The sequence below is a fragment of the Photorhabdus bodei genome (genome assembly GCF_003287735.1).
Lineage (GTDB): Bacteria > Pseudomonadota > Gammaproteobacteria > Enterobacterales > Enterobacteriaceae > Photorhabdus > Photorhabdus kayaii.
Map to the genome: position 1 here is coordinate 1 of NZ_NSCM01000006.1, position 57,671 is coordinate 57,671.

Consider the following 57,671-nt stretch of genomic DNA (forward strand, 5'->3'; position numbering starts at 1 on the left):
TGAAATAAACTCATGAATAGAAATGCCTTTTTGGAATTGAATCTGATTTTTAGCCATTTTCATTTACCTCCACACAGACTTATTTTAAGTATACGCCTATGGGAGCTGAATTTAAGTGATAATCAGGTAAATTATTGTAGAGATAATTTCTCAACGCTCATAGTCTAGAGATAAAAAGGAATAATTAAATATCTTTATAGCTTATAGGGTTAATTATTTTGGGGCTGTCTTGTATAATTCAATACATTTTAATTGAAAATATATTGAATAATTAATTTTCTCTTATGGAAATCACCTTGAATAATTTCTATGTTGAAAGATTTATTCTGGAAAGTAAATTTCGATGACGTACAAGATCACTAATATCGTATGAACTAAAAAATCTTGGTGGAGAATAGCTTGTATGATGACAGAATATTTACCATTGTAGTATTAGCAATAATAAAATAATTAAGGCCGAGATTCTGTCTGAATCCCGGCCATTTTATTAATTACGATAATGGTGCAATTGGCCAGTCAATTTTTGGGGCTTTTGACGTATCAACCCGGTTAAGCATCACCCGGTATTTTTTCCATTCTTTGAGTAATCGCATTTCTTCGTCTGTTGCTATATCAAGTTCTATTGCGTCGGAAATAGGTGTTATTTTTTCATTTGCAAGAGATATAAATTGCGTTCTTTGGCTTTCCGCTATGGCTATTAATTCCTCTTTTGTTGGTGGTGGAGTGTCTTCCCAACAAGGAAGACCATCTTCTCCATAGGAAAGTATTTTTCCGGCGGGAGGTATTCCCGAGAACTTATTGAATATGCCATCAGTTACAGATATAGGATCATTTGGCCATGATCCTGCTGCAATATAATCCTGCTGTAATGATAGCGGATAAAATGCTTTATTTAATGCGCTAAATACATAGTTTTTATCGTTCATATTAATACCCTATTGCTCTATAAAATGCTGCTACAGGAATTTGTAAATTTGGAATACTGCTAAAACATTGGAATTGGGCATTATTGACCGTCATTAGTGAAAATGTTCCAGCATGTTGAGGAGCGTTACCAACGTGAGTTAACGTGACGTTGAGACATTTATTCGGGAATGGGATTGGAAAGTTATTTAAAGCACCAGCTTCGGCATAAGCATTGCCTTTAACTGATGCTATTCCCCACATTTCAATTAAACCCGAAGGTAATTTTTGCCATCCGACCTGATTCAGGTTAGCGGTGAAAAACGACATATTAGGTACCTGATTTTCACCATTCCCTATCGTTATATTTGTTGAATCTGATAAACCAAGGTTCTTTATAAATGCAGCTTTATCAGGAATGTCTGCACCGTTTTGGTCTTTTGCCAGTCGATTATTAGCATTATCATTTACATCAGAAACAAGCTTCTGAGTTGAAGCAAGTGTATTACTGTTGCCTATTTGGTCTGTGAGCTGAACAATTCCTTTTTCTGTTAATGAGGCATCGGGAGTTTCTGTTGTGTTTTTTTGTTCTAAGGCTTTCTTGAATTGGGCGGTGAGTTTATCTATATCCCCATTATCCAGAACATCTTCGCTAGATTGTGTTGCGATAAAATTAGCGACGACAGTGGATATGGTTGACGACTGACGTAATGCCTTATTTAATAGTTCAGGGGTAATATCTGCTGTTGGAAACCCAGTTTGTAATTTTTGTTCTTTTTCATATGTTTCTTGGGTCATTATATTTGCATTTTCACTAATAGAAAAAGCCTTAAAATCATTCTTTTGACTCATATATTTTTCTCCAATTAAGCAGTGTATTTTATAAGCAATATAGTGAATTTTTATAAAAATAATTTTTCCCTATTCACGCCAGCTATAGTCTAGTTAGAAAAAAGAATAATGGAATACTCTTATAACTTATAGGGTTAACTATTTTTATATAATTGTTGGTAATGAATATGTTAATTTTTTGTAATCTAAAATGTATCTAAACTCTTTGCATTTAATGTTTGAAAATGATTTTTATTAATTATATTAATAGTCTGAGAAGGTTGGGTGATTGCCATAATATTTTTATTAATAAAGTCCCATTTATTACTTGAAAGATAACGGGTATATACCCAATGGATTTCAAGATGCATCGCGGCGGCAAGAGAGCGAATCCCCGGGAGCATAGATAACTATGTGACCGGGGTGAGAGAGTGCAGCCAACAAAGAAGCAACTTGAAAGATGACGGGTATAAAGACAAAATGGGAAAAGGGCTGCCATGCAGCCCATAGTTTTAATCAGCAATATAAATTTCTGTAATATCAGGGCAATCCTCTTTGTTTACTATAGATAACCTCACTCCTCCGTCTGATGAATGCACAACGAGCCATCCTTTTGATCCATATCCAGTGCCAACCAAAATATTATCGATCGGAGGCATTTGTAAAGGTAAAAATATACCCGGGCTACCAGTACGTAAATATATACATCTTCCTCGTATGTCCTGACTCAGTAATATGCTACTTCCGCTATCTCCACTCCTTCCTATTTTTCGCCATCCCTGATTAGGGCCTTTCTTTTGATATCGTTCGTCGGATTCTGAACGTGAATATGCCCCCACATCTCTGGCTTCCAGATTGATGTCTTCAATCAGCGCTTTGCCGTTAATTTTCCTGTTATTAGGAACCGCATTTTTTGCCAATGTCACGGTTTCTGATAAGCCAAGTTCATTTACAGTAGGTTTGTTTTTGGTTGTATAAATGCTAGTCCAATCTTCTTCAAATCCATAATTATCACGAGCCGAGCGATAAGCAATACCCCCGTTTTTATAATGCACTTTCAACTGAAAAGCCGGACAATTCCCAGCGCCATTATAGAAGTGCACAACATGATCACTAAATTTCGCATGCAGTAAGTCATATGACCCTGAATCTACATTCCACGGGACTTGGTTATCAACAGAATATTTTCCTGTTAATCCGAGCCTAAATGCTCCCACATCTCCAGCCGCTAAATTGATATCTCCAGTCAGCGATTTACCATTAATTTTCCTACTATTCGGCACAGCATTTTTCGCCAAATTGACGGTTTCCAATAAGTCGAGATTTTTCACAAACTCATTTTTATTGGGAATATCTGCCCCATTTTGGTTTTTGGCTAATCTATTGTTAGCATTATCATTGACATCAGAAACAAGCTTCTGAGTTGCAGCGAGTGAATGACTATTACCAACCACATCTGTAAGCTGAACAATACCTTTCTGTGTTAATGAGGCATCGGGAACTTTTGGTATCATTTTCTGTTCCAGCGCCTGATTTAATTGAGCGGTGAGTTTATCTATATTTCCATCATCCAGAACATCATTGCCAGAGTGTGTCGCGATAAAATTAGCGACTACTGAGGATATTGTAGATGATTGACGTAATGCCTTATTTAATATATTAGTGGTAATACCATCGGGTGCAAATCCGGTCTTCAAATTTTGACTTTCTTCATATTTTTCTTGGCTCGCTGCATTAGCATTAATACTAATAGAAAAAGCCTTAAAATCATTTTTAGGACTCATGCTATACTCCTTAGATTAAGTAATGAATTTTATAAATAACATATTGAATTATTGTAAAATTGATTCCTTATTTAATGTGCTGAATACATGATTTTTATCGATCATAATTTTTTGCCATTCTAATTAAATGATTATGCTAATTTTATTAAATTAATATCCTATCGCCCTAAAATATGACAGAACAAAAGGTTGTGTATCGTTTGTACCTCTATAACATTTAAATTGACGTTGATTTTCTATGATTACTGAGAATACTCCTGCTGCTTGGGGACCAAAACCATAGTGAGTTAATGTGACATTTAAACATTTATTTGGAAACGGTATTGGAAAATTATTTAAATATCCTCCATAAGACACATTAACCATGCCCCACATTTCAATTAAACCTGAAGGTAATTTTTGCCAGCCATTCTGGATCAAGCTTGCGGTAAAAAGAGACATATCTGGAAGCTGATTAATTCTATGATTCAAATTATTATTGATATCGGAGACAAGTTTCTGTGTTGCAGCCAGTGTATTGCTATTGCCAGCCACATCTGTAAGTTGAACAACACCTTTCTGTATTAATGAGGCATTAGGAACTTGTGTTGCAAATTTTTGTTGTAACGCCTTATTTAATTGAATATTAAGTTTAGCGGTATCACCATCATCAAGAACATCTTCACCAGATTGTGTCGCAATGAAATTAGCGACTACAGAGGCTATTGTTGATGATTGGCGTAATGTTTTATTTAATAAGTGAATAGGAACATTATCTGGTGGGAATCCAGAATATAAACTCAGACTTTCTTCATATCTTTCTTGACTCACTACGTTGGCATTGGCGCTAGTAGAAAACGCTTTAAAATCATTTTTAGGACTCATATGCTTTCCTTAAATTAAATAACATTGTTTTGTAATTAATATCTTGGGTTATAGTACACATGATTTCTCGCGATTGATTTCAACTATAGAGTTTAGCCTAAAAAAAGGTTGGTAAGATGCTATTATAGATTAAACGATTAATGATTTGTGTATGATTGGTAGCGATAAATAGTTTAATATCTTGTAATCGAAAATATACCAAGGCATTTGGTGCTAGGTCTTTATTTTTGTAACTTAATTATTAATTTGGAAATGGAATACTATATTACCACAACTATTAATCTCGACGGTTTAATTAGAGGTTATATCATGATTATGAAGATTTCTTTATGAAAGGATGGGCGTTAGCTCTGGACAGCAACTGAAATATTCTTATATCCAGAAAGCAGAAATTTTATTTATGATATATTTTTGTTTTTCTTTTGTTAATATTATGCTTTAAGGATTTATCTGTGTTTTTATAAAAAAATCAGACTATTATTGTTAGATGATATTTTTGTAGATGAACTATTATTTTATTTTGCTTATTCATTTGACCATATTTATAGAGATATAAGCTCATTATATCTTTGGGATTAATGCTTCTATTTTTCGATATGTTGGGTTGTCTTTGTGAATAAATTTGTTTTTAAGGGAGAAATATGTTTAAAAAATTAGAACAAGTCATCTTTGATGCCAGTGATAATAAAAGCATTTTCTCTCTTATTTCTTTGGTTGCAAAAAGAACAATGGGATAAATAAGATAGTGTCTGAAAACAGCAATCAGCCTGAATTAAAACAAATTATATAAAACATGCTTAATTGATTGCTGTCATTGTGCTTTTTGCCGTGGGAAGGTCAGGGGATTTGTATCATCCGCGGGAAATTAGATTTTCAAAACAACTGTTGTATCTGTCAGATGCAGTGGTTTTCTATTTAACCTCAGCTTAATTAAGGGATTGTTTATGGGGAAATCATCAAACCGTAGTGCGGAATTTTTCTTTACTGGGAAATATGATGATGATGATGGTGGGAATAATATTGTTGCTATTGGATTGGGAGGGGAGATTTATGCCAAAAGAGGGAATGATAATATTACCGTTGGTGCGCTTGAGACAACAATCCATGCCACTTCTGGCGATAAGGCTGTAGAGGGTGCTGCCGGATATCTAAAAATAGTGGATATTGACAGTAATCTGAAGGTACATGGTGCCGCGGGTTACGCAAGTATTGATAAAAGCGGTAATGGCAATATTTCATTTGCTGGCGCGGCGGGTGGTGTTTCCATGGATCACCGAGGGAGCAGCGGTAATCTAAATTTTTCTGGGGCTGCCGCTTATAACAACCTCAGTCGTAAAGGTCAATCCGGTAATGTGGCATTTAAGGGTATCGGTGGTTATAACGGATTATGGCACGAAACTAATCAGGGGGATTTAAACTTTAATGCCGCAGGGGCGGGTAATAAAATTGACCGTACCTGGCATGACCGTTATGCAAGGAAGCAAGGGAAATGTGATATTTGTTGGTGGAGGGGCAGCAAATAGCATCAGTTCGCGGGTGGAAAGCGGTAATATTAAGTTGACTGGTGCTGGGGTTGATAACCACATTATTCGTAAAGGGAGAGAAGGCAATATTATCTTTCAGGGTGCTGGAGCATCAAATCGCATTGAACGTTTGCGAAATAGTAAAGATAAATATGAACAGACTCGCGGTAATATCGAATTTTAAGGTGCCGGCGGTTATAACAAAATTTATTCTGATATAGCTCATGGTAATATCCGTTTCTCCGGTGCCGGTGGTTACAATGAAATATCAAGAATGGGTGAGGATAGCGATTCGTATAATAAAGCTTTGGGATACGCTAGCGCGGAGAAAATTGTATTAATAACGGCGAAGATGGGAGTCCAGAAGCCTCAGCAAGTAACTGCTATTAAATCAACGATTGAACCCAATACTTATCTCTTTGCGTTTGCTGACGGAAAATATACTAAGATCAGCAAAGTTCAGCTAAAAAATGATCCTAAAACCGATAAATTGAGTTATTACGCCACTTCATGGCGTAAAAATGGTAATCAACTCAAAAATCTTGCTACGGAAAATATCTCTTTAGAGAATGGATATGATGATATAAGCAATGATGGTGATTATCGTCTTTTTAATTTAATCTTTGAACATCATCAGCCCGTTACTATTCAGCATATTGTCGAAGAAGATTTGCGAGAAAATCAGTGGGTGACTTATGCCAGCGGAACCACCGCTAAAGCAGAAGATATCAAGCTGATTGATGCAAAAATGCATGGGCGTTCAATCCATTCTAATGGTTCGGTCTTGGATGTTTCGGCGGTGAAATCGAATCGTCTATCAAATGCTTATGTCTATGCCAAATATGTCGAGTCATATACCAAAGTGGTTGTGGTGGAATTGAAGAATGATGATAAAACCGGAGAGCTGAAATATTATGCCAGTGCCTGGTATAAAGCGGGCGACCATACCCGTGATTTATCCAATGAAGATTTTTCACGCGCAAATGGTTATAGCTCGATGGAGGTGGGGGGATATTCACTCACTAACCTTAAATATCAAGTCGATACTGTACGTCGTGTCTCTGAGCATTTAGAACATATTGAAGAATATAGTCGTCAGGAATTGGTGAAATCATCTTCGGGTATCGGTGATAGCTCCGGTGACGTTAATTTTAGCGGTATGGGTGGCGGAAACCTCATTAAATCCAGTGTAATAAATGGCAATGTTAATTTTGAAGGTGATGGGATTGCTAACGTCATTCTTCATAGTTCGAGATCGGGTAATACGCATTTTGAAGGCGCAGGTGCTGCCAATATCATCGAAAAAAGTGGCATGGATGGCAATCTGACATTCCGTGGTGCAGGCTTGGCGAATGTCCTTGTTCACCAAGGCCGGAGTGGGGAAATGGATGTTTACGCCGGTGGTGCGGCAAACGTTCTGGTGCGTGTCGGTAATGGACGGTATCTGGCTCATCTTTTGGCGATTGGCAATATCTCAATCCACCAAGGTAATGGCGACAGCCGGGTCATCATGTTGGGTGGGTATAACACCCATACCCAAATAGGTGAGGGCAGCGCTAATTGGTTAGGTGCCGGCGGTTTTAATGTCATGACCCGAAAAGGTAGAGGGAGTATTTCCTCGTTACTTTTGGGGGGTGTTAATGTGTTGACCAAGCTTGGCGGAGGTAATCTGGTTTCTGGCATGCTCGGGGGAGCCAACATCATCACGCATATTACGGGTGATAATGAAATATCAGACACCACGGCAATTGCGCTGGGCGGTGCCAATATCCTCACCAAAAAAGGAGGAGGTGATGTTGTTGCGCTGATGGGCGGTGGCGCAAATGTTCTGACTCACATTGGTCATGGAAGCACGACGGGGGTGATGCTGGGTGGAGCCAATATCCTGACCAAAGTAGGCAATGGTGATACTACCGGCATTATGCTTGGGATTGGTAATGTGCTGACTCATGTTGGTGACTATCAGACATTAGGGGTCATGGGAGCAGCAGGTAACATCTTTACTAAAGTGGGAGATGGAACCGCAATTGCGGCCATGATTGGGGCTGGCAATATCTTTACCCATGTTGGCAAGGGTGATGCATGGGCGTTGATGGGTGGTCTGGGTAATATCTTTACCAAAGTAGGGGATGGTAAGGCGTTGGCACTGATGGTAGCCGCTGGCAATGTGTTTACCCACGTTGGGGATGGGATGAGCGTTGCCTTGATGTTGGCTAAAGGCAATATCGCTACCAAAGTGGGTAATGGTACGACCTTGGCAGCAATGATCGGTGAGGCCAATGTGATGACCCATGTCGGTAATGGCTCAACCTTTGCCGCGATGATCGGGCAGGGCAATATCCTGACGAAAGCGGGCAATGATTTGGCGTTAGGTTTGATGGTGGGTGAAGCTAATATCTATTCGCATGTAGGTGATGGCACCAGCATTGGCTTGCTTGCCGGTAAGTTGAACGTGATGACCAAAGTGGGTGACGGGACCACGCTGGCGGCCATGTTTGGTGAAGCGAATATCATGACGCATTATGGTCAAGGCTTAACTGGGGTATTGGCACTGGGTAAAGCCAATATTGTCACCAAAATGGGTAAGGGTTTTATGGGGGTTGTGGCAGCGGCCGAGGCTAACGTTGTGACTCATATGGGAGCATCAACGACGGCTGCCGTGCTATTAGGTAAAGGCAATATTCTGACGAAAGAGGGTAATGGGACGACGGTCGGCCTGCTTATTTCCGATGTGGGTAACATCATGACCCACATTGGTGATGGCACAACCGTGGGTTTCGCTAAAGGTAAAGCCAATATCATCACTAAAGTGGGGGAAGGTACAGGGATTAACGCCGTCTGGGGTGAGGCTAATATCTTGACTCATGTTGGTGATGGCGACCGTTACAATTTCGCGAAAGGTAAAGCGAATATCATTACCAAAGTGGGCGGAATGCGAGAAGTCACGGTAGTTCAGGGCGATGCTAACATTATCACCCACGTTGGTAACGGTGATGATTACACGGGAGCCTGGGGCAAAGCTAATGTGATTACTAAGGTAGGCGATGGGAATAATGTGGTACTTGCTAAAGCTGATGACAACATTGTGACTCAAGTCGGTAACGGTGACAGCTTTAATGCCTTGTGGAGTAAAGGCAATATCGTCACCAAAGTCGGTGATGGTATGCAGGTTACCGCAGCCAAGGGTAAAGCCAATATCACCACTACGGTGGGGAATGGTTTAAGCGTGACGGCGGCGCATGGCGACTTGAATGTGAATACCAAAGTAGGTGACGGAGTTTCGGTCAACGCGGTGTGGGGTGAATATAACGTCAATACCAAAGTTGGAAATGGTCTCAATGTTGCGATCATGAAAGGCAAAGGTAATGCCAATATTCATATTGGCGATGGCCTGGGGATCAATGCCTCTTATGCCCGCAATAATGTGGCGATTAAGGTGGGTAATGGTGATTTCTACAGTCTTTCTATTGCAGAGAGCAACACACAAAGTAGTCATCTCTCTTCTCTGTTTGAGAATATTAAACAAACTGTGTTCAATGTAGAGGGAAGCCAGGCGATTAATTATCTGATTCGTGGTGATGAGGCAAATACTTCTGGCGTCAATAAAGGTAGAGGGGCGATTAATTTAACCGAAGTTTCCGCCATTGATGGCTTCCAGATGGATAAAATTGATGAAGTGAGTTCGGATCTGGCGAACAACTTGAGTGGTGCAATAACCCCGGTAGAAACGCCTGATATTAACGTTATTCAGAATGACTTGCAGATTGGAGATAATGTTGGTTCAGCTCAGGATCAGGCATCACCACACGCTGATGCGGTTGTCAGACATGCGAAGCAGAATAAAGCCGCGCAAAATGCGTTAAGCGATAAAGAAAAAGCGGAGATGAATCGTCAGCGTCTGGAACAAGAGAAAGATAAACAGCTTAAAACGATTTCAAAATCACAAGGCCAACTAGAATCAACCAATCAGGCTGCGCTGAATACCAATGGTCAAGTGCAACGTGATGCAATAAGTGAAGAGTCTAGGGGAGTCACGGAAGAACTATTCTCCCTGACTCAAGGTATGGGGGCGCTTAATAACTATGGAAATTATGATGGTAAATCAGGTGATGAGTGGCGTAATCGGTTTGCTGGTGGATATCTGGATAATATCCAGAATAAATTAAATGATGCCAAACTTACTGCACAGAAAAAATTAGCTGATGCACAGCAGCACTTTATTGATAAACGAGAAACAGTAATAACAGCCATTAAGAAATCAGAAGTAGGTTTCACGAAAAGCGCTGAGAATCTAGATAATGCAGACGACGATATTGCAGACGCTGAGAAAAAAGCGGAGCAGAGAAAAGAAGAGGCATTATTACAGAAACAACGAGCCGATAAAGCGGTGAGTGACGCCAATGCTGCGTATGAAAAAGCGAAACAGCGTGGTGAAAGTGATAGTACAGCGGCGCAAAATAAAGCGGCTCAGGCGCAGAAGAATGCAAAAAGCGTGAAACAGGCTGATAATGCTAAACCGGATCGCACTGGGGCAGCGGGCAGCGGTTTGTCTGGAAACGCTTATACACCGATTGAGGTGGAGAAATCGAAGAGTCATATCGATCCTGCATCAAAAGCTGAACCTGACGGTTGGCTCAGTGAAGATCTGGCACTAACAGTAGAAGATTTGGCTGCTTTGAATAATGCGCAACAAGCAGTCAATCGGTTACAGCTTAATAAAGGGATGCGCTCAGAAAATACCGGTGCCTCGATCATGTCAATGTTTACCGAAACATCATCCGATGGCGCGGTGAAATCAACTTTAAATAAATCCAGAGAATTAATCAGAAAAGCGCCGACGATTTCAGGTATTGATCTGCAAGGATTAGGGGGAAATAACCCTAGATCTCATTCTTCTGTACTTAAAAAATTAGAACTTATCTTACTGAAGAAGAATGATAAGCGGTTTATTGATTCGACTAAAAGACGTCTTGGTTCGATAAATACCGATTTGCCTAGTAAGGCGCTGGTGGCCGTGCGTGAGGCTTTTAACCGTACCGTCGAGCAGCCCGATGAACAGCATGTATTGCAGCTTGAACAAACATTGGCGCATTGGCAGCAGCATGATCCCAAGGAATTCACTCAACGTAGCAAGCTGGTGAAAAGCTTACGTTTTGAGATGGGTGAGCTGGTTGCTCACATTCAGGCCCAGAGAGCTGAGTCAGCCGGGATTTTGGGTATCACGGTGCCCCCTGAGCAGGTTGCGCAGTTTGGACAGCAGGTATCGTTCGATGGGATTGGCCGTGTGGTGGGCCTGAAAGGCGATATTGCACAAAGCGAAATTAATCGTCTCACTGATTTGCAAATTAAGCCATTAACCCAGACTAACTCTGTAGCAGAGCGGGAAGCACCTAAGACAGAAAACGAAAGCCTTATCGTTTTCGTCAGCCGATTACAACAGGAAGCTATCCCAGCAGGCAAGCCGCTGATTGAACGTGCCAGAAAACTTTGGCTTACCGGGCAAGTGACAAATGAAAAAACCAAAGAATTATTTAAGGATGCTGTTGCCCAGTTGCAAACATATCCTGAATTGCACACGCTGGCTCAACAGCTATTGACTGATGCCAACAGAGAGAAGGCTACTGGACAATATATTGATAACCTGTTTGGTCGCCATTTTGATTCTGAACTGGCTTATGAACTGGTGAAAACGGCTTCACCAGAGGCGAAAAATACCGCTGAACGAACAGGTAACTTCTTGGTAGAAGATTTTGAGCGGTGGATAGGTGATCTTTATCCTGAAGGCGAGAAACGTAACGGGGCAATTGATAAAAAGATGAAATCTTTTGCCGAGGCTATTGATAAGGATTTTCGCCCTTGGTTCAGCCGGGTGCCTGAGGTGACGACATTCCTGGGCAAACCGGATTTTGACAATTTCAAAATCATGATGACTCAGGTTGATGATGGTTTCTCTGTGATTAAGGTGCCATTTCTGGCAGTAAAAATGGCGACCACACCGGGAATGGGGATGGATGTTGCTGACTGGAAGAAAAAAGGGGATTCTTTCTATCTGAACGTGATCACCAAAGCTCGTTCAACCAGTACTGAACTGACTGCCGGGCCGAATGCGGAGGATGTTAAGTACAAAGTAAAAATTACGGAAAAGCAGACCAATGATTATGGCACGGCGTTGCCCTACCAACCTGCGAATAATAAACATGACGACTTTTTGTATGGTAGAAAGGTCGCGGCAGGTCGAATCTTGACCCCCGGACGGGAAACTGCATTTGAGAGTAATGCATTGGCGCAAGGCCAGTCTGTGGTGACAGGAGCGTCTGGCTCGACCAATATCATGGTTCACCTCAATGACTATATTGCCAGCAAGCAACCCGACTTCTCAACCGGGCAGAGCTATCTCAATACGCTGGCGTTTTTGGTATTTGATGGTGGTCACTCTGTCAACGAAAGTCTGGTGGTTTATCAGGCATTACAAACAACTGATGAGGGAAAACGTAAACAGATACTGAACAGCTACACGGCTAATTATCAGGATCTGGCAGATATTGCTGGGGAATCGGGTAAGGTGTGGGTCAATCAGGCGCTGGATAACGCGTTTAAAGAAACTCAAGAGTTTTATCAGAAGTATGCGGTGGTAAAACCACAAAGCCGCCCTGCGGTGGAAGACTTAGAGGGGTTATCTGGCAAAAATAAAGGGGTAGAACCGACTATTATCGGCGATAGTCATCTGAAAAAGTCCGTTGATGGTTGGCAAACGGTGGACGTAACGCCACAGACTGATGGTCGTGAAACCCGCTTTGCTGGTCAGATTATTCTTCAGATGGAAGATGACCCGATAGCCGCCAGAGCAGCCGCTAATCTGGCGGGTAAACACCCGGATTCCAGCGTGGTTATTCAACTCGACGCCAACGGTAAATATCGTGTTGTTTATGGCGATCTGTCTAAATTATCAAATAAATTACGTTGGCAGGTTGTCGGTCATGGTCGTGATACGTCAGAGCAGAATAACATTCGTCTGAGTGGTTACAGCGCTGATGAATTGGCGACGAAACTAAATCAGTTTTATCAGGCGGCTAAGCTGGGCAAACAGGCCATCAGCAAACCCGATCACATCAGTCTGGTGGGGTGTTCACTGATGAGTGATGATAAACGGGATGGCTTTGCGCGTCGCTTTATTACTGAGTTGGATAAACAAGGTATTCGCAGTGATGTGTCAGCCCGTAGTAGCGAAGTCGCGGTTGACGCAACAGGTCGTAAATTTACCCGTGACGAAAATAACCAATGGGTTAACAACTCGCCTGATAACAAAATCGTCTTGAGCTTGAATGCGGAGAATAAACTGATAACGCATACCGAACAGGTTCGTCGTGGTATTGCTGAAAGCGATATCGACTTCTCTAAAGTCGGGTATACGGAGGCTGATTTGGTTACCAAAGGGGAAATTGCAGATAACACAGAAACTTTCATTGAGCCGCAAAAGCGTGAAAAGGTTAATTCCAACGATAACTCGCATCGTCAGCTCAGTTACTCCGGTAATATCCAAGTAGATGTAGGTGAAGGAGAGTTTACGGCGCTGAATTGGGGAACCTCGAACGTCGGCATTAAAGTGGGAACCGGTGGTTTCAAATCTCTGGCTTTCGGTGACAACAATGTGATGGTTCATATTGGTCATGGTGATAGCAAACATAGCTTTGATATAGGCGGTTATCAGGCGCTTGAAGGTGCGCAGATGTTTATCGGTAATCGTAATGTCAGCTTCAATCAAGGACGCAGTAATGACTTGATTGTGATGATGGATAAATCTATCCCAACGCCACCGCTGGTCAATCCATTTGATGGTGCTGCCCGTATTGCTGATGTATTGAAAGGTATTGCCCGTTCCGGTGACACGCAGGATTGGTTAGCGGCACAAGATCAGCAATGGACCATGGCCGGCGCGAGGAAATTTGTGCGTGATATGTCTGGTTTAGACCAAACCAGTAGCGTGGATTACAAAACGCTGCTTAATTTGGACTCGCAACATGAACGTAGCAGCCGTGGTTTGCAATATGACGCCGAATCAGCCCTGAATAAGAAATTTAATCAGTGGTTAGGTGAAAATGGCAATAGCATTGAAATGGGCAAAATGAGCCGGGCAGATAAACTCCGTCAGGCTAATCAGAAGCTGGCCTTCAACTTTGCTGTTGGCGGACGTGGCGCTGATATTCAGGTTACGACCGGCAACTGGAACTTTACGTTCGGTGACAATATTCAGTCAATTTTGGATACCAATCTGGGTTCACTGTTTGGTCTGATGACCCAGCAATACTCGGCAACGGGTATGGCGAAAACAACCTTCACCTATACCTTGCAGGATTTACCGCGTCAGCTTCAGAATAAGCTGCTTGGCCGATTATCGGAGGTGGGTGCGGATACCACCTTGGCGGATATTTTTGGTGTGGACTACACCGCGGATGGCCGTATTGTTTCCCGCACGGGCAAGCCTGTTGATGGCGAGGCTATGCTAAAAGAGATGCTGGAAGTGATAAGGGAATTTAGCGGTGATCAACTGGCAGCCTTCACCAACCCGGAGAAATTGCTGGAGAGTTTGAAGGCCGGCATCAATGCGGGAGAAGATGGGGTCAGGGCATTTGCGGAAAATCATGGTTTGAAAGAGAAAGCGCCCGATAAAAATCAGGAACAAGGCGCTGTGGTGAGCATTAACGGAAATAGCGCTCAAGCTAATAGCAACGCGGAACGTGCATTTGGCTTTAATTTGCCTAACCTGTTTGCAACGATGTTTAGCGTAAATAAGCAAGAAGAGATGAAGTCGTTAGTGGCTAACCTGAAAGAAAACTTGACAGCGGATCTGCTCAATATGAAGCAGAAAGCCTTTGATTTCCTGCGTAATAGTGGTCATTTGCAAGGGGATGGCGATATCCATGTCTCGTTGGGGAACTATAACTTCAACTGGGGCGGTGACGGTAAAGATCTTGGCGCTTATCTGGGTGATAACAACAACTTCTGGGGCGGGCGCGGTGATGATGTTTATTACTCACTAGGCACATCCAATATCTTTACTGGCGGTGAAGGCAATGATCTGGGCGTTCTCATGGGGCGTGAAAACTGGATGTTTGGCGGAAATGGCGATGATACCGCCGTGGTGGCCGGACGGATTAACCATGTCTTTATGGGCGAAGGCAATGACCAGACGTTTGTTTTTGGTGAAGGCGGCCTGATTGATGCGGGTAATGGACGGGATTACGTCGTGACTTCCGGTAACTATAACCGGGTGGATGCTGGGGCAGGTCAGGACTACACGGTGACCATCGGCAATAACAACCGGGTTGATTTAGGTGAAGGCAATGACTTTGCCAGAGTGTTTGGTAATGACAACCGGATTGATGGTTATTCCGGCAATGATACGATTAAGCTGATGGGCTACCATGCGATGATTAATGGCGGAGAAGGCGATGATCACTTGATAGCCGCTGCGATCTCGAAGTTCAGCCAGTTTAACGGCGGTGAGGGTCAGGATTTGTTAGTGCTGGGCGGTTATCAGAACAGCTTCCAGGGGGGAGCAGGTGTCGATAGCTTTGTGGTCGGCGCAGAAGTGATTGATAACCGGGTTAACGATATCAACGCAGAAGATATGATCTTGTTTAACGGTGTTGACTGGAAAGACTTATGGTTCCAGCGCAGTGGATATGATTTGGTGCTGTCAGTGAACCGTCATACTCAGGACAACACGGCTCAGGGGATCTTTGAATCGGTGGGTTCAGTTACCTTTAATGATTACTTTAATGGTCATCGTGCCAAATTAGTGACGCAGATGGGGGATAAAGACAAATCAGGCGAGCATGAATTTACGGCACTTTCTGACAATGCGGTTGATTCATTGATTCAGGCAATGAGTAGTTTTTCCCCGACAGTGGGCGATAATGGTTTTATTGAAAGTCTGGACAGTAAGGCGAGAGTTGCTGTTGCCGCGGCATGGACCGATGTCACTATTGGTAAGGGGAAATTTGCCTAATTAGCTCGCTGTAAATCAGTAGAATAATTGTCGTAGAAATAAAAATAGCTCACAGAAATGTGGGCTATTTTTTTGTGAAGTTTTAGTTGGTAATTATTTCTGAGTTTTATTTGTTAATGTGGAATTTATTATAAGAATGTAAGAAGCAATAATATTTCTGATTGTTTTAATGAATTGTTTATTTCGATGGTGTATTGGGATTTTTTTGGTGGATATATGTAATGCTATTATTTTTGAGGTGGTGTCGGTTTATTTTGCTATACCCGTCATCTTTCAAGTTGCTTCTTTGTTGGCTGCACTCACTCACCCCGGTCACATAGTTCTCTATGCTCCCGGGGATTCGCTCCCTTGCCGCCGCGATGCATCTTGAAATCCATAGGGTATATACTTTCTTTAATAATATAATGATTAAAATATATTCATTGCTTGTTTTTATATTAATGTTATCTTTGTGTTTGAATGTTTCTATGTAAATAAGTTTTTAGTAAATGAAATCTATTATTTTTTTGTAAGGGGAATAAATGAGTAATAAGAATGATTTTAAAGCATTTTCTATTGGTAATAACGCTAATGTAGTCAGTCAAGAAAGATACGAAGAAAGTCAGAATTTACAAACTGGGTTTCCTCCAGAAGGTATTACTACTCATATGTTAAATAAGGCATTACGACAATCATCAACAATAGCCTCTGTCGTGGCTAATTTTATGTCCACGCAGTGTGGAAAGGATGTTTTGGATAATGGTGATTTGACAACACTTAATAAGACTTTTGCTGATTCATTAGAGTGTCACGCGAACAAAAAATTCCCCGGTAGTTTATCTCATAATGGTTATCAACAACTGCCGGGCGGATTAATACTTCAATGGGGAAGACATAATTTTACTCCATTAGCGATAAACAAAGTTATTTTACCAACACCGTTTAAGCATGGTTGTCTGAAGGTTTTTATGTCACCTGTTGGTGATTGGATATTTCCGATGTCAGCAGCACCTAACGGGACATTGAATACTTTTAACTCTTGGGTTGCCGCGCGAACGATTAATGCTTATGGAAGTGAAATCAGGTTATCTGTTAATGATACTTATGTATATGGAGATTATTTCGCAATCGGTTATTAATTAATAATTGAAAAATAAAAATAAGCCGAATTTATTTCGGCTTTATTTGTTTTATTTTAAAATATATTATGTGAATTGATTTTGGCTATATTACAGTGACAGAAAGTAGATAAAATGGTCTCCGATATGTTTTCAGTGGAATGATAAGTAAATATACCCGTCATCTTTCAAGTTGCCTCTTTGTTGGCTGCAATCACTCACCCCGGTCACATCGTTATCTATGCTCCCGGGGATTCGCTCCCTTGCCGTCGCGATCCATCTTGAAATCCATAGGGTATATATCTGGAAAATAGGTAAAACAAATCGTTATAATTGTCCCTGATGTAATCAAATGAGATACCGCAGTGACTGAAAAATATAGTGATGAATATTGGATGCAGCAGGCCATCGAACGAGCAATAAAGGCGTGGGAGCAGGGGGAAATACCTGTTGGTGCTCTATTGGTTGCTGATAATAAAATCATCTCGGAAGGTTGGAATCAGTCTATTATCGCGCATGATCCTACCGCTCATGCTGAAATTATTGCGTTACGCAAAGGGGGAGAGCAGTTACAAAATTATCGTTTGATAAATACCACCTTATACGTCACGCTTGAGCCTTGCACTATGTGCGCTGGCGCTATAATACATAGCCGAATACAGCGGCTGGTTTATGGCGCCAGTGATATGAAAACTGGCGCCGTAGGTTCTTTGGTTGATATATTGCGCCATCCTGGCATGAATCATCAAATTGATATTACCAGTGGCGTGCTTGCTGAGGAATGTTCGACGATGTTGAGTGCTTTTTTCAAACAACGTCGGCTGCAACATAAAGTATTAAAAGCCGCCAGAAAACAGCAGGAAGAAAATCAATAGATATACCCTATGGATTCACTCTTTTAGTACCCATATATGGTACTCGCCGTTTATCATCTCTGCGCCTTCTAGGATTTTTTCAAAGCCTGGGAACTTGTTATTCCATTCACCGAGTTGGCGAATATATTGTAACCGGGGCGCATGTTCATCACCAAAACGTTCTCCCGGTAGGATTATTGGTATACCTGGTGGATAAGGAATGACACTCACAGCAGATATGCGCCCTGCCAGTTTATTAAGTGGTATATGTTCAGTGCGGCCTCCCATATGATCAAGGTGTGCTTGTCGGGGGAGTTTCACTATCTCAGGTAATTGGCTAAATGATTTCTTTTGCTCAATATCTATTTCATATTCTTTTATATACCCGAATATTTTATCCGAAATATCTTTGAGCCCCATATTTTCATAATATTCAGGGTATTGCTTCGCGAGTTTTGGCAAACATTGTTTAAGTGAAGTATTAGCGTCATAGTGTTTCTTGAAATTCAACAATACATTGATCAATGTTCCCCATTTACCTTTGGTGACGCCAATAGAAAACAGGCAAAGAACGATAAAATCGGTGGTACGTGCCGGCACAATATCATGCTGACTGAGATAAGCGGAAAGAATTTCGGCTGGAATGCCATTTTCCAGCAATTCATCATTATCATTCATTCCTGGGCATAAAATACCGACTTTTGTTGGATCTAGCAGGCACCATTCTTCTGATAGATTGGTAAATCCATGCCATTTGTCTCCCTCTTTTAATACCCAACAGGCAGGATCCGTTGCCAATTGTTCTCTGTTTGCTTCATGGAAAGGAATTAATTTACCGCTATCCGCGCTGATAATCTCTCTGGCATTCCAGGGTAAGAAGAACCAATCATCTTTTTGTTTAAATTGATGATGGGTTTTTGCTAATGTCAGACGAAAGTCTACGGCTTCATTAATCGCGTTTTGTATTAGTCTTTGCCCCTGTGGGCCATCCATCATGGCCGCTGCAATTTCATTAGTGGCGATAAGCGAATATAGCGGTGAAGTTGTGGAGTGCATCATATAAGACTCGTTGAAACGGGAATGTTCAACGGGTTTTTTACCATTGCGGATATGGATATAGGATGATTGTGATAGCGCTGCCAACATCTTATGCGTGGATTGAGTGGCAAATATTGTTGGGCCATTATTGTCAAAATCATTTGGGTCATCACGCATTGAGTAACGATGTTTATACATAGGATTAAAACGCGCATAAGCAAACCAGGCCTCATCAAAATGAATTTGATCAACACTTTTTGCTAGTAAATCTTGTGCTTGTTCTGCGTGATAACATATTCCATCATAAGTACAGTTGGTGATGACCGCATAAACAGGCTTATTGTCTATCGCGATCGCTTTTAATGGGTGTTGATCAATGAGTTGTTGGATATATTCTGGTTGAAATTGATCTCTGGGAATGGGGCCAATAATACCATAGCGATTGCGTTGAGGAATAAGATATACGGGCAAAGCTCCAGTCATGATTAAACCTTGTCCAATAGATTTATGGCAATTGCGATCGCATATAACAATCTCTTTCTCACCAATAATGGCACCCATGATAATACGGTTAGAACCCGAAGTGCCGTTAAGAACGCAATAGCTTTGATGGGCACCAAAAATCGTTGCGGCATATTCTTCTGATTCTTTAATAGCACCTGTATGATCTAGCAGTGAGCCAAGTATTTTTCTTTCTATGCCAATATCACTTCGGAATAAATTTTCCCCAAAGAAATTAATTAATTCTCTTCCTGCCGCTGTCTTAGTCAGTGCAACACCACCTTGATGCCCAGGAGCAGTCCAGGAATATTCTGGTGATTCTTGGGTGTATTGCAGTAATGCACGAGTGAAAGGCGGTAATAATTGAGCATAGTATTTCTTAATTAGCGAACTGGCGCGAGAGGCGATAAATCCAGCCGTGTCTTCAAGCATCCAGACGAATTCATCTGCCAATCCCATGACTTCAAGTGTCAGTGTGTCGATGCTGGAATATTCCGCGGTCAACAATACCGGAATGGTTGTATTGTGTCTGCGTATTTCTTTCAGTAATTCTAAGACTTGTTTATGAGATTCATAGTTATTATCTCCTGAAGTCCAATCAACAAAAATACAGCATAGTGAGGAGTCAGAAGAAACGGTAGCTATACCATCTTGGAATGTAGCAGCCAGGATAACAGCGAAATTGTTCTTTTTTAATGCTTCTATTAACTCTGTAAAGGCACGACCATTCGCCGTCGTCGGACTAAATACATGGCTGCTGACGACCATAATTTTGTTTTGTTCGTTAATGTCTAAATTAATCATGATTTATCCTTTGAGAGAGATAGTGTCCTGACGAATTTAGTATGGTTAGCTGAATTAGTTGTCAAACATAATATAACTGAGGATATATAATGGCTGTAATTGACTCCTTAGGGCCTTATATTTGTTTACTTTTATTTTGGTTGGTTTTCTTGGGGAATTAATTTTTTCCGGTTTTCTTTGGCCTGTAAATATCCGACTAAACTAAGCTGATAACGGCGAATATTTTCAATATAGCGATAAGCTTCATGTCCACGGGCATAGCCATAGGTGGTATTTGTATAATATTTTTTCTGGCTTAATAGTGGAATCCGTTTTTTGACATCAAGCCAGCTATCGGGATTTCCTTTCTGTGATGCCGTCAGTTTGCGGGCATCTAACATATGTCCATAACCCATATTGTAAGCTGCCAGTGCAAACCAGATGCGTTCATCTTTAGGAATATTTTCAGGTAGTCGTTTCATTAAATTTTGCAGATAGATCGCCCCTCCCTTAATACTCTCCTCCGGATCAAGGCGATCAACGACGCCTAACCCTTTAGCCGTCTGACTGGTTAACATCATCAGGCCACGTACACCCGTGGGTGAGGTTGCCTGTGGGTCCCAATGAGACTCTTGCCAGGCAATGGCAGCGAGTAGTTGCCAACTGATATCACCGGAATATTTTTCAAATAGTGGCCGATAGGTAGGCAGAATATTATCGATGGCACTTAGAAAAGAGAGTGTATCGAAATAATCAAATGAGTGGACGTGACCAAAGTATTTCTCCTCCAATCGCGGCATGACATTTTTTTCCGTTAGCTGGCTGAAAAAATCCAGCATGGCAGCGTAAAGGCTGTAGTCGTCAATGCGTTTTAAATACCATGTCAGCGGGTTATCTTCACTCACATCAAAAGCGACGGCCAAATTAGGGTGAGTACGTTGTTGCAACGCGACGTTAATCGAGTCACCTAACGTATAATCCAGTTTACCTTCCGATACCTGTTCCAGTAGTTCGCGAGTGTTATATTGCTGTGTCTCCTTCCATTCGAGCTCAGGGAAGGAACTCGCTTTCATTTCTTTCAATGTGCTGACATGAGCAGAACCAGAAGCGACCAGTAGTTTACCTTTTAAGTCTTTAAAAGAGCGGGGGCGTGGAGTTCCTTTGCGATAAATCAGTTGTTGGGATACAGAATAGTAGGCCGGACCTGTGCGGGTTTGATCCAGCCTTTCTTGATGATAAGTCAGGCCGGCGGCCAGAAAATCAGCTTCACCCTTTTCCAGGTCATCAAATAACTGATTGATATTTGTTCTAAATTTGATTTCTAATTTGACGCCAAGGTAATTAGCAAAGCGTTGTACCAGCTCGTAATCAAATCCATTTGGTTCTTTCTTACCGGTAAGATGGATCAGAGGTGAGCTAATGGTGCTGATCCGTAGCTCTCCTCTGGTAATGATCCTGTTAATCTGCTCCTGCTGTTTATTCGGCCAACTGATGTTCAGACTAATGATGGCGGCAGAAAAAAGAGCGATAACAATGATAACGAAATAATTTATTTTTATATTATTCAAATGGTTATCTCTGTATAACGCAGTGTGGTGCTATGTGGAAACGCGCTATATTGTTATGGTTAAATTTCCAGTGATTGAGCATTTTGCGGAACAAAAACGGGCTGTGCAACCTAATTGATACTATTTGCATGATTTGGCGATAGGATAATTGGCTGTAATAATCGTCACGCAAACGGTTTCGTCATGGGTTACAATCCTCTATAATGGCCTCATTTCCCCTTAGGCATCTATTAAGCTTTGCTTCTAAGATGAGAGAATTGATTACTATGAAAATTCTACGTGGTTCACCTGCTTTATCTGCATTTCGTATCACTAAACTCCTTTCTGTGTGCCAAGAACAGCAACTTCCGGTCAATGATATTTATGCGGAATATGTTCATTTTGCAGAGATTAATGCATCTTTGAGTGATGTTGATTCAGCAAAGTTACAACAATTACTAAAATATGGACCTTCGCTGGCTGAACATGAACCCCAAGGTACATTGCTGTTAGTCACACCCCGCCCGGGAACGATTTCCCCTTGGTCTTCCAAAGCAACCGATATTGCTCACAATTGTGGCCTGTCCCAGGTTGTGCGTCTGGAGCGTGGCCTGGCTTATTATATCCAGAGCGATGAAATGAGTGGTGCGCAGTGGCAAATATTGTCATCACTGCTGCATGATCGGATGATGGAAACGGTCTTTACTCAATTGGAACAGGCGGAGAAATTATTTTCTCGTCAGCAACCCGTTCCGTTAAAACGCATTGATATTCTGCAAGCAGGACGCAGTGCGTTAGAAACTGCCAATATTGAACTTGGATTGGCGTTGGCCCCGGATGAAATTGATTATCTGATGGATGCTTTCCAGAAATTAGGGCGCAATCCAACAGATGTTGAACTTTATATGTTTGCTCAGGCTAACTCAGAACATTGCCGTCATAAAATCTTTAATGCTGATTGGGTTATTGATGGTCAGACGCAGCCAAAATCGCTGTTCAAAATGATTAAAAACACCTATGAGCAGACTCCTGATTATGTCCTGTCAGCCTATAAAGATAATGCCGCTGTGATGGAGGGATCTTCTGTTGGCCGTTTCTTTGCCCGTGCGGAAAATGGTTCATATGATTACCATCAGGAGCAGGCTCATATTCTGATGAAAGTGGAAACGCATAATCACCCGACAGCAATTTCTCCTTGGCCGGGCGCATCGACAGGTTCGGGTGGTGAAATCCGCGACGAAGGGGCGACCGGTCGTGGGGCTAAGCCAAAAGCGGGTCTGGTGGGATTTTCGGTATCCAATTTGCGGATACCGGGTTTTGAACAGCCGTGGGAAGAGGATTTCGGTAAACCGGAGCGTATCGTTAGTGCTCTGGATATCATGATGGAAGGCCCTTTAGGGGGGGCGGCATTTAATAATGAATTTGGTCGTCCGGCGTTGTTGGGTTATTTCCGTACCTATGAAGAAAAAGTCAACAGTCATAACGGCAGCGAATTACGTGGTTATCACAAGCCGATCATGCTGGCAGGCGGGATCGGTAATATCCGAGATGAACATGTCAAAAAGGGTGAAATTTCTGTTGGCGCAAAACTGATTGTGCTTGGTGGTCCGTCCATGAACATTGGTTTAGGTGGAGGGGCCGCATCTTCTATGGCATCGGGGCAATCCGATGCTGATCTGGATTTTGCTTCGGTACAACGCGATAACCCGGAAATGGAGCGCCGTTGTCAGGAGGTGATCGATCGCTGTTGGCAGTTAGGCGAAGACAACCCGATTCTGTTTATTCATGATGTGGGTGCTGGTGGGCTTTCCAATGCGATGCCTGAGTTAGTCAGTGATGGTGGTCGCGGTGGACGATTTGAGTTACGCAGAATTCTTAATGATGAGCCGGGAATGAGCCCGCTGGAAGTCTGGTGTAACGAATCACAAGAGCGTTACGTACTGGCTGTTGCGCCGGAACGACTTCCGCTGTTTGAGGAGATTTGTCGACGAGAGCGTGCACCTTACGCCATTATCGGTGAGGCAACAGAGGAACGTCATTTACTGCTTAATGATGAACACTTTGATAATCAGCCAATCGATATGCCTTTGGATGTACTGCTAGGTAAAACGCCAAAAATGTTGCGTAATGTCAGTACATTAAAAGCGAGGGGTGAAAGCCTTGAGCGTCGGGATATCGATCTGACAGAAGCCGTTAAACGCATTATGCATTTGCCGGCTGTGGCAGAAAAAACCTTCCTGATCACGATAGGCGATCGCTCTGTCACTGGCATGGTTGCTCGTGATCAAATGGTGGGTCCGTGGCAGATCCCAGTTGCGGACTGCGCTGTTACCACCGCCAGCCTTGATAGCTACTATGGCGAAGCGATGTCTATGGGGGAACGTGCGCCGGTCGCTTTGTTGGATTTTGCTGCTTCTGCCCGTATGGCTGTCGGTGAAGCTTTGACCAATATCGCTTCTGCTTATGTTCAGGATTTAAAGCGCATTAAACTTTCAGCGAACTGGATGTCCGCTGCGGGTCATCCTGGCGAGGATGCCGGTTTGTATGCGGCGGTTAAAGCGGTGGGTGAGGAGTTGTGCCCTGTGCTAGGGCTGACAATTCCGGTGGGTAAAGATTCCATGTCGATGAAAACCCGCTGGCATGAACAAGGTGAAGAGCGTGAGATGACGGCGCCTTTGTCACTGGTGATTACCGCTTTTGCCAGAGTGGAAGATGTTCGCTGTACAGTCACTCCTGAGCTTTCCACCGATGAAGATAATGCATTGTTATTAATCGATCTGGGGCAAGGAAAGAACACGCTGGGCGGTACCGCATTGGCACAAGTTTACCGTCAACTGGGTAATAAACCCGCGGATGTACGTAGTGCTGAACAATTGGCGGGTTTCTTCAATGCGATTCAGCAACTGGTTTCGGAACAAAAATTACTGGCTTATCATGACCGCTCCGATGGTGGTTTACTGGTCACGTTGGCTGAAATGGCTTTTGCCGGCCATTGTGGCATTGAAGCTGATATCAGTGTGTTTGATGAAGATATTCTGGCGGCGCTCTTTACAGAAGAGTTGGGCGCTGTGGTTCAGATTCGAGCATCGGATAGAGGGTTAGTTGAAAGCGTTTTGGCAGAACATGGTCTGGCCGATTGCGTGCATTATCTGGGTAAAGCCAAAGCAGGTAATGATTTTGTTATCTTTAGTGGCAACACTGAAGTCTATCGCCAGAATCGCAGTACCTTGCGCTTATGGTGGGCAGAAACCACATGGCAAATGCAGCGTCTGCGCGATAACCCGGCGTGTGCAGATCAGGAACATCAGGCTAAACAGGATAATCAGGACCCTGGACTGAATGTAAAACTGACTTTTGATGTTTCAGAAGATATTGCAGCGCCTTACATTTTGCAGCAGGTAAGGCCGAAGGTGGCTGTACTGCGTGAACAGGGCGTTAACTCCCATGTTGAAATGGCTGCGGCGTTCCACCGAGCTGGTTTCGAGGCGATTGATGTTCATATGAGTGATTTGTTGTCTGGACGTATTGGATTGAGTCAATTCCAGACACTGGTTGCCTGTGGTGGCTTCTCGTATGGTGACGTGTTGGGGGCGGGTGAAGGTTGGGCGAAATCAATACTGTTCAATGAGCGTGTTCGTGATGAATTTGCTGCTTTCTTTGCACAGCCTGATACATTGGCGTTGGGTGTTTGTAATGGTTGCCAGATGATGTCTAACTTGCGGGAGTTGATCCCGGGTGCAGAACATTGGCCGCGTTTTGTACGTAACCGTTCAGAGCGCTTTGAAGCACGATTCAGTTTGGTGGAAGTGGCTGACAGCCCGTCACTGTTCTTGCAAGATATGGTCGATTCTCGTATGCCGATTGCGGTTTCTCATGGGGAAGGGCAAGTGGAATTCCGAGATAGACAGCATCTTGAGATGCTTGAAAGCAGCCGGTTAGTGGCGCTGCGTTATGTGAATAACTATGGTCAGGTTACGGAAAACTATCCGGCTAACCCAAATGGTTCAGTGAATGGCATTACCGCAGTTACCAGCCTTGATGGCCGGGCAACTGTGATGATGCCTCATCCAGAAAGGGTATCCCGCACGGTGAATAATTCGTGGCATCCAGAGGAGTGGAGCGAAGATGGCCCGTGGATGCGAATTTTCCGTAATGCTCGTAAGCAGTTAGGATAAGTACCGCGGTGTAAGTAAATTGTGTCAGCCGGTTTTTTCCGGCTGATAGCGTTCATTGGCTTCATTGTGATTCTTTGTTTCGTAACTGACGTGAGATCACAGTTGAAGCCATTTTTTTATTTGTTTTTTCGAGAATGTCTGCATTTCGCACATGACGCGTTCCGATTCCACTGCATCCAAAATAGATTCGGCGCAGGCAGGGCAGAGGTCGCCTGTTACCGCAGAAATGATTATGGTTTCGCCCTTGTAAGTATAGGGCAGATCGCGGGTGTCATGGATAAGTTCCGCTGCACCGCAAACAGGGCATTTCATGTTCATAGCTCCTATTCATAACTCTTTGAAGGACACGATCAGCACGTCATCAATATTTTAGACTTATATACCCGTCATCTTTCAAGTTGCCTCTTTGTTGGCTGCACTCGCTCACCCCGGTCACATAGTTATCTATGCTCCCGGGGATTCACTCCCTTGCCGTCGCGATGCATCTTGAAATCCATAGGGTATATATTTGTGTTATTTTCTCTGAATTAATAAACTTCGTAGTTTTGGCCGGTTTGAGCGCCATCGACACTTTTTCTAAAAGCAAGTGCTACACGGCTAGCAGGAACAGCGTTAAATCCTGGGAAAAATTCACCATATTTATCCAATGATTCCTGTAAGACATTAGGGCTAACGCTATTTATGCGAATTCCTCTTGGCATTTCGATTGCTGCACATTTTACAAATGCCTTAACACCACCATTTGCCATCGCTGCTGATGCTCCTTGTAGGATAGGGTCGTCCATTATAATTCCAGTTGTTAAAGTAAAACTTCCGCCATCGTTAATATAGTCCATACCTAACAGTACTAAGTTAATTTGGCCTTTAAGTTTACTGTTTATTCCTATTTCGTTTAACTCTGGAGTTAATTCTGAAATTGATCCAAAATGTGCGCTACCTGTTGCACTGACTACAGCATCAACTTTGCCAATTCTCTCATACATACTCTTAATACTATCAACGGAAGTGATATCAACTACAACATCTAAGCCATTCCTTCCGGCACGAATGACTTCGTGATTTTTTTCTAATTCTTCCGAGATTGCTTTTCCTATTGTACCGCTTGTTCCAATAACAATTACTCTCATGTCTATTACCCTTTTCTATATTAATGAAATTTTTGTGACTACATCGTTGCATGATGAATATTACTTTTAACTCGATTATGCTGAACTGATACGAAAAAGGGTGAGCAGAAATTGCATACCATTTTGTCAGTCATTGTTGATCAAATTCCGTAGGTTATTTCGAAGTTCATTAGAGGATATAACTCGTCCAGATTTTATATCTTTTTCAGCCAAAGAGAGTAGGTATAACAAAGCTATTTGTTCTCGCTGCATCTCAAATTGAGTCGGATCTTGAACCGCATATAGCGGTTCCCTGTTTTGGGTTTGGTGCATAATTTTCTCCCGAATAGAGACTTTTTACTTCTATCTACGATGGTACATCATTTGCTGATAAAGGCCATATATGGGGTAAATATGGACTATTACTGATTCAGATGTGAGAGTTTTATATCAGCAAATTCCTAGGCGTTTAGATGCCGAATTGCTCCATTGTCTCAATTACCCGACAAACATGCGTTATAGATGTCTCAAAAAGGAGACATTTAATTATTTGATTTTAATCTATTTTTATTTGCATGATTTTGAGTGTCTTTAATTGGCGACAGAAAATAAATTTTGCTCATATCGGAAAAGAAGCTGTTTAGTTGCTGAAACGTAACATTTAATTTTTTCTAAAGTAAAAACAGTTGGTTATGATTATTTTTTTAATGTTGGCATGGGATCTGCATTAAGCTGGCACAGTTGCTCATTCAACTTCTTATGTCGGCCCACATTTAGGTGGAGAGATGCCACATAAACCATCGAATGATGCCAGAGTAAGGTGCCTACCGTCCAACTCAGTGATATCGCTTTCGGGCCTTATCAAACATCGGGCGACACGTGGAGTGAGGCACCAACCTATGTCTGACTGTTGTAGATAAACAGCGGGCATGCGTTATCCTCACTGGCGGGATAGTAGCGAAAACTATTATCCCGCCGTCATCGCTCAGGTGTTTACCTGCTCCTTTGTACTGTTTGCGTCTTACACTGATTTTCAGTCACAGTAGAATTTATCAGCCGATGGGTTTTTCTATCCGCCCTTTGTCGGTTAGCATTGGTGTACTGACAGGTTACGAGATGATTTCCTTGAAAAAATGGCGTTTATTTCCGCGCTCATTGCGCCAATTAGTTGTCATGGCCTTCTGGCTGGTGTTATTGCCGTTGTTGGTTCTGGCTTATCAGGCTTACCAGAGTCTTGATCAACTCAGTGAGCAAGCGGCTGATATAAATCGTACCACGCTAGCGGATGCTCGCCGCAGTGAGGCTATGACAGGTATTGCGTTGGAGATGGAGCGCAGTTATCGCCAATATTGTGTGTTAGGGGATAAGACGCTGGAAAACCTCTACCAAAGGCAGTATCAGCAATACTTTAAGATGCTGAAAGATCAGATGGCGATACTTGATGATCAACAGCATATTAAGACGCTTAACAGCTTATTATCGCAATTGACAAAAATCAGTTGCTTCAATAGCGAACCTACCCAACCTGCCGCTCAATTACTTGAGCAATTCTCCAATGCTAATAGTCAAATGGTACAGGCTACCCGTGATATTATTTTCAGCCGGGGAGAACAGCTACAGAGAGATATTGCTGAAAAAGGACAATTTTTTGGCTGGCAGAGTCTTATTTTATTTCTACTGAGTGCGTTATTGGTCGCGTTATTTACTCGCATGATTATCGGGCCGGTTAAAGGGATTGAACGCATGATTAACCGATTGGGAGAAGGGCAATCATTAGGCGTTCGCATAGATTCTTTTCAGGGGCCGCGAGAACTCCGCTCTTTGGCGCAGCGGATTATCTGGCTCAGTGAACGCTTGGCTTGGTTGGAATCACAGCGCCATGAGTTTTTACGTCATATTTCTCATGAACTGAAAACACCGCTGGCAAGTATGCGGGAAGGGACAGAATTACTGGCTGATGAAGTGGCAGGGCCGTTAACGGCTGATCAGCAAGAAGTGGTTGCTATTCTTGATAACAGTAGTAAACATTTACAGCAATTGATCGAGCAATTACTGGATTATAACCGTAAATTGGCAGATGGCCCGACGGAGCAACAACAGGTTTCTCTGCGGGAAATTGTTAATGAGGTAGTTTTATCACACAGTTTACCCGCAAGATCGAAAAATATTCAGACGGAAATCCAGCTTGATGCTGATATTTTATGGGCAGAGCCTACACTATTAATGCGGGTTATTGATAATCTCTACTCTAATGCGGTGCACTATGGTGCCGAATCCGGTAACATCTGGGTTTCAAGTCGTCAGATTGGCAAATATGTTCAAATTAATGTTGCTAATACAGGTACGCCAATCCCTGAATCAGAACGCAGTATGATTTTTGAACCGTTCTATCAGGGAACGCTCCAGCGTAAAGGTGCAGTGAAAGGCAGTGGTCTTGGGCTAAGTATTGCGCAGGATTGTATTAAGCGTATGGAGGGCGAACTGATATTGATTCAGAGCGAATTTGCTGACGTATGTTTTCGTATTAAATTGCCATTAGCTGCTGAGAATGAATAAATAATGCATAACTGGTCTACTTACCGTTTTGTACGAAAGACGGATCGGCAGAATATTGCAGTACAACTTGGGAAAAACGTATTGGTTGCCAGATTGTTATTACCACGAGTTTCAGTTTGGGGTTTTAGCATGATTCTGCTGATCTTCGTTGTTTTTTTATTGGCGGGTTGCGTTAAAAATCCGGTTAATAATAATTTAGCGACAGTGACTCAAATGGTAATACCAGAGCAACGGGTAACGGATTACCGTATTGCCGAGTGTGAGTTAATGTGGGATTTAGAGACGCCGCCATCGATTGAGAATGCGCTTTACTGGCTGCGACTGATGGATTGTTCAGATCGCCTGACATCAGCGAAAGCACGTAATATGGCGAAATACACGCTTCCGGTTACTTGGGATATGGCTTTTAAACAAAGTATCTTACTTAACAGTGCCGGGCCTACATTGTCTGAGCGTCGGAAGATGATTGAAAACTTCAACAAATACAGGTTGAAATTCCCAGATCCGTTGCGACCGTTATTACAGTTATGGCGTGAGCAGCAGGTTCAGCAAATTGCAGTGGCTGAGGAGCGGGCAAAATTCCAAAAATTACAGGCAGATACGGATAATAAACTTGATCGTCTGCGTGAAAGTCGTGCACGGTTGGAATTTGAGCTACAGCAAACTTCTCGTAAACTGGAAAATCTGACAGATATTGAACGTCAGCTCTCTTCCCGTAAACAAAATCAGGGGAGTGCTGGCTCAGGCAATTTGGATAAACATGTTGAAACGCCAGAGACGACGGCATTACCTAACAAAAATAGTACGCCAAACAGTACCTCTGAATCAGATAAAGGAGCAGCACCATGACAGCGCGTAAACCAGCCCATCTTCTTCTGGTTGATGATGATCCTGGTTTGTTGAAATTGTTGGGAATGCGTCTTACCAGTGAAGGCTTTCGTGTCACAACCGCAGAAAGTGGCGGTGAAGCGTTGAGATTGTTAACTAAAGAAAAAATCGATTTGGTGATCAGTGACCTGCGTATGGATGAAATGGATGGTATGGCACTGTTCGCTGAAATCCAGAAGCAACAACCGGGTATGCCAGTTATCATTCTGACGGCTCATGGCTCAATTCCAGAGGCAGTAGCGGCCACTCAACAGGGTGTCTTTAGTTTTCTGACTAAACCAGTTGATCGGGATGCGCTTTATAAAGCGATTGATGGCGCATTGGCGTTATCCACGCCTGCCAGTGATGAACAGTGGCGGGAGCAGATAGTTACCCGCAGTCCTGCTATGTTGCGCTTGTTGGAGCAGGCGCGAATGGTTGCCCAATCTGATGTCAGTGTACTGATAAACGGTCAGAGTGGTACGGGGAAGGAAGTGCTAGCCCAGGCAATTCACCGCGCCAGTCCACGGGCGAAAAAGCCATTTATCGCGATTAACTGTGGTGCTTTGCCGGAACAACTCCTTGAGTCAGAACTGTTTGGTCATGCTAAAGGCGCATTTACCGGTGCGGTCAGCAGCCGTGAAGGGTTATTCCTTGCTGCACAGGAGGGAACCCTGTTTCTTGATGAAATCGGTGATATGCCACTGGCTTTGCAGGTTAAATTATTGCGCGTATTGCAGGAACGTAAAATACGCCCGCTCGGAAGTAACCGTGATCTGGATATTGATGTACGGATTATCTCAGCGACTCACCGTGATTTACCGAAGGCTATGGCAAAAAATGAGTTTCGCGAGGATCTCTATTACCGCCTAAATGTGGTGAACTTGAAAATTCCAGCTTTGAATGGCCGGGTTGAAGATATTCCTTTATTGGCGAATCATCTGTTGCGTGAATCAGCGAAGCGTCATAAACCTTTTGTCCGTAGTTTTTCAGTTGATGCGATGAAATGCCTGATGGCGGCAAGTTGGCCTGGCAATGTGCGTCAGCTTGTTAATGTGATCGAACAGTGTGTTGCGCTGACTACTGCGCCGGTTATTAGTGAAGCCTTGGTTATGCAGGCCCTGGAAGGGGAAAATACAGCGTTACCCACTTTTGTAGAAGCCAGAAATCAGTTTGAACTGAATTATCTGCGTAAATTACTGCAAATGACCAAAGGTAATGTGACTCATGCGGCGCGTATGGCGGGGCGTAACCGGACTGAATTCTACAAATTACTGGCGCGCCATGAATTGGATGCGAATGATTTTAAAGAATAACTTTTCTGCTGCTCAGGAAGTTTTTACACTGGCATAAAAATTGGTGGCTTGGGAGAGCCAAATTGTATGAGCCGTACTCTTAATATTGCCCTTGCACAGCTTAATTGGATGATTGGTGACATTGAAGGCAACTGTGAACGTATGTTGCAGACAGTACAGGAACAACAGCACCAAGGTGCTGATTTGGTGATGTTTTCTGAACTGGCGATATCCGGTTATTCTCCAGAAGATCTCTTATTCCGGGCTGATTTTCATCAGCGTTGCCGTGAGCAATTAGCACGTTTACAGGCGTCCAGTTGCCAAACTGCTATTTTAGTTGGTCATCCTTGGGAGCAGGACGGGGAGATTTACAACGCACTTTCCTTATTCTGGCAAGGGGAGATCTTGGCCCGTTATTTCAAGCAACGGTTACCCAATTATGGTGTTTTCGATGAGAAACGCTATTTTAAAGCGGGCAATCAAAGCTGTGTTGTGCCATTTAAGGGCTACAATCTTGGTTTATTGATTTGTGAAGATTTATGGTTTGATGAGCCGATTGATGCCTTGAAACAGGCCGGTGCAAACTTAATTCTTTCTATCAACGCTTCTCCATATAATCGTGAAAAACCTTATATTCGTTATGAACTGATTAGAGAACATTGCCAACGTACAGATCTACCCATGATTTATCTTAATCAAGTTGGTGGTCAGGATGAGCTGATTTTCGATGGCTGTTCTAAAGTTTTTAATGCAAATGGTGAAGTGACTCATCGGTTAGCCGCATTTAATGAACAGATCCAACAATGTCGTTTTAATGAATTAACGATTGAACCTATGGTTAATCCGGCACCTGAATTACCGCCATTGCAGCAGGTATATCAGGCATTAGTCCTTTCAGTGCATGATTACGTTCGCAAAAATGGCTTTCAAGGCGTGTTATTAGGCTTATCTGGGGGAATTGACTCTGGCTTAACGCTGGCAATCGCTGTTGATGCATTGGGCAAAGATCATGTTCAGGCTGTTATGATGCCATTCCGCTATACATCTGAAATGAGTATAGAAGATGCTAAAGAACAAGCTGAGATATTGGGTGTTGAGTTTAATGTGGTGTCGATCGAACCGATGTTTGATGCATTTATGGCACAATTTGAACCTCTGTTTGCGGGTACGGCCAAAGATACCACCGAAGAGAATTTACAGGCGCGTTGCCGTGCCGTTATTCTGATGGCGATGTCTAATAAACGCCATCGTCTCGTGCTGACGACCAGTAATAAGAGTGAGTCAGCGGTGGGATATTCCACATTATATGGTGACATGGCGGGTGGTTTTAATGCGCTGAAAGATGTACCGAAAACATTGGTATTTGAATTAGCAAAATATCGTAATACCGTTTCGCCGGCGATACCTCAAAGAGTGATTGATCGTCCGCCATCGGCAGAATTGGCGCCTGGGCAGCTTGATCAGGACAGTTTACCGCCTTATGACATTCTGGATAATATTCTGGAAGGTTATGTGGAACAGGATAAATCGGTTGATGAGCTGGTGGCGGCGGGGTTTGATGAACAGATTGTGCGTAAAGTTGTTCGTTTAATCGATATTAACGAATATAAACGTCGTCAGGCGCCAGTGGGGCCGCGTATTACGCCTCGCAATTTTGGTAAAGACAGACGCTACCCGATTACCTCTGGTTTCGGCCGTAAAAACTGGTAACAACAGGAAAACTTCATGAAAAAGATTGATGCGATTATCAAACCTTTCAAACTAGATGATGTGCGTGAAGCGCTGGCGGAAGTGGGTATCACCGGAATGACGGTAACAGAGGTGAAAGGTTTTGGGCGCCAAAAAGGTCATACAGAGCTGTATCGCGGTGCGGAATATATGGTGGATTTTCTGCCAAAAGTGAAAATAGAAATTGTCGTGCCAGATGATATTGTCGATACCTGTGTTGAAACCATTATGCAGACGGCACAGACCGGGAAAATCGGTGATGGTAAAATATTTGTATTCGACGTGGCGCGTGTTGTGCGTATCCGTACCGGCGAGCAGGACGAAGAGGCGATTTAACTTAATTTAAATTTTTTTTGGGTGGTGACAGGTAGATATAAGGCGTCACTCTCAATAAAAGTAGCCGGAATTCTTCGATGACCGTTTAGACGGTCATCGATAATAGATACATTCATTTATAATCTTATATACTCAATCAAGGCGATGAACTACCTTACAAGTAAAGGTTCTATCACATATCCATTTTCTGTAACTCGATTTTCTCCGACAATAATCTTAGTGTCAGGTAAAATGAAATATGAATATATGATTTTAAGTCTTCTGACTGACATGATATAACCACGCCAATCGTCGACAACCCAAGAATCTCTATAACCTCCAGAAACTATAGTAAAATAATCGTCGGACACTTTGAATTGTGCTTGATCAGTGCTCCAGTAGTTAATTGCAACTTCAATCGTGTCACATTTCGTATTGTTGGTAACGTGAATCATGCCCATATTACAACTCCCTTACTATTTCAATCTGATTTCATTAAGATTGGACTTTATTAGGATGCCGTTTCGGACTAACAACATTAAATATAAATGAACTAGCTTACAAATAAAGGTTTTATCACATACTCATTTTCTGTAACTCGATTTTCTCCGACAATAATCTTGGTGTCAGGTAAAATGAAATATGAAAATGTAATTCCTAGCCTTTTGACTGACATGATATAACCGCGCCAATCGTCAACAAACCAGGAAGCCCTAAAATATCCAGGACTGATATTAAAATAATCGTCGGACACTGTGAATCTTGCGTAATCAGTACTCCAGTAGTTAATCGCAACTTCAATCGTATCATTTTTCATATTGTTGGTAACGTGAATAATGCCCATATTACAACCCCTCACTATTTCAATCTGATTTTATTAAGATTAGACTTATTAGGATGTTGTTTTGGACTAACAACATTAAGTATAGATGAGGAATTCTTATCTAATTTAACATTCTTTATCGTTTTTATTTCATAAAATAACTGATCACTATAATTAATGTTTGGAATGAATTATCAAAACAGTTTTTAATTTAAACTATCGGATGATTTATTACGGTTTGAAACTAGTTAAATCTTCTCAAACCGTAAATAGTGGTAAATAAGAATTGCGGGAAAACCTCTTGCCTGCTGAAAATATGTTGGATCATCTTTGCCTTGGCTTTCTGGACAGGTTATCATAAATATCATTACTATAAATTAAATACTGTTTCTATTCACTTCACTTTATTAGTTATTATCACCGCATAACATTTCTAATATTAAATTGAAAATTTAAATCACCTTATGTGGGCCAAACATTCATAGTGAATAAATTGTTTATCATTACTTCTGTCCTCTGTCCTCTGTCCTCTGCCTTCTGCTATTTCATCATATTTTCTTATGAACTCATTGCATGATTGATTAAAAAACATCATAATTGCTTATTTTGTGATCATTTCGTTTAGGGATATATTGTGAGCTGACGATTCAACAGAGGTAATCATCGTTATGGTTAATAATTTTGATGTAGAACGAACAGGGCTGGTTTTTACTCTTACGGTTGGTAATCTTCCTGTGAAAACTTTTGCTGTGGTTGATTTTATGCTGGATGAAGCGTTGTCAACGCTATTCAGTTTGCACGTCACACTGACTTGTATCAAGCCGGACATTGATTTTGCGGAAGTTCTGGATAAATACGCCACATTGACCGTTTATCGTGACGGACAACCTGAGCGTTATATCACCGGGATTGTGACTCATTTTGTGCAGGAAACCGCGAACCGTTATCGTAGTGGTTATTCCTTGACTCTCCATCCTTCCTTGTGGCGTGCCGGATTGCGGGTTAACTCCCGTATTTTTCAGCATCAATCCGTCACCGATATTATTGATAGGCTATTGAAAGAAAATGGCGTTCGTCAATTCTCTTGTTGCTTGCGTTATGAACATCCCGTACGGGAGTTCTGTGTTCAGTACGATGAGAGTGATTTGGCTTTTTTACAGCGTCTGTTAGCTGATGAAGGGATCTTTTATTACTATTACTTTAATCAGGATAAGGGTGAGCCGACAATGGTTTTTGTCGACTCTTACGCTGAGAATGGCTCTCTTACACTGCCCTACAACCCAGAACTTGACGCCACAGGCAGCCAGTGTTGCGTCAGCCGGTTTCGTTGGGAAGAAAAAGTGGGCATCGCTGAAGTTTCGGTGAGAGATTACACATTTAAACATCCCCGGTGGTTTGCTGATTTTCAATTCCACGAAAATTACAGGTACATCGGCAATCAGCGTTCGGATTTACCTAGTTACTATTACTATGACTTTCCCGGACGTTATAAAGATAAGAATGGGCAGCGGATAAGTCAGTACCGGCTGGAGGCGTTGCGTAATGATGTTTTGCTCGGTAATGGGCATAGTGATAGTTTTGCTCTCTTACCGGGCAGGTGGTTTAAGCTTACCGATCATCCGAAAGAAAAATTTAATACTTCGTGGCAAATAATCCAAATTACTCACCAAGGCCATCAGCCTCAAGCGGATGAATCTCGTTTTGGCGGCAGAGGGACGACTTTGACGAACCATTTCACCTTTGGTAGCCCCAACCGGGTATGGCGTCCTTCGCCTTATCCCAAGCCACGTATTGATGGCTTGCAAATTGCCACAGTGGTGGGGCCGGAGGGAGAAGAAATATTTTGTGATGAATATGGACGAGTACGGGTGCAATTTGACTGGGACCGGTATGGCGAACTTAATGATCAGAGTTCTTGCTGGATAAGAGTTAGCCAATCTTGGGCTGGACACTGTTGGGGGATGATGACCATTCCGCGTGTTGGTCAGGAAGTCTTGGTTGATTTTCTGCATGGTGATCCTGACCAGCCGATTATTATTGGTCGTACCTATAATGCCATTAATCTCCCACCGAACCGTTTGCCGATGGCAAAAACGCAGATGGTAATCCGATCAAAAACCCATAAAGGGGAAGGGTTTAATGAACTGCGTTTTGATGATGATAAAGGCGGTGAGGAAATCTATATTCATGCTCAGAAGAACATGAAAACGGAGATTTTAAACGATGAAATGGTCAATATTGCACATAATCAGACTCATCATATTAGACATGACGCCCATTTACGTGTTGATAATGAATATCGTGTTCTGGCGCAGCATGATATTTCCGTTTCAACCGGACAAAAACTTCATATTAAAGCTGACGATGCGTTGTTGGTACAAAGTGGAAATGAAATTCACCTCAGTTCCGGGGCGAAGATAGTCATTGATGCTGGAAGTGAGCTCACCTTACAGGCTGCGGGGCATTTTATTAAAATTGACGTCGGCGGCATCAGCAGTAGTGCCGGGATCAATTTTGCCAGTGGAACACCGGGTACAGGTTCGGGGTGGGGAGGAAAACTGCCGGATATGCTGGATAAATTGGAACAGGTCAGTGCTGAAATATCCACTCCCGTTGCTCAAGAACTACTTAAAGAAATTTGTCTCAGTTGTTTGATGAAAGCTGAACTTGAAGAAGCAATAACCGTTATTCGGGGGTAATTATGACACTTGAATTAAGCGAAAAATTGGTTAATTACCAGAAAAAACATCCCGGCATTCGGCTTTACGCATTGGTGAATGGTTTGCAGTATAAACGCTGTTTTGGTGAGGAGATTAATTATATCGTGGGTGTCAACAACCCACTATTCCGGCACTATCCAGATTCAAAACTTGCGTTTGCAGGCCCGTGGCTATTTGATATGGAATATGCACGTCAATGGCAAGAAAAATTATCAACACTTGAAGAAACGTATCCGGCAGTATCATGGTTATTAACCTCTCTGTCATTAGATAAGCTGACTCGCCACCTTGTACCATATTTAAATATTCAACTGCCGACAAAACAGATTGCGCTTCTACGTTTTTATGATCCTCGTATTTTGCATCGCATCAGTGACATTTTTAGCCATGAGCAATTGTCCGCATTCACGTATGATATTAATAAATGGGTTTATCAACACAATGCCACTTATTATTCGGTATCAGGAGCTCCATTATGATTGAATTGACTCAGGAACAATTTGATATTATCACCAAACTGGAAAAACAGACGGTGATTGATCGTATACAGGCCGAACTTCTCACCAAACATGCGGATTTAATTCCTTCCCCATCTTCGCTGAACGAACGGCTAATGGCTGCTTATGACTATTTGCTGTCATTAAACTTTCAGGATAAATACTTGATTCAATCCTATTTATCTCTGGTCGCGTTTAATCCTGATTTTCAGCATGCCTTGCCAATCAAGACAGCCTTGGAATCCCCTGATCAAAAACCCGAGCAGCAATTTAAAGATATTCTTTGTATTGCAAAAAATAAGATAAATAGGAGACGTTAATATGCCAATACCCTTATTAGCTCCGGTCGCAGTGGGTGCGGCTGAATATATCGCCAGCGCTTGTGCCGGAGTATTAATTGCGGTTGGGCTGATGGAAGCCGGTAAAGATAAATCCGTTATAGAGGATGACGACATTCACCATAAGAAAACGGATTTTGTGATAAGCCCTGAAATCACAGATGAAGATCGAAATATCGTCTGGAGCGCCGAAGCCCATGCGGATTTTTGGGAGGACGATGATTTAGGGGATGAATCTGTTGATACCAGTGCGGTTCAGACTAAAGCCCAGTCTGAGACGGAAGAGTGTGAAAAAACGGAAACTAAAAAAGCATGCAAGGCTTGCCTTGCTATTCCGGTGACAAGTGAAAAATATCGCAAGGTGAGTCGCTGGAGCGCCATCACGATTAACTATCAGCGATTTATTGCGAAAACTAAATATAACCCGCTCACTCAAATGATCCAGGAATTTCAATGCCTGAAAGTGACGTTTGATGGCTGGCGACCAGCGTATTGCTTATTTCTGGAAGCCAAAGCGCGGTATGACCAGTTTTTTATTAGTGAGGATGAGCCTAAGGGTTGGTGGAAAGGTGTTAAATCAGCACAAAATCAGGCTGTCAGACATCAGGCCGTATGTGATGTGCTGGATAGTACTCCTCATGTGGAATGGCACTTTTTACAGCCCATCAGTTATGGATATTTTAAAGTACTGTTTAGTAAATATAAAAATATCAGTGTTCACTATACCCCTTGCGACAGTTTAGTTTAACACGAGGTAAACATGGCAATAGTTCGTATAAAAATTAATGTATATTATGAGCAGAGAGAAACCATTACCGCCCATACAGCTTTGATGGATTTGTTTCATATTACACGGCAAATTGATGTCTTTTTTAACCAAGGAAAAGCTTGGTACTTAACTGGCTACTCCCGAAAGGAGGCCCTAAAACATCTTGTGTTTGATGAACAGGGGCCAACGGAGGTTGCCATAAAAAGTTTCGAAAAAGATTATAAGAAAAATTTTCCTGCTCTTATTAATGGAATATGGGATGGTGAAAAGGATGAATTATCCAGTGGCATGAGTTATAGAAAAATGTTAATTGATCGCCCTAATTGGGTCTGGCTGGAAATGAACCTAAGGATTGACAGTCATCAGTTTGATGTTTCTCGATTAATTGATTTTGTCAAATATTTAGCGGCTAGCCGTGATTTTCCTTATATTCAAGTCGAAAATAATGGTTATACCGTAAAAGGCAAACAAGTTTTCCCTGATCGCCTCAGTGTCGGCTGGATGCTTTACCAGCCCCGTATTATTGATAAGTTCTATCTGCCTATGGCGGAAGATGTGCTGCCTATGTACCAAAATAATGAACAGATCGGCACTCTGATTATCACCAAGAAAGGGATTTTTGATGGAAGAAATCAGGAGGATATTGATAAATCCAATGATGTTGAAATTCAGTTGGTAAACTTGGGATTACTGCCATTAATTACCGAAGTTTGATGAGGAATGATGTTATTTACCAATCGGAAAACGATGGAGAACTTTAATGTCAAAGGCGGTTATTCTGCTGGGTGATACGACAGATCATGGCGGTGAGGTGATTACCGCTATTGCTCAATATACTCACAATGGTATTCCCATAGCAGGTAAAGAAGATTTGGTGGCGTGTCCTCAGTGTAAAGGTGTCTTTCCTATTATCCAGGGGGCTGACTCTTTAACATATAAAGGGAAAGCGATTGCGCTTGAAGGAATGCAAACAGCCTGTGGAGCAAAGTTAATTGCCAGTCAGCATGAGTTTACTCTTGCCAGTTAATGTGAGTTCAATTCAGGGCATTTAAAACCCTGGTCAGAAATCCGAACAGCAGTTTAAAGATATTCTTTATATTGCAAAAAATAAGATAAACAGGAGACGTTAATATGCCAATACCCTTATTAGCTCCGGTCGCAGTGGGTGCGGCTGAATATGTCGCCAGCGCCTGTGCCGGAGTATTAATTGCGGTTGGGTTGATGGAAGCCGGTAAAGATAAATCCGTTATAGAGGATGACGACATTCACCATAAGAAAACGGATTTTGTGATAAGCCCTGAAATCACAGATGAAGATCGAAATATCGTCTGGAGCGCCGAAGCCCATGCGGATTTTTGGGAGGACGATGATTTAGGGGATGAATCTGTTGATACCAGTGCAGTGCAGACTAAAGCCCAGTCTGAAACGGAAGAGTGTGAAAAAACGGAAACTAAAAAAGCGTGCGAGGCTTGCCTTGCTATTCCGGTGACAAGTGAAAAATATCGCAAGGTGAGTCGCTGGAGCGCTATCACGATTAACTATCAGCGATTTATTGCGAAAACTCAATATAACCCGCTCACACAAATGATCCAGGAATTTCAATGCCTGAAAGTGACCTTTGATGGCTGGCGGCCGGCATATTGCCTGTTTCTGGAGGCTAAGGCGCGGTATGACCAGTTTTTTAATAGTAAAGGAAATCCTAAAAATTGGTGGAAGGGAATTTATTCCGCTAAAGAGCAGGCACGCAGAAATCAAGTAGTCTGTGATGCACTGGATAATACTCCGCGTGTGGAATGGCATTTTTTACAGCCTGTCAGTTCTGGCTATTTTAAGATATTGTTCGGTGAATATAGAAATATCAGTGTTCACTATACCCCTGCGACGCTTTAGTTTAATACGAGGTCAACATGGCAATAATTCATATAAAATTTAATATACGTTATGAGCAACAAGAAAACATTACTCCTAATATTGCATTGATAGATTTGTTTCATATTACTCAGAAAATAGATATCTTTTTGGGGCAGAAAAAAAGCTGGTTCTTAAAGGGATATTCCCGTAAAGATGCCTTGAAACATATTGTATTTGATGAGCAGGGGCCAACTGAAGTTGCCATAAAAAGTTTCGAAAAAGATTATAAGAAAAATTTCCCTGCTATTATTAATGGAATATGGGATGGTGAAAAGGATGAATTAGATAGTGGAATTGATTATTTTAAATCATCAACTTCTCGCCCGAATTGGGTGTGGTTAGTATTAAATTTAGCGGCTGATACTAGTCAGCTAAGTCTATCCCGGTTAATTAACTTAGTTAAATACTTAGCGACCAGCCGTGATTTTCCTTATATTCAGGTGGAAACTAACGGCTATACCTTAAAAGGCAGGCAGGTTTTTCCTGATCGCCTTAGTGTCGGCTGGATGCTTTACCAGCCTCGTATTATTGATAAATCCTATTTGCTTATGGCGGAAGATGTGCTTCCTGTGTATCAAAATAATGAACAGATAGGCACCCTGATTATTACCAAAAAAGGCATTTTTGATGGAAGAAATCAGGATGATATTGATAAATCCAATGATGTTGAAATACAGTTGGTGAACTTGGGATTACTGCCATTAATTACCGAAGTTTAATGAGGTGATGTTATTTGCCAATCGAAAAACGATGGAGAACTTTAATGTCAAAAGCGGTTATTCTGTTAGGTGATACGACAAATCATGGCGGTAAGGTTATTACCGCTATCGATGAATATACTCACAATGGTGTTCCTATTATTGCAAAAAATAAGATAAGCAGGAGACGTTAATATGCCAATACCCTTATTAGCTCCGGTCGCAGTGGGTGCGGCTGAATATGTCGCAAGCGCTTGTGCCGGGGTATTAATTGCAGTCGGTATCATGGAAGCCGGTAAAGATAAATTCGTTATAGAGAATGACGATATTCACCATAAGAAAACAGATTTTGTGATAAGCCCTGACATCACGGATGAAGATCGAAATATCGTCTGGAGCGCCGAAGCCCATGCGGATTTTTGGGAGGACGATGATTTAGGGGATGAATCTATTGATGCCAGTGCGGTTCAGACTAAAGCCCGGTCTGAGACGGAAGAGTGTGAAAAAACGGAAACTAAAAAAGCGTGCCAGGCTTGCCTTGCTATTCCGGCGACAAGTGAAAAATATCGCAAGGTGAGTCGCTGGAGCGCTATCACGATTAACTATCAGCGATTTATTGCGAAAACTAAATATAACCCGCTCACACAAATGATCCAGGAATTTCAATGCCTGAAAGTGACGTTTGATGGCTGGCGGCCAGCGTATTGCCTGTTTCTGGAGGCTAAAGCGCGGTATGACCAGTTTTTTAAGGATAATAAACCTAAAAGATGGTGGAGAGGACGTTATTCAGCTAGAAATCAAGCAGAAAGGCATCAAACGGTTTGTAATGTACTAGAGGGGACACCTCACGTGGAATGGCACTTTTTGCAACCAATCAGTTATGGATATTTTAAGGTACTGTTTAGTAAATATAAAAATATTAATGTCCACTATACCCCCTGCGACAGTTTAGTTTAATCCGAGGTCAACATGGCGATAATCCGTTTAGAAATCAATGTGTATTACCAACAGCAGGAAACCATTACCGCGAATACGGCATTAATGGACTTGTTTAATATCACACGGCAAATTGATATCTTTTTTGGGCAGAAGAAGACTTGGTATTTAACAGGTTACTCTAGAAAACTGGCTCTGCAACATGTCGTGTTTGATGAGCAGGGGCCAACTGAAGCCGCTATAAAAAGTTTCGAAAAAGATTACAAGAAAAACTTTCCGGCGCTTATTACTGGCATATGGGATGGTGAAAAGGATGAATTATCTAGCGGCATAGATTATAGCAAAATGCCAAGTGTTCGTCCTAACTGGGTTTGGCTGCAATTGAGTCTAAATATTGACAGCCATCAACTTGATGTATTGCGGTTAATTAATTTGGTTAGCTATTTGGCCTTAAGCCGCAATTTACCCAATATTCAGGTAGAGTCGAATGAATATACCTTAAAAAGCAAACAGGTTTTCCCTGATCGCTTAAGCGTCGGCTGGATGCTTTACCAGCCTCGTATTATTGATAAATCCTATTTGCCTATGGCGGAAGATGTGCTTCCTGTGTATCAAAATAGTGAACAGATCGGCACTCTGATTATTACCAAAAAAGGCATTTTTGATGGAAAAAATCAGGATGATATTGATAAATCCAACGATGTTGAAATACAGTTGGTGAACCTGGGATTACTGCCATTAATTACAGAAATTTAATGAAAGGTGATGTTATTTACCAATCGGAAAACGATGGAGAACTTTAATGTCAAAGGCGGTTATTCTGCTGGGTGATACAACAGATCATGGCGGTAAGGTGATTACTGCTATTGATGAATATACTCACAATGGCATTCCTATAGCAGGTAAAGAAGATTTGGTGGAGTGCCCTCAATGTAAAGGTGTTTTTCCTATTATTCAGGGTGCTAGCTCTCTAAAATATAAAGGAAAACCTATTGCGCTTGAAGGAATGCAAACAGCTTGTGGAGCAAAGTTAATTGCCAGTCAGAGTAAATTTACCCATGACTTTTGAAATGTTTAATCCTGATTTTCAGCATGCCTCATCAATCAAGTCTGCTGTGGAATCCCCTGACCAAAAATCCGAGCAACAGTTTAAAGATATTCTTTGTATTGCAAAAAATAAGATAAACAGGAGGCGTTAATATGCCAATACCCTTATTAGCTCCGGTCGCAGTGGGTGCGGCTGAATATGTCGCAAGCGCCTGTGCCGGGGTATTAATTGCAGTCGGTATTATGGAAGCCGGTAAAGATAAATCCGTTATAGACGATGACGACATTCAACATAAGAAAACGGATTTTATAATCAGCCCTGAAATCACGGATGAAGATCGAAATATCGTCTGGAGTGCCGAAGCCCATGCAGATTTTTGGGAGGACGATGATTTAGGGGATGAATCTGTTGATACCAGTGCGGTTCAAACTAAAGCCCAGTCTGAAACGGAAGAGTGTGAAAAAACGGAAACTAAAAAAGCATGCCAGGCTTGCCTTGCTATTCCGGTGACAAGTGAAAAATATCGCAAGGTGAGTCGCTGGAGCGCCATCACGATTAACTATCAGCGATTTATTGCGAAAACTAAATATAACCCGCTCACACAAATGATCCAGGAATTTCAATGCCTGAAAGTGACGTTTGATGGCTGGCGACTAGCGTATTGCTTATTTCTGGAAGCCAAAGCGCGGTATGACCAGTTTTTTGATACTGAAGGTGAACCCAAAATTTGGTGGAAAGGGAGTAAATCAGGTAAAAAACAGGCGGAAAGGCATCAAACTGTTTGTGATGTACTAGAGGGGACTCCGCATGTGGAATGGCATTTTTTACAACCAATCAGTTATGCTTATTTTAAGGGAATATTTAGTCAATTTAAAAATATCAGTGTCCACTATACTCCCTGTGCCGATTTAATGGCGAGAATTTAATTCGAGGTTCAAATGACAATAATCCGTATAAAAATCAATGTGTATTATGAACAACAGGAAACCATTACTGTAGATACAGCATTAATGGATTTATTTCATATTACACGGCAAATCGATATCTTTTTCAGACAGGAAAAGACATGGTATTTAACTGGTTATTCACGAAAAGAGGCCCTAAAACACATTGTGTTTGATAAACAAGGGCCAACAGAAAAGACAGTGAGCTATTTTGACAAATCTTATAAAAAAGATTTTCCTTCACTTATTGAAGATATGTGGGATGGTGAGCGGGATGAGATAGCCAATAGTATTAGTTATAATAAACTGTCTACAAGAGGTCCAAACTGGGTTTGGCTAGAATTCAATTTAAAAATTGATAGCAGCCAACTGAATGTATCCCGATTGATTGATTTAGTTAAATATTTAGCGACCAGTCGTGATTTTCCTTATATTCAAGTAGAAACCAACGGCTATACCTTAAAAGGTAAACAAGTTTTCCCTGATCGCTTAAGTGTTGGCTGGATGCTTTACCAACCCCGCATTATTGATAAGTCTTACCTGCCTATAGCGGAAGATATGCTCCCTGTGTATCAAAATAATGAACAGGTCGGCACTCTGATGATTACCAAAAAAGGTATTTTTGATGGAAAAAATCAGGATGATATTGATAAATCTAATGATGTTGAAATTCAGTTGGTGAATCTGGGATTACTGCCATTAATTACCGAAGTTTAATGGAGGATGATATTTTTTACCAATTGAAAAACGATGGAGAATTTTCATGTCAAAGGCGGTTATTCTGTTAGGTGATATGACAGATCATGGCAGTAAGGTTATTACCGTTATTGATGAATATACTCACAATGGTGTACCTATTATGGCAAAATAAGATAAGCAGGAGACGTTAATATGCCAATACCCTTATTAGCTCCGGTCGCCGTGGGTGCGGCTGAATATGTCGCAAGCGCCTGTGCCGGAGTATTAATTGCAGTTGGTATCATGGAAGCGGGTAAAGATAAATCCGTAATAGATGATGACAGTATTCAACATAAGAAAACGGATTTTATAATCAGCCCTGACATCACGGATGAAGATCGAAATATCGTCTGGAGTGCCGAAACCCATGCGGATTTTTGGGAGGACGATGATTTAGGGGATGAATCCGTTGATACCAGTGCGGTGCAGACTAAAGCCCGGTCTGAGACGGAAGAGTGTGAAAAAACGGAAACTAAAAAAGCATGCCAGGCTTGCCTTGCTATTCCGGTGACAAGTGAAAAATATCGCAAGGTGAGTCGCTGGAGCGCCATCACGATTAACTATCAGCGATTTATTGCGAAAACTAAATATAACCCGCTCACACAAATGATCCAGGAATTTCAATGCCTGAAAGTGACGTTTGATGGTTGGAGACCTGCGTATTGCCTGTTTCTGGAGGCCAAAGCGCGGTATGACCAGTTTTTTGATAGTGATAGTAAACCTAAAAGGTGGTGGAAAGGTCAGATTTCTGCGCGAAATCAGGCAAAAAGACATCAAGTAGTCTGTGATGTACTGGAGGGAACTCCTTATGTGGAATGGCATTTTTTACAGCCTGTCAGCTATGGGTATTTTAAAATACTATTTATTGAACATAAAAATATCAATGTTTATTATACTCCTTGTAAAGATTTAACTTAATTTGAGGTCAACGATGGCAATAATTAATTTGGAAATCAATGCACGTTATGAACAACAGGAAACTATTACCTTAAATACGGTGTTAATGGATTTATTTTACATTACAAGGCAGATTGATATTTTTTTCGGGCAGAAAAAGACTTGGTATTTAACTGGATATTCTAGAAAACAGGCTTTACAACATATTGTGTTTGATGAGCAAGGACCAACTGAAGTTGCGATTAGAGACTTTGAAAAAGAGTATAGGAAAAATTTTCCTTCACTTATCAATGGAATGTGGGATGGACAAAAAGATGAATTATCTTGTGGCATTATTTATGATAAATCAAAATCTGGGCATCCTAACTGGGTTAAGTTAGAACTCAATTTAAAAATTGACAGTAGCCAACTGAATGCATCCCGATTAATTGATTTAGTTAAATACTTAGCGACCAGCCGTGATTTTCCTTATATTCAGGTGGAAACTAACGGCTATACCTTAAAAGGCAGGCAGGTTTTTCCTGATCGCCTTAGTGTCGGCTGGATGCTTTACCAGCCCCGTATTATTGATAAGTTCTATCTGCCTATGGCGGAAGATGTGCTTCCTGTGTATCAAAATAATGAACAGATCGGCACTCTGATTATTACCAAAAAAGGCATTTTTGATGGAAAAAATCAGGATGATATTGATAAATCCAACGATGTTGAAATACAGTTGGTGAACTTGGGATTACTGCCATTAATTACCGAAGTTTAATGAGGTGATGTTATTTACCAATCGAAAAACGATGGAGAACTTTAATGTCAAAAGCGGTTATTCTGTTAGGTGATACGACAGATCATGGCGGTAAGGTTATTACCGCTATTGATGAATATACTCACAATGGTGTTCCTATTATTGCAAAAAATAAGATAAACAGGAGGCGTTAATATGCCAATACCCTTATTAGCTCCGGTCGTAGTGGGTGCGGCTGAATATGTCGCCAGCGCCTGTGCCGGAGTATTAATTGCGGTTGGGTTGATGGAAGCCGGTAAAGATAAATCCGTTATAGAGGATGACGACATTCACCATAAGAAAACGGATTTTGTGATAAGCCCTGAAATCACAGATGAAGATCGAAATATCGTCTGGAGCGCCGAAGCCCATGCGGATTTTTGGGAGGACGATGATTTAGGGGATGAATCTATTGATGCCAGTGCGGTTCAGACTAAAGCCCAGTCTGAGACGGAAGAGTGTGAAAAAACGGAAACTAAAAAAGCGTGCCAGGCTTGCCTTGCTATTCCGGTGACAAGTGAAAAATATCGTAAGGTGAGTCGCTGGAGCGCTATCACGATTAACTATCAGCGATTTATTGCGAAAACTAAATATAACCCGGTCACACAAATGATCCAGGAATTTCAATGCCTGAAAGTGACGTTTGATGGCTGGCGGCCAGCATATTGCCTGTTTCTGGAGGCTAAAGCGCGGTATGACCAGTTTTTTAATAGTGAAGGGAAACCCAAAAGTTGGTGGAAAGGTGATGAATCAGGCAAAAAACAGGCTGAAAGGCATCAAAAAGTCTGTGATGTTCTAGAAGGCACACCTTATGTAGAATGGCATTTTTTACAACCAATCAGTTATGCTTATTTTAAGGTACAGTTTAGCGAGTATAAAAATATTAGAGTTCATTATACCCCCTACGACAGTTTATTTTAATCTGAGGTCAACATGACAATAGTTCGTATAGAAATAAATGTACGTTATGAACAGCAAAAAACTATTACTGCTAATACGGCATTGATGGATTTGTTTCATATCACACAGCAAATCGATATATTTTTCGGGAAGAAAAAAACATGGTTTTTAAAAGGATATTCCCGAAAAGAGGCATTAAAACATATTGTGTTTGATGAACAAGGGTCTACAGACGAAGCAGTAAGTTATTTTGAAAAATCTTATAAAAAAGACTTTCCTTCACTTATTGAAGGTATATGGGATGGTGAAAAGGATGAGTTATCTAGTAGTGTTAGTTATAATAAATTGTCAACAAAAGGTCCTAACTGGGTTAGGTTAGAACTCAATTTGAAAATTGACAGTAGTCAGCTTGGTATTTCCCAATTAATTGAACTTGTCAAATATCTAGTGACCAGTCGTGACTTCCCTTATATTCAGGTCGAAACCAACGAATATACATTACGGAATAAACAGGTTTTCCCTGATCGCTTAAGTGTTGGCTGGATGCTTTACCAGCCTCGTATTATTGATAAATCCTATTTTCCTATGGCGGAAGATGTGCTCCCTGTGTATCAAAATAATGAACAGGTAGGTACGCTGATTATTACCAAAAAAGGGATTTTTGATGGAAGAAATCAGGAGGATATTGATAAATCCAACGATGTTGAAATACAGTTGGTGAACTTGGGATTACTACCGTTAATTACCGAAGTTTAATGAGGTGATGTTATTTACCAATCGAAAAACGATGGAGAACTTTAATGTCAAAAGCGGTTATTCTGTTAGGTGATACGACAGATCATGGCGGTAAGGTTATTACCGCTATTGATGAATATACTCACAATGGTGTTCCTATAGCAGGTAAAGAAGATTTGGTTGCGTGTCCCCAATGCAAAGGTGTTTTTCCTATTGTTCAGGGTGCTGACTCTTTAAAATATAAAGCGATTGCGCTTGAAGGAATGCAAACAGCTTGTGGGGCAAAATTAATTGCCAGTCAGAGTAAATTTACCCATGACTCTTGATATCAATGGAGCTGACGTCCAATAAGACGGGCTCCACAATAAGCAAACTCCATAAGGTCTCTAGAATAGTGATGAATTGGTTTTTTCAGTCACATTAAGTACATTCAATACACATGAATATTGAATATCGGAGCCCATAAATTAAAGATAGTTTCTGTTCAGTTCACTTTCTTGGCTATTATCACTGTAATATGAAGTTGAAAATTTAAATCACTTTATGTGGGCCAAAACATTCATAGTGAATAAATTGTTCATCTATTCCCATATCCAATAACTGTTTCGCTACATATTGCATAAAGGGAACTGGACCACAGAAATAGAAGTGCATTCCTTCTGTTTTCAATGCCTCATTCAGAACTGCCAGATCCATAAAACCTTTGTATTGATAATGGATACCTTGTTGATCTTCATCCCTTGGTTCGCGATACCAAATTATGCTGTCGAAATTCGGCATTGCTTGTGCAATTGTGGCGACTTCATTACTAAACGCGTGATGGCCGCCGTGTTCTGCCGCATGTAACCAGTTAATTTGGCTATTATGGTTTTGCTGGTGGAGGTGATGCAACATGCTCATCATGGGGGTCAGGCCAACACCCGCAGAAATCAAAGTAACCGGCGTTTCTGATTTAATATCAAGGAAAAAATCACCGCGTGGGGCGGCCAGCCAGACGGTATCGCCTTGTTGCATCTTATCGTGCATATGGTTGGAAACGATTCCTTGTGGCTCACGTTTAATCGCAATCCGGTAGCTGGAACCGTTTGGGGCTGCCGTCAGTGAATACTGGCGAATTTCTCGGTTAGCAAAATTATCATCTTCCAGATAAATGCTCAGATACTGACCAGGTTTGTAATCCATCACTTTCCTGCCATCCTGTGGTATAAATTCAAAGCTGCAAATTACCTCACTTTTTACCTCTTTCCGGCTGATACGGAATGGACGCAAGCCACGCCAGCCACCATCTGTTGATTCTCCGCTATGATAAATTTGCTCTTCACGATTGATAAAAACATCAGCGAGCACGCCGTAAGCTTTTCCCCAAGCATCCAGAATCTCATTTCCTGGCTGGAACATTTCATCCAGCGTTGCCAATAGGTGCGTACCGACAATCTGATAATGCGCTGGTTGGATATTCAAACTGGCGTGTTTATGAGCAATTTTTTCCACTGCCGGCAGTAGTACTTCTAGGTTATCAATATTGGCTGCATAGGCGCAGATCGCATTGAACAGAGCTTCACGCTGATCGCCATTAAGTTGATGACTCATATTAAAAATGTTTTTCAACTCAGGATTGTGCTTGAACATCCGCTCGTAAAAATGAGCAGTCAGTTTTGGGCCAGTAGCAGAAAGTAAGGGAATAGTTGATTTGACAGTGGCAATAGTTTGGCTATCCAGCATGGTGAAGCTCCTGAATTTCTTTCAAGTGGGTAATGAAATTTATAACATGTAATTTAAATGCAACTTATACCTTTTTGGGGGCCTTGTAAATATAGAATGTGGTCTTTATGGCAAAAAAATAGTCATAATGGATATTTGTACTAAGGAAGGGGCTTCTTTAGGCCGTAAATTCTGACAAAGAGGAGAAATGGAGCGTAATTTTCATTACCCTACTTTAGAGCAGGTACTGTGCTTGCAATCGATATGCAATCGTTTGCGTAAAATATTTTGTCAAGACTATCTCATTAGGTGAAAAGGGTTTACACTGTGTGCCATTCGGCCCCTTGGGGTGTTGTTTGAAGAGAAGTTAGCTGAGTCAGGAGAACCCAATGTTAAAGCGTGAAATGAATATTGCTAGTTATGATCCCGAACTATGGCAGGCGATGGAGCAAGAAGTTGTTCGTCAGGAAGAACATATCGAATTAATTGCCTCTGAAAACTATACCAGCCCAAGAGTTATGCAGGCACAGGGCTCTCAACTCACTAACAAATATGCCGAAGGTTATCCGGGTAAACGCTATTACGGTGGTTGTGAATATGTAGACGTTGTTGAACAATTAGCTATCGATCGTGCTAAGGCGCTGTTTGGTGCTGATTATGCCAACGTTCAACCACATTCTGGTTCTCAAGCGAATGCGGCAGTTTATATGGCTTTGTTGCAACCGGGCGATACGGTTCTGGGGATGAATTTGGCACATGGCGGTCATTTGACCCACGGCTCTCCGGTTAACTTCTCTGGTAAGTTATATAATGTTGTGCCTTACGGCATCGATGAAAGCGGTAAAATCGATTATGACGATATCGCGGCACAAGCTGAAAAACACCAGCCAAAAATGATTATCGGTGGTTTCTCGGCTTACTCCGGTGTGGTTGATTGGGCAAAAATGCGTGAAATTGCAGACAGCATTGGTGCTTACCTGTTCGTTGATATGGCACACGTTGCTGGCCTAATCGCCGCAGGAGTGTATCCTAACCCGGTTCCTCATGCTCACATCGTTACTACCACGACGCATAAAACACTGGCGGGTCCACGTGGTGGTTTGATCTTGGCAAAAGGTGGCGACGAAGAGTTGTATAAAAAACTGAACTCTTCTGTATTCCCTGGCTGTCAGGGTGGACCCCTGATGCATGTGATCGCAGGCAAAGCGGTGGCATTGAAAGAAGCAATGGAACCAGAATTCAAAGCGTATCAACATCAGGTTGCTGATAACGCGAAAGCGATGGTTGAAGTGTTTTTGGCACGTGGTTACAAAGTCGTTTCTGGCGGTACAGAGAATCACCTGTTCCTGCTGGATCTGGTTGATAAAGACATCACTGGTAAAGATGCCGATGCTGCGTTGGGTCGAGCCAACATTACGGTAAACAAAAATAGCGTGCCTAATGATCCGAAGAGCCCATTTGTAACTTCTGGTGTGCGTATCGGTACGCCTGCGATTACCCGCCGTGGCTTTAAACAAGCAGAAGCGCGTGAATTGGCTGGCTGGATGTGTGATGTATTGGACAACATCAATGATGAAGCGACCATTGAAACAACTAAGCAGAAAGTTCTGGCTATTTGCGCAAGATATCCGGTTTACGCATAAATTAAAATTTCAATAAGTCATTACAAAACCTGCTCCGGCTAACATTGTTTGCTTAAGTGGGATATTGAGGAGTGATGCGTGGATTTTCCCCCGGGGAATATCTACTTCAAGATAACTCTCAATATCTTAATTTCTTGAGCTAATCAAGTTAGGTAAGGGCGGGTTTTTTGCATTTTTTACCAGGGAGGACTAATGGTTATTCGATCGACGCGCTGGCTGGCGTTAGATTACTTCACATATTTCTTTTCTTACGGGATATTTTTACCTTTCTGGGCAACCTGGCTACAGGGTGAAGGTATAGAGCACGATATGATAGGGGTTCTATTGGGTGCAGGTTTGATTTCCCGTTTCTTGGGCAGTTTGTTAATCGCACCTACAGTTAAAGATCCCGCAAAACTTATTTTTGCGCTACGTATATCAGCATTGATAACCTTTATTTTCATCGTTGGCTTTACATTAGGAAATCATTGGGCGTGGCTCCTGTTCGTCATGGTTGGCTTCAATCTATTTTTTTCGCCGATGATGCCATTGAGTGATGCGCTGGCGGGAACATGGCAAAAACAATTTCCTTTTGATTACGGCAAGATACGGGTTTGGGGTTCAATTGCCTTTATTATCAGCTCAGCATTAACCGGGGAATTAATCTCTGTCTGGGGACATCGTGCCATCCTCATCACGATATTGTTTAGCGTCTTCTCTACGTTGTTGGTGACATTACTTAGGCCTTCTATCATGCCTGTTGGTGAAGTCAAATCCGCCAAAGTGGATGTTGTGTCATTTAAGCAGTTGTTGTCTGAAAAACCGGTATGTCGGTTCCTGTTATGTGTCGCTTTATTGCAGGCGGCTCATGCGGGATATTACAGCTTCAGTGCGATTTACTGGAAAAATGCAGGCTATTCTGCCTCGGTAGTCGGTTATCTCTGGTCATTGGGCGTAGTGGCTGAAGTTATTATTTTTACTTTGAGTAATAAATTATTTCGGCGTTGGAATGCTCGTAATCTTTTGCTGCTTTCTGGCATATGTGGCGTTGTTCGCTGGGGATTGATGGGAACATTCACCTCATTACCAGTGTTGATTATCGTTCAAATTTTGCATTGTGGTACGTTCACTGTCTGCCATTTGGCCGCGATGCGTTTTATCGGTGCGAGAAGAGAAGGGGAAATTGTGCGTTTACAGGCGGCTTATTCTGCGTTGGCAATGGGGGGAGGTATCGCTGTCATGACGGTAATTGCTGGATTTATGTATGATTATCTGCACAGTGGCATTTTCTGGATGATGGCTTTGGTTGCTTTTCCTGCTATTTTCGTACGACCACAGGTTAAAGCTCATAATTATTAACAATATACATTTAGTTTCTTACAATATTTTTGTAAGAAACTAAATGCCTCAATAAGATTTTTATGAGATATCATGTTGAATAAATTAACAATAAAAGATATCGCGCGCTTGGCTAATGTCAGTAAATCAACCGTCTCGCGAGTATTAAACAATGAGAATAGTGTAAGCCCACAAGCACGTGAAAGAGTTGAAACGATTATCCAACAAAATAATTTTATTCCATCTAAATCAGCAAGAGCGATGCGAATAAAAAGTGACAAAATCATTGCTTTAGTTGTGTCGCGTCTGGGATCTTTTTCAGAGAATTTATCAATAAGTACCATGTTACCCCTGTTTTACCAGCATGGTTACGACCCCATTATTATGGAAAGTAATTTTGATCCACAGCTTTTACAGGAACATCTACGTCAGTTGGCATTACGTCATGCAGATGGCATTATTTTGTTCGGTTTTACCGGATTGTCAGAAGAGTCCCTCTTCCCTTGGCGTGACAAAATGGTGGTATTTGCCCGTGAATATACAGGTTTTTCTTCTGTATGTTATGACGATATTGGTGCTGTTCGTTTATTGATGAATGAATTCTATCGGCGGGGGCACAGAGATATTAGTTTTCTTGGCGTAGATGATTGTGATACCACGACAGGTTTTCTTCGCCATCAATCTTATCTAACTTGTTGTGAACAGCAAGATTTGCGTCCGCTTGCTGTTCAATGTGATTTAAGCTATCAGAGTGGGTTTCAGCATGTTAATAAGGTATTGAGAGAGAAAACGACAGCTTTAATCTGTGCAACCGATAGTTTGGCATTAGGTGCATATAAATATTTGCAGCAAAATAATCGGGAAGATATACAAATAGGTAGCATTGGTAATACACCTTTATTGAATTTTTTATACCCTAACACGCTTTCTATTGATTTGGGTTATGGTGAGGCGGGTAAATATGCGGCTGGTCAATTAATTGCTCAAATAAATCGTCAATACCCAAAACAACAAGTAATCATTCCGAGTAAGTTGGCTTAAAAATAAGAAATATTTCCGTCTCAATGTGATCTTCAACCCACTTTTGGGAACGTTCCCATGACAAGCATAACCAAATGATATTAGGATAAAATTAGTTTACTAAGCATGCTAATTAGTAATTGATACTAACTTATGATGACTGGCTATTATGAAAAACAAAATAAATTCTAAAGATATAGAAAAACTAATTACATTAATCGGTGGTTGTGAAAATATAGCCAGTGTAACTCATTGTATTACCCGATTGCGGTTTATATTAGTTGAACCAGTTAAAGCCAAGCCGGATGAGATAAAGAATTTGCCGATGGTTAAAGGCTGTTTTACCAATGCAGGGCAATTCCAGGTAGTGATAGGCACGAATGTTGGTGATTATTATCAGGTTTTAAATCGTTATCTTGGTCAATCTGAATTGAATAAAAAAGATAAACAGCAGGTTGAGAAGAAAAACATGAAATGGCAAGAGCGCTTCATTTCTAAGTTTGCGGAAATATTTTTTCCTCTCTTACCAGCATTAATTAGCGGTGGGCTTATTCTAGGTTTCCGTAACATTATTGGTGATATTCCTTTTAGTGAAGGCAAAACTTTAGCTCAAATATATCCTATTTGGAAAACGATATATGATTTTTTATGGCTGCTAGGAGAGGCAATATTCTTCTATCTGCCAGTGGGTATTTGTTGGTCGGCGGTTAGGATGATGGGTGGAACACCGATATTAGGCATTATATTGGGAATAACACTGGTCTCGCCGCAATTAATGAACTCTTATTACTTAGGGCAACAAATCCCTGATATATGGAATTTCGGCCTGTTCACGATTGGAAAAGTGGGTTATCAGGCGCAGGTTATTCCGTCACTTTTGGCGGGTATTACTTTGGGGTGGATTGAAGTTCAGTTAAAACGGGTGGTTCCTAGTTATCTCTATTTGGTGATTGTTCCAGTAGTCTCGTTAATATTGGCAACCTTTTTAGCACATAGTCTTATTGGGCCATTTGGTCGGTTACTTGGTGATGGGGTAGCTTGGGTTGTTAAGGCGTTGATGACCGGAAGTTTTGCTCCTATTGGTGCAGCTTTATTTGGATTCTTTTACGCGCCGTTGGTGATTACCGGTATACATCAGACCACATTAGCCATAGATATGCAGATGGTTCAAAGTATAGGTGGAACACCGATCTGGCCTATTATTGCATTATCCAATATTGCTCAGGGATCGGCGGTTGTTGGTATTATTTTAGTCAGTAAGAAGCATAATGAACGTGAATTATCCGTACCTGCGGCTATCTCCGCCTATTTGGGCGTTACTGAGCCGGCAATGTACGGTATTAACATTAAATATCGATTTCCTATGTTCTGTGCCATGATTGGTTCCGGTTTAGCTGGGTTGATTTGTGGGTTGAGTGGTGTATTGGCAAACGGTATTGGCGTGGGTGGGCTGCCAGGTATTCTTTCGATCAAGCCGCAATTTTGGCTAATTTACGCATTAGCTATGCTTGTCGCTATCATTGTTCCGTTGATTCTCACGACCGTTGTTTATCGAAAGAAGAATATGACCGGTATGTTAGCTGTTGAATAATGCTGTTAAATCTTCACAAGTAACAGATATAAAAATAACCATTTGGTTATTCAATTCAGGAAATATATTAATAAGGTGTTTTTGATGGACAAAATCATTCCGTGGTGGTTACAAGGCGTCATCTATCAGATATATCCTAAGAGTTTCCAGGATACTACGGGTAGCGGAACAGGCGATCTTAATGGCATTACTTACCGGCTTGATTATTTGAAGAAACTGGGCGTGGATGCTATTTGGGTGACGCCTTTTTACCTCTCACCACAGGTAGATAACGGTTATGATGTCGCTGATTATTATGCGATTGATCCGGCTTACGGCTCAATGGATGATTTTAAGCGTTTGGTTGATGAGGCACATCAACGTGATATCCGTGTCATCGTGGATATTGTTTTCAACCATACCTCGACTCAACATCCTTGGTTTAAACAAGCGCAAGATATTGATAGCCCTTATCGGCAATATTACATTTGGCGGGATGGGGTACCTGGAACCCCGCCTAATAATTGGTTGTCGAAATTTGGTGGTAATGCTTGGGCGTGGCATGAAGCAAGCAAGCAGTATTATTTGCACCTGTTTGCTGTTGAGCAGGCTGATCTAAACTGGGAACATGAACCCGTACGGGCTGAACTGAAAAAGATTTGCGAATTCTGGGCTGGCCTTGGTGTTGATGGTTTCCGTCTGGATGTCATTAACTTGGTTTCTAAGCAGCAAGACTTCCCTGAATCAACTCAGGGGGATGGGCGTCAGTTCTACACTGATGGCCCGCGTATTCATGAATTTCTGCAAGAAATGAACAGAGAGGTATTCCAGCCTACCGGAGTGATGACCGTCGGGGAAATGTCCTCTACTTCACTGGAACATTGTCATCGCTATTCTTCATTAGATGGTGAAGAGTTGTCGATGGTTTTTGCTTTTCATCACTTAAAAGTCGATTATCCTAATGGTGAAAAATGGGTTGCAGCGCCACCCGATTTTATTGAATTGAAGAAAATTTTTGCCAAGTGGCAGCAAGGCATGTACGAACGGGCATGGAATGCGCTGTTCTGGTGTAATCACGATCAACCCCGTATTGTTTCACGCTTTGGCGGTGAAGGGGTCTGGCGGGTGCCGTCCGCTAAAATGTTAGCAATGGTACTGCATGGTATGCAGGGAACCCCTTATATCTATCAAGGGGAAGAGCTGGGAATGACTAACCCTCACTTTTCTCATATTGAAGAGTACCGGGATATAGAAAGTTTAAATATTTATCAAGAGAAGATTGAGCAGGGCAATGATAAACAACAAATCTTATCGGTCTTAGCGAAGAAATCTCGTGATAATGGGCGAACGCCAATGCAGTGGGATACGACTGCTAATGCAGGGTTTACTCAAGGGGAGCCGTGGATAGCGCTGAATAGTGATTACCAGGATGTGAATGCTGAAAACGCTATGCAAGATGATGATTCAGTTTTTCATTGTTATGCCCGTTTAATCAAGTTGCGTAAGGAATATCCTGTATTGACTTATGGCAGCTATGAAGACTTATTACCATCTCATCCTTCTCTTTGGTGCTATGTGCGTCGTTGGGAAAATCAGACGTTGTTGGTTATTGCTAATCTCAGTGTTGAAGTGCAGGAATGGTCGCTGGACGCTTCTTTATCCGATTGCTCATGGATTAAATTGATGGGGAACTATCCTGAAAACCATTTACCTGCAAAAAATATGCAGCTACAGCCTTATGAAGCTGTTTACTGGTTAGTGGAGTAACAACGGTCTTTGTTGCTATACCCGTCATCTTTCAAGTTGCCTCTTTGTTGGCTGCACTCGCTCACCCCGGTCACATAGTTTGCTATGCTCCCGGGGATTCGCTCCCTTGCCGTCGCGATGCATCTTGAAATCTTTAGGGTATAGAATT

At 41.8% G+C, this 57,671-nt stretch carries 47 protein-coding genes and 1 pseudogene; 37 read left to right on the plus strand and 11 right to left on the minus strand.

Annotated features, from left to right (window positions below; all coding sequences use genetic code 11):
* Positions 1-491 precede the first annotated feature (491 nt).
* The 4 genes from CKY02_RS06335 to CKY02_RS06355 form a co-directional block, all read right to left on the minus strand.
* Positions 492-926 (minus strand): tail fiber assembly protein, encoded by a 435-nt coding sequence (locus tag CKY02_RS06335; RefSeq protein ID WP_112894640.1) that lies wholly within the window; start codon positions 924-926, stop codon positions 492-494.
* 1 nt (position 927) lies between these two features.
* On the minus strand, positions 928-1,755 hold the full coding sequence (locus CKY02_RS06340) for a phage tail protein (RefSeq protein ID WP_112894641.1): 828 nt from the start codon (positions 1,753-1,755) through the stop codon (positions 928-930).
* Between the two features lie 491 nt (positions 1,756-2,246).
* The gene (locus tag CKY02_RS26520) at positions 2,247-3,518 is read right to left on the minus strand and encodes a phage tail protein (protein ID WP_338015645.1); all 1,272 of its coding nucleotides are present in this window, start codon (positions 3,516-3,518) and stop codon (positions 2,247-2,249) included.
* Between the two features lie 150 nt (positions 3,519-3,668).
* Positions 3,669-4,382 (minus strand): phage tail protein, encoded by a 714-nt coding sequence (locus CKY02_RS06355; RefSeq protein ID WP_112894642.1) that lies wholly within the window; start codon positions 4,380-4,382, stop codon positions 3,669-3,671.
* 944 nt (positions 4,383-5,326) lie between these two features.
* Between CKY02_RS06355 and CKY02_RS25585 the strand changes: the two genes are divergently transcribed.
* Genes CKY02_RS25585 through rtxA form a run of 3 tightly spaced genes read left to right on the plus strand, consistent with a single transcriptional unit; the run spans position 5,327 to position 15,914 of the window.
* Positions 5,327-5,905: a hypothetical protein gene (locus CKY02_RS25585; RefSeq protein WP_240002016.1), complete on the plus strand. Its 579-nt coding sequence runs from the start codon at positions 5,327-5,329 to the stop codon at positions 5,903-5,905.
* Positions 5,874-6,089 carry a hypothetical protein gene (locus CKY02_RS25590; RefSeq protein ID WP_240002017.1) on the plus strand — a complete coding sequence of 72 codons (216 nt, stop codon included), beginning with the start codon at positions 5,874-5,876 and terminating at the stop codon, positions 6,087-6,089. Before CKY02_RS25585 ends, CKY02_RS25590 begins: the two co-directional genes overlap by 32 nt.
* Before the next feature lie 48 nt (positions 6,090-6,137).
* Positions 6,138-15,914 (plus strand): MARTX multifunctional-autoprocessing repeats-in-toxin holotoxin RtxA, encoded by a 9,777-nt coding sequence (gene rtxA, locus CKY02_RS06360; RefSeq protein WP_240002019.1) that lies wholly within the window; start codon positions 6,138-6,140, stop codon positions 15,912-15,914.
* A gap of 178 nt (positions 15,915-16,092) precedes the next feature.
* Here the strand turns inward: rtxA and CKY02_RS24405 are convergent, their stop codons facing one another.
* Positions 16,093-16,230 carry a hypothetical protein gene (locus tag CKY02_RS24405; RefSeq protein ID WP_162120039.1) on the minus strand — a complete coding sequence of 46 codons (138 nt, stop codon included), beginning with the start codon at positions 16,228-16,230 and terminating at the stop codon, positions 16,093-16,095.
* 205 nt (positions 16,231-16,435) lie between these two features.
* Here CKY02_RS24405 and CKY02_RS25595 point away from each other — a divergent pair, with 205 nt between their 5' ends.
* Positions 16,436-17,032, plus strand: a complete 597-nt coding sequence (locus CKY02_RS25595; RefSeq protein WP_238399074.1) for a gp53-like domain-containing protein — start codon at positions 16,436-16,438, stop codon at positions 17,030-17,032.
* A 344-nt stretch (positions 17,033-17,376) separates the two neighbouring features.
* The gene (gene tadA, locus CKY02_RS06375) at positions 17,377-17,886 is read left to right on the plus strand and encodes a tRNA adenosine(34) deaminase TadA (protein ID WP_112894644.1); all 510 of its coding nucleotides are present in this window, start codon (positions 17,377-17,379) and stop codon (positions 17,884-17,886) included.
* 15 nt (positions 17,887-17,901) lie between these two features.
* Here the strand turns inward: tadA and CKY02_RS06380 are convergent, their stop codons facing one another.
* Positions 17,902-20,208: an Orn/Lys/Arg family decarboxylase gene (locus tag CKY02_RS06380; protein WP_112894645.1), complete on the minus strand. Its 2,307-nt coding sequence runs from the start codon at positions 20,206-20,208 to the stop codon at positions 17,902-17,904.
* A 131-nt stretch (positions 20,209-20,339) separates the two neighbouring features.
* Positions 20,340-21,755, minus strand: a complete 1,416-nt coding sequence (gene mltF, locus CKY02_RS06385) for a membrane-bound lytic murein transglycosylase MltF (RefSeq protein WP_112894646.1) — start codon at positions 21,753-21,755, stop codon at positions 20,340-20,342.
* Between the two features lie 266 nt (positions 21,756-22,021).
* Between mltF and purL the strand changes: the two genes are divergently transcribed.
* Entirely contained in the window at positions 22,022-25,909 is a 3,888-nt protein-coding gene (gene purL, locus CKY02_RS06390) for a phosphoribosylformylglycinamidine synthase (protein WP_112894647.1), read from the plus strand.
* 96 nt (positions 25,910-26,005) lie between these two features.
* Here purL and CKY02_RS06395 read toward each other — a convergent pair whose 3' ends face one another.
* Together CKY02_RS06395 and CKY02_RS06400 are read right to left on the minus strand one after the other, a co-directional pair.
* The gene (locus CKY02_RS06395) at positions 26,006-26,221 is read right to left on the minus strand and encodes a type II toxin-antitoxin system MqsA family antitoxin (protein WP_205068464.1); all 216 of its coding nucleotides are present in this window, start codon (positions 26,219-26,221) and stop codon (positions 26,006-26,008) included.
* 215 nt (positions 26,222-26,436) lie between these two features.
* The gene (locus CKY02_RS06400; protein ID WP_112894648.1) at positions 26,437-27,036 is read right to left on the minus strand and encodes a short chain dehydrogenase; all 600 of its coding nucleotides are present in this window, start codon (positions 27,034-27,036) and stop codon (positions 26,437-26,439) included.
* Positions 27,037-28,131: 1,095 nt separating this feature from the next.
* On the opposite strand from CKY02_RS06400, the gene CKY02_RS06410 reads away from it, so the two are divergent.
* The 5 genes from CKY02_RS06410 (at position 28,132) to glnB (ending at position 33,797) form a co-directional block, all read left to right on the plus strand.
* A complete protein-coding gene (locus tag CKY02_RS06410) occupies positions 28,132-29,571 on the plus strand; it encodes a sensor histidine kinase (RefSeq protein ID WP_162120045.1) in 1,440 nt (479 codons plus the stop codon).
* Between the two features lie 3 nt (positions 29,572-29,574).
* Positions 29,575-30,420: a two-component system QseEF-associated lipoprotein QseG gene (gene qseG, locus CKY02_RS06415; RefSeq protein ID WP_238399073.1), complete on the plus strand. Its 846-nt coding sequence runs from the start codon at positions 29,575-29,577 to the stop codon at positions 30,418-30,420.
* Positions 30,417-31,754 carry a two-component system response regulator GlrR gene (gene glrR, locus CKY02_RS06420; protein WP_112876349.1) on the plus strand — a complete coding sequence of 446 codons (1,338 nt, stop codon included), beginning with the start codon at positions 30,417-30,419 and terminating at the stop codon, positions 31,752-31,754. The genes qseG and glrR overlap by 4 nt, the downstream gene beginning before the upstream one ends.
* Positions 31,755-31,820: 66 nt before the next feature.
* Entirely contained in the window at positions 31,821-33,443 is a 1,623-nt protein-coding gene (locus tag CKY02_RS06425) for an NAD+ synthase (protein ID WP_112894649.1), read from the plus strand.
* 15 nt (positions 33,444-33,458) lie between these two features.
* A complete protein-coding gene (gene glnB / locus CKY02_RS06430) occupies positions 33,459-33,797 on the plus strand; it encodes a nitrogen regulatory protein P-II (protein ID WP_011147501.1) in 339 nt (112 codons plus the stop codon).
* 532 nt (positions 33,798-34,329) lie between these two features.
* Here the strand turns inward: glnB and CKY02_RS06440 are convergent.
* Entirely contained in the window at positions 34,330-34,620 is a 291-nt protein-coding gene (locus CKY02_RS06440) for a hypothetical protein (RefSeq protein ID WP_036777751.1), read from the minus strand.
* A gap of 647 nt (positions 34,621-35,267) precedes the next feature.
* Between CKY02_RS06440 and CKY02_RS06445 the strand changes: the two genes are divergently transcribed.
* The 21 genes from CKY02_RS06445 to CKY02_RS06530 all read left to right on the plus strand — a co-directional run bounded on the left by CKY02_RS06445 (position 35,268) and on the right by CKY02_RS06530 (position 48,831).
* Complete coding sequence (locus CKY02_RS06445; RefSeq protein ID WP_112894650.1) at positions 35,268-37,298, plus strand: type VI secretion system Vgr family protein; 2,031 nt, start codon at positions 35,268-35,270, stop codon at positions 37,296-37,298.
* 2 nt (positions 37,299-37,300) lie between these two features.
* Positions 37,301-37,798 carry a DUF4123 domain-containing protein gene (locus CKY02_RS06450; RefSeq protein ID WP_112894651.1) on the plus strand — a complete coding sequence of 166 codons (498 nt, stop codon included), beginning with the start codon at positions 37,301-37,303 and terminating at the stop codon, positions 37,796-37,798.
* Positions 37,795-38,136, plus strand: coding sequence for a hypothetical protein (locus CKY02_RS06455; protein WP_112894652.1), 342 nt, complete (start codon positions 37,795-37,797; stop codon positions 38,134-38,136). Before CKY02_RS06450 ends, CKY02_RS06455 begins: the two co-directional genes overlap by 4 nt.
* A 1-nt stretch (position 38,137) precedes the next feature.
* Positions 38,138-38,902 carry a Tox-REase-5 domain-containing protein gene (locus CKY02_RS06460; RefSeq protein WP_112894653.1) on the plus strand — a complete coding sequence of 255 codons (765 nt, stop codon included), beginning with the start codon at positions 38,138-38,140 and terminating at the stop codon, positions 38,900-38,902.
* Between the two features lie 12 nt (positions 38,903-38,914).
* Positions 38,915-39,637 (plus strand): Imm52 family immunity protein, encoded by a 723-nt coding sequence (locus tag CKY02_RS06465; RefSeq protein WP_112894654.1) that lies wholly within the window; start codon positions 38,915-38,917, stop codon positions 39,635-39,637.
* A gap of 46 nt (positions 39,638-39,683) precedes the next feature.
* Positions 39,684-39,950 (plus strand): PAAR domain-containing protein, encoded by a 267-nt coding sequence (locus CKY02_RS06470; RefSeq protein ID WP_065390258.1) that lies wholly within the window; start codon positions 39,684-39,686, stop codon positions 39,948-39,950.
* A gap of 104 nt (positions 39,951-40,054) precedes the next feature.
* Entirely contained in the window at positions 40,055-40,813 is a 759-nt protein-coding gene (locus CKY02_RS06475) for a restriction endonuclease fold toxin 5 domain-containing protein (RefSeq protein WP_112894655.1), read from the plus strand.
* A gap of 17 nt (positions 40,814-40,830) precedes the next feature.
* Complete coding sequence (locus tag CKY02_RS06480; protein WP_112894656.1) at positions 40,831-41,553, plus strand: Imm52 family immunity protein; 723 nt, start codon at positions 40,831-40,833, stop codon at positions 41,551-41,553.
* 44 nt (positions 41,554-41,597) lie between these two features.
* Positions 41,598-41,726, plus strand: coding sequence for a PAAR domain-containing protein (locus CKY02_RS26210; RefSeq protein ID WP_274382154.1), 129 nt, complete (start codon positions 41,598-41,600; stop codon positions 41,724-41,726).
* Position 41,727: 1 nt separating this feature from the next.
* Positions 41,728-42,489, plus strand: coding sequence for a restriction endonuclease fold toxin 5 domain-containing protein (locus tag CKY02_RS06485; protein ID WP_112894657.1), 762 nt, complete (start codon positions 41,728-41,730; stop codon positions 42,487-42,489).
* Positions 42,490-42,501: 12 nt separating this feature from the next.
* Positions 42,502-43,224 carry an Imm52 family immunity protein gene (locus tag CKY02_RS06490; RefSeq protein WP_112894658.1) on the plus strand — a complete coding sequence of 241 codons (723 nt, stop codon included), beginning with the start codon at positions 42,502-42,504 and terminating at the stop codon, positions 43,222-43,224.
* Positions 43,225-43,270: 46 nt separating this feature from the next.
* Positions 43,271-43,537, plus strand: coding sequence for a PAAR domain-containing protein (locus tag CKY02_RS06495; RefSeq protein ID WP_112894659.1), 267 nt, complete (start codon positions 43,271-43,273; stop codon positions 43,535-43,537).
* A gap of 131 nt (positions 43,538-43,668) precedes the next feature.
* Positions 43,669-44,442 (plus strand): Tox-REase-5 domain-containing protein, encoded by a 774-nt coding sequence (locus tag CKY02_RS06500; RefSeq protein WP_112894660.1) that lies wholly within the window; start codon positions 43,669-43,671, stop codon positions 44,440-44,442.
* Between the two features lie 12 nt (positions 44,443-44,454).
* A complete protein-coding gene (locus CKY02_RS06505) occupies positions 44,455-45,177 on the plus strand; it encodes an Imm52 family immunity protein (protein ID WP_112894661.1) in 723 nt (240 codons plus the stop codon).
* A 46-nt stretch (positions 45,178-45,223) separates the two neighbouring features.
* Positions 45,224-45,331, plus strand: a complete 108-nt coding sequence (locus CKY02_RS26865) for a PAAR domain-containing protein (protein ID WP_476641885.1) — start codon at positions 45,224-45,226, stop codon at positions 45,329-45,331.
* A 20-nt stretch (positions 45,332-45,351) separates the two neighbouring features.
* Positions 45,352-46,116, plus strand: coding sequence for a Tox-REase-5 domain-containing protein (locus tag CKY02_RS06510; protein WP_112894662.1), 765 nt, complete (start codon positions 45,352-45,354; stop codon positions 46,114-46,116).
* 28 nt (positions 46,117-46,144) lie between these two features.
* Positions 46,145-46,852 (plus strand): hypothetical protein, encoded by a 708-nt coding sequence (locus CKY02_RS06515; protein ID WP_338047383.1) that lies wholly within the window; start codon positions 46,145-46,147, stop codon positions 46,850-46,852.
* 44 nt (positions 46,853-46,896) lie between these two features.
* Positions 46,897-47,025, plus strand: a complete 129-nt coding sequence (locus CKY02_RS26215) for a PAAR domain-containing protein (RefSeq protein WP_262405178.1) — start codon at positions 46,897-46,899, stop codon at positions 47,023-47,025.
* Position 47,026: 1 nt separating this feature from the next.
* Positions 47,027-47,791, plus strand: coding sequence for a restriction endonuclease fold toxin 5 domain-containing protein (locus tag CKY02_RS06520; protein ID WP_112894664.1), 765 nt, complete (start codon positions 47,027-47,029; stop codon positions 47,789-47,791).
* 12 nt (positions 47,792-47,803) lie between these two features.
* Complete coding sequence (locus tag CKY02_RS06525; protein WP_112894665.1) at positions 47,804-48,526, plus strand: Imm52 family immunity protein; 723 nt, start codon at positions 47,804-47,806, stop codon at positions 48,524-48,526.
* A 44-nt stretch (positions 48,527-48,570) separates the two neighbouring features.
* Positions 48,571-48,831 carry a PAAR domain-containing protein gene (locus tag CKY02_RS06530; RefSeq protein ID WP_112894666.1) on the plus strand — a complete coding sequence of 87 codons (261 nt, stop codon included), beginning with the start codon at positions 48,571-48,573 and terminating at the stop codon, positions 48,829-48,831.
* Positions 48,832-49,036: 205 nt separating this feature from the next.
* On the opposite strand, the pseudogene hmpA reads toward CKY02_RS06530, so the two are convergent.
* Positions 49,037-50,230 (minus strand): annotated as a pseudogene (gene hmpA, locus CKY02_RS06535) (NO-inducible flavohemoprotein); the annotation flags it as partial.
* A gap of 365 nt (positions 50,231-50,595) precedes the next feature.
* Here hmpA and glyA point away from each other — a divergent pair.
* The 5 genes from glyA (at position 50,596) to treC (ending at position 57,523) form a co-directional block, all read left to right on the plus strand.
* Positions 50,596-51,849 carry a serine hydroxymethyltransferase gene (glyA, locus tag CKY02_RS06540; RefSeq protein WP_112894668.1) on the plus strand — a complete coding sequence of 418 codons (1,254 nt, stop codon included), beginning with the start codon at positions 50,596-50,598 and terminating at the stop codon, positions 51,847-51,849.
* Between the two features lie 192 nt (positions 51,850-52,041).
* Positions 52,042-53,187: a 3-phenylpropionate MFS transporter gene (locus CKY02_RS06545; protein WP_112894669.1), complete on the plus strand. Its 1,146-nt coding sequence runs from the start codon at positions 52,042-52,044 to the stop codon at positions 53,185-53,187.
* Positions 53,188-53,259: 72 nt separating this feature from the next.
* Positions 53,260-54,207 carry a trehalose operon repressor TreR gene (treR, locus tag CKY02_RS06550; protein WP_112894670.1) on the plus strand — a complete coding sequence of 316 codons (948 nt, stop codon included), beginning with the start codon at positions 53,260-53,262 and terminating at the stop codon, positions 54,205-54,207.
* A 148-nt stretch (positions 54,208-54,355) separates the two neighbouring features.
* Positions 54,356-55,777, plus strand: coding sequence for a PTS trehalose transporter subunit IIBC (gene treB, locus CKY02_RS06555; RefSeq protein WP_112876338.1), 1,422 nt, complete (start codon positions 54,356-54,358; stop codon positions 55,775-55,777).
* Positions 55,778-55,861: 84 nt separating this feature from the next.
* Positions 55,862-57,523 (plus strand): alpha,alpha-phosphotrehalase, encoded by a 1,662-nt coding sequence (gene treC / locus CKY02_RS06560; protein ID WP_112894671.1) that lies wholly within the window; start codon positions 55,862-55,864, stop codon positions 57,521-57,523.
* The last annotated feature ends 148 nt before the right edge of the window (positions 57,524-57,671 follow it).

What these genes read in the sequence shown, in the direction of transcription:
- CKY02_RS06335 (WP_112894640.1), bottom strand. Translation starts at nt 926, where the DNA reads ATGAACGATAAAAACTATGTATTTAGCGCATTAAATAAAGCATTTTAT.
- CKY02_RS06340 (WP_112894641.1), bottom strand. Translation starts at nt 1,755, where the DNA reads ATGAGTCAAAAGAATGATTTTAAGGCTTTTTCTATTAGTGAAAATGCA.
- CKY02_RS26520 (WP_338015645.1), bottom strand. Translation starts at nt 3,518, where the DNA reads ATGAGTCCTAAAAATGATTTTAAGGCTTTTTCTATTAGTATTAATGCT.
- CKY02_RS06355 (WP_112894642.1), bottom strand. Translation starts at nt 4,382, where the DNA reads ATGAGTCCTAAAAATGATTTTAAAGCGTTTTCTACTAGCGCCAATGCC.
- CKY02_RS25585 (WP_240002016.1), top strand. Translation starts at nt 5,327, where the DNA reads ATGGGGAAATCATCAAACCGTAGTGCGGAATTTTTCTTTACTGGGAAA.
- CKY02_RS25595 (WP_238399074.1), top strand. Translation starts at nt 16,436, where the DNA reads ATGAGTAATAAGAATGATTTTAAAGCATTTTCTATTGGTAATAACGCT.
- CKY02_RS06380 (WP_112894645.1), bottom strand. Translation starts at nt 20,208, where the DNA reads ATGATTAATTTAGACATTAACGAACAAAACAAAATTATGGTCGTCAGC.
- purL (WP_112894647.1), top strand. Translation starts at nt 22,022, where the DNA reads ATGAAAATTCTACGTGGTTCACCTGCTTTATCTGCATTTCGTATCACT.
- CKY02_RS06395 (WP_205068464.1), bottom strand. Translation starts at nt 26,221, where the DNA reads ATGAAATGCCCTGTTTGCGGTGCAGCGGAACTTATCCATGACACCCGC.
- CKY02_RS06400 (WP_112894648.1), bottom strand. Translation starts at nt 27,036, where the DNA reads ATGAGAGTAATTGTTATTGGAACAAGCGGTACAATAGGAAAAGCAATC.
- CKY02_RS06410 (WP_162120045.1), top strand. Translation starts at nt 28,132, where the DNA reads ATGATTTCCTTGAAAAAATGGCGTTTATTTCCGCGCTCATTGCGCCAA.
- qseG (WP_238399073.1), top strand. Translation starts at nt 29,575, where the DNA reads ATGCATAACTGGTCTACTTACCGTTTTGTACGAAAGACGGATCGGCAG.
- glrR (WP_112876349.1), top strand. Translation starts at nt 30,417, where the DNA reads ATGACAGCGCGTAAACCAGCCCATCTTCTTCTGGTTGATGATGATCCT.
- CKY02_RS06425 (WP_112894649.1), top strand. Translation starts at nt 31,821, where the DNA reads ATGAGCCGTACTCTTAATATTGCCCTTGCACAGCTTAATTGGATGATT.
- glnB (WP_011147501.1), top strand. Translation starts at nt 33,459, where the DNA reads ATGAAAAAGATTGATGCGATTATCAAACCTTTCAAACTAGATGATGTG.
- CKY02_RS06440 (WP_036777751.1), bottom strand. Translation starts at nt 34,620, where the DNA reads ATGGGCATTATTCACGTTACCAACAATATGAAAAATGATACGATTGAA.
- CKY02_RS06445 (WP_112894650.1), top strand. Translation starts at nt 35,268, where the DNA reads ATGGTTAATAATTTTGATGTAGAACGAACAGGGCTGGTTTTTACTCTT.
- CKY02_RS06450 (WP_112894651.1), top strand. Translation starts at nt 37,301, where the DNA reads ATGACACTTGAATTAAGCGAAAAATTGGTTAATTACCAGAAAAAACAT.
- CKY02_RS06455 (WP_112894652.1), top strand. Translation starts at nt 37,795, where the DNA reads ATGATTGAATTGACTCAGGAACAATTTGATATTATCACCAAACTGGAA.
- CKY02_RS06460 (WP_112894653.1), top strand. Translation starts at nt 38,138, where the DNA reads ATGCCAATACCCTTATTAGCTCCGGTCGCAGTGGGTGCGGCTGAATAT.
- CKY02_RS06465 (WP_112894654.1), top strand. Translation starts at nt 38,915, where the DNA reads ATGGCAATAGTTCGTATAAAAATTAATGTATATTATGAGCAGAGAGAA.
- CKY02_RS06470 (WP_065390258.1), top strand. Translation starts at nt 39,684, where the DNA reads ATGTCAAAGGCGGTTATTCTGCTGGGTGATACGACAGATCATGGCGGT.
- CKY02_RS06475 (WP_112894655.1), top strand. Translation starts at nt 40,055, where the DNA reads ATGCCAATACCCTTATTAGCTCCGGTCGCAGTGGGTGCGGCTGAATAT.
- CKY02_RS06480 (WP_112894656.1), top strand. Translation starts at nt 40,831, where the DNA reads ATGGCAATAATTCATATAAAATTTAATATACGTTATGAGCAACAAGAA.
- CKY02_RS26210 (WP_274382154.1), top strand. Translation starts at nt 41,598, where the DNA reads ATGTCAAAAGCGGTTATTCTGTTAGGTGATACGACAAATCATGGCGGT.
- CKY02_RS06485 (WP_112894657.1), top strand. Translation starts at nt 41,728, where the DNA reads ATGCCAATACCCTTATTAGCTCCGGTCGCAGTGGGTGCGGCTGAATAT.
- CKY02_RS06490 (WP_112894658.1), top strand. Translation starts at nt 42,502, where the DNA reads ATGGCGATAATCCGTTTAGAAATCAATGTGTATTACCAACAGCAGGAA.
- CKY02_RS06495 (WP_112894659.1), top strand. Translation starts at nt 43,271, where the DNA reads ATGTCAAAGGCGGTTATTCTGCTGGGTGATACAACAGATCATGGCGGT.
- CKY02_RS06500 (WP_112894660.1), top strand. Translation starts at nt 43,669, where the DNA reads ATGCCAATACCCTTATTAGCTCCGGTCGCAGTGGGTGCGGCTGAATAT.
- CKY02_RS06505 (WP_112894661.1), top strand. Translation starts at nt 44,455, where the DNA reads ATGACAATAATCCGTATAAAAATCAATGTGTATTATGAACAACAGGAA.
- CKY02_RS26865 (WP_476641885.1), top strand. Translation starts at nt 45,224, where the DNA reads ATGTCAAAGGCGGTTATTCTGTTAGGTGATATGACAGATCATGGCAGT.
- CKY02_RS06510 (WP_112894662.1), top strand. Translation starts at nt 45,352, where the DNA reads ATGCCAATACCCTTATTAGCTCCGGTCGCCGTGGGTGCGGCTGAATAT.
- CKY02_RS26215 (WP_262405178.1), top strand. Translation starts at nt 46,897, where the DNA reads ATGTCAAAAGCGGTTATTCTGTTAGGTGATACGACAGATCATGGCGGT.
- CKY02_RS06520 (WP_112894664.1), top strand. Translation starts at nt 47,027, where the DNA reads ATGCCAATACCCTTATTAGCTCCGGTCGTAGTGGGTGCGGCTGAATAT.
- CKY02_RS06525 (WP_112894665.1), top strand. Translation starts at nt 47,804, where the DNA reads ATGACAATAGTTCGTATAGAAATAAATGTACGTTATGAACAGCAAAAA.
- CKY02_RS06530 (WP_112894666.1), top strand. Translation starts at nt 48,571, where the DNA reads ATGTCAAAAGCGGTTATTCTGTTAGGTGATACGACAGATCATGGCGGT.
- glyA (WP_112894668.1), top strand. Translation starts at nt 50,596, where the DNA reads ATGTTAAAGCGTGAAATGAATATTGCTAGTTATGATCCCGAACTATGG.
- CKY02_RS06545 (WP_112894669.1), top strand. Translation starts at nt 52,042, where the DNA reads ATGGTTATTCGATCGACGCGCTGGCTGGCGTTAGATTACTTCACATAT.
- treR (WP_112894670.1), top strand. Translation starts at nt 53,260, where the DNA reads ATGTTGAATAAATTAACAATAAAAGATATCGCGCGCTTGGCTAATGTC.
- treB (WP_112876338.1), top strand. Translation starts at nt 54,356, where the DNA reads ATGAAAAACAAAATAAATTCTAAAGATATAGAAAAACTAATTACATTA.
- treC (WP_112894671.1), top strand. Translation starts at nt 55,862, where the DNA reads ATGGACAAAATCATTCCGTGGTGGTTACAAGGCGTCATCTATCAGATA.